Source organism: Bradyrhizobium sp. 87 (assembly GCF_023073015.1).
Taxonomy (GTDB): domain Bacteria; phylum Pseudomonadota; class Alphaproteobacteria; order Rhizobiales; family Xanthobacteraceae; genus Bradyrhizobium; species Bradyrhizobium canariense_D.
Window position 1 is genome coordinate 1 of sequence record NZ_JADPIQ010000090.1, and the last position, 52,863, is coordinate 52,863.

Below are 52,863 nucleotides of genomic sequence, written 5' to 3' on the forward strand. Positions count from 1 at the left end.
GTCGGACGGGCAATCGCGCCAGCGTGCGCCGCACTGGAGCATGTGAATGATACCGCTGATAATGCGTCGATCGTCTTCGCGCGCCGGGCCGGTCTGGTTTGTTGGCAGATGCGGCTCTATCTGAGCCCACTGCTTGTCGTTGAGCCAGAACAGTCCTTTGCGCATCGAAGTCCCCCGTGCCGAATCAACTTGGCACGAGGGAATCAGAACTCGCTAATTAGGTACAGACCCTAGTGCGATGCTCATCACGCCGCTCGCTTCGCCGTGTCCTTCGATAGATCCTTCTCCGAAAAGCATTCGAGGATCTGGATGCGGAGTTCTTCCGCGGCCGGACCATCAAGCTTCCTGAGCTGATTCCAGAGCCTGATTACTTCCCGCTGTTTCTCGACAGTCATGGGCACCTCCAAAACAATGTCGCTGCCAAAAGAGATGCGTCACTAGAACAAAATAGGAACAACAAGTCCAGCCCCTCCCGTGAAATTCGCCGGGCACATCGCCTTGAGCCTTCCGCGCGCCGACGGTTGCTTTTTAGGTTTTCAACCTTAAGTTCGAGCCACGGCGCGGCGGCTAGGCGCTGAAATCCCTTCCCCGCCAGCCAAGAAGGCCCCGTGCGAAAGCGCGGGGTTTTTCTTTTGGGGAACGCGCCACCGCCCTCCCCGTTAGTCATTCCGGAGCTAGGGATCGTGACCAGAAAATACTACGCCGTCGAAGTGGTGCGTCAGATCGAAGAGACCGTGGAGATCATGGTCGAAGCGCCGGATCAGACCGCCGCACATGATGCAGCGCTCGCGCACCTGAAGGCGCGCGGCTCCGAACATCAGTGGCTCAATCCCAAATGCGATCTCATCGTCTGGCGCGAGCGCCAGGTCGATACGCCGGTGACGTGTCCGTATCGCCGGACTAGCGGCCGGAACGAGTTTTCCCGCCCCGCGTTGTCAGGTCGAATTCGGTGGTGCTGGCGGCATGTCGCAACGCGGCCGACCTGCTTGAAGAGCCCCGGTCCCCAAGACCGGGGTTTTTCTTTGAGGCGGCCGCACGGAGGCGACTCGATTCGAACGAGGGCCCGAACAGCAAAGCAGCCACCCGGGCGTTACGCCGAATGGCTGCTTTGAGAACTGTCGACGCTCGCCCCTGTCCGCCTGTTGAACCAGCAAAGTCAGACCGACAAATTGTCGGTCATGCCGGGTGGGACTTCGCCTTGCTTGGTCCGCTCGGCGAGAAGCTCCTTTTCGGCCTCATACCAGAAGGTGTCCATCGTGCCTGCGGGCTCGCCAGCCTCCTTCCAGAGGTGATAGGCCCGATTTCGAATCTCTTCTTCGCTGAGACCAGTCATGTGATTTCTCCCTTTCGGAAGCAAAGCCTGACGACGCCCTAGAGTTCCTTAAGAGAGTTCCTTATTGGTTCAGCACAAGCAAGCAATCATTGCAGCGCTCCGCGAAAAGAAGCCTCCGCAACGAAAACGCGAGCCCTTAGACGGAGTCTTTGGCCACCTTCAGCGGCGAGGCCTTCACCGACTTGCTCGCCGGCTTCGCGGCGAACTGCATCGGCTCCTTGGTGAAGGGATTGACGCCCATGCGGGCTTCGGTCGCCGGCTTGTTCACCACCGACATCTTCACGAAGCCGGGAATGACGAACTCGCCGGACTCGTTGAGCTCCTTGTAGCCGACCGTCGCCATGTACTCGATGACCGACTTCACGTCGTTCTTCGACAGCTGCGTGCCCTCGGCAATTGCATCGATCAACTGAGTCTTCGTCATCTTCGCCATGTCTGAATTTCCTTCTGTGCGCGCGAGCAGGCTTTGCTCAGGACGCGGTCCGACCGCGCAACGCGCTTCTGTTTCATGCCAACTTTCATGAAGTGACGGGGCTTAGAACCCATCGACGCCCAAAACGCAAGCAGGGGTTCTGCGGAGGGCCGGACGCCCCGGCAAAGATGCCGCAGCTTCCGCCGTTTTCGCGTTGAACCATTTTCTCCCCGAGGCGTCTAACTCTTTGAAGTCCCCAAGCTTCACCCCCCATCAGAGAGCCCCGCTTCCCCCAGGCGGGGCTTTCGTCTTTGCCTGGACCCGGCCCCGCACTGCCGATCAGGCTGGCCTCCGAGGTCTGCGCCCGGCCACCCCGGTGACCGTCACAAGGCAGGTTCTCTTTTCCGGCCATCTCCTGCATAATGCGGCATGGCAAAAACAAAAGTGACCTTCAAAACCGTCCGCATTGCAGACAACGACTGGAAAATCCTGGCGGATTACCCGGACAGCGAACAGCGCGAAATCAAGGGCTTCACCAGCAAGGCAGACGCCGACGACTGGATCAATGGCGACCGCAAGATCGCGTGGCTCCGCTCCCAGGGATACGCCAAGTAAACCGCGCATGAGTCACGCGCGTATCGCGTGACGCCCGTATGGGTATGAGGCGCGCTTCGTCCCTCCCGCTCCATAGGTTCTTTCCGTGCCGGCGCCTTGCCGAGCAAGCGGCAACGCCCGCGCGTCCTATCGGCTGGACGGGAGCGCCTGGTCGATAAACCTTTGGCTGGGCATGCGCCGTTGAGACTTCGGTAACCTAACGCCTCCAAGCTCCCCTTAGTATCGTTGCGTTGGAGTACCCCACAGTGCTGGATTTTAACGAGCTGCGTGAACTCGCGGCCGATGTTCGCGTGTTCGTCGACATTGCCGAAGACAAGGCCGAAGCGCTTCGCGCCGTCATCACAGCCTATGACGTGGTGCTCGCGATCTTCCCGTCGGGAGAGGGCATGGGTCTCCACGTCATCAAGGGCGGCGAGATCCTGGACAGGATTGCAAACTCACGAACCAATACGAGCTACAGCCACACGGCCATTGCGGTTCCCGACCTGGAGCACGCGGAAGTGCTCAAGCACCTGACGGGCCCGGCCGATCAGCGGCTTGCGGCTTAGAGCGTTTTCAAGTTCGCGCGACGAAAACGCGTCACAACAATCTGGAGCGGTTCTGATTCAAGCAGAACCGACAACGCCTCGTTGCAGACGAGAATTTTTGCACTCCGGAACGCCTTGTTTTAGGAACACGGTTTCTGCGCTCCCGTTGGCCCACACAACCAACCAGGAGTTTGAGATGAAGAAGCTCGTCATTGCGACCGCCGCCCTCGGCCTCATGTGCGGCTCTGCCTTGGCCCAGACCCAGACCGGCCCCGCCGCGCAGTCCGACAACATGCAGAAGCTCGGCATGACCAACACGGACAAGGGCACGATGAGCAGCGGCACGACCGGCGTGAGCCATGACGGCATGAGCAAGGGCGGAATGGTGAGGCCCGACGCCTCCGGCCAGGGCGGCTCCGGCCCGGGCAGCGACCAGGGCGGTACCAAGACCCGCAGCAACAAGAAGTAAGCCGGTTTCCTGTACGGCTCGCTTCCCGGCCGCGTCGCTTCCACAAGCGGCGCGGCCATTTCATGACAAGGGTCTTTGGAACCTGTCGAATGCACTCCTCACAATCGTGCGCGCACCGGAACGGTCAGGTCTTGCCGCGAGTTGCCCCATCTCCAGCAAGGAGATCGTCATGAGCGTTGAAGGTAAAGTGAAGGAAGGCGCCGGATTCATCAAAGAAGAGATGAACGAACACGGCAAGTCCCCCGAGAGCCAGAAGAAGGCCCAGGAAGGTCGTGACTTGCGCAACGAAGGCCGGATCGAAGACGGCAAGCCGCCGAAGACGACGAAGCCGGGCACCGGTCACTAGATCGCGTTCGAAACCCCGTTTGGTGAAAGCCGCCCCTGGTCATGTCAGGGGCGGTTTTTCACGTTCATGACCAGCCGATACGTGCCCATGCGATCTTCCGAAGCTGTGATCCTCCGAAGGTGCCGTCCTACAAAAATAGCCGGAGGCTCGAAGCATGCAGGGCGATGGCTGGTAGAACGCTCCGGCTGTTGTATGGTCGAACGTTTCTTGTGAGGGGCTGATGAAGATTGCCATTGTTGTCGCCGGCTTGATCGTTGTTGTTGCCGCCGTTCTCGTGGCGGTACAGCCCGGCTTTCTAAAGCCTGCGTCACTGGCACTCGTGAAGAAGCCCGACATCCTCGGCTTTTCGCCAGGGATGACATTCGACGAAACCAACAAGCTCGTCACGCAACGTCGCTACCGCTGCCGTCAGATTCGCGATTCCTACGTCCTGGAGTGCGCAGTCGACGGCGCCAAGGTCACGATCTTTGCCGACGACGTTGACCCTGGGAATCCCGATCCCAAACATCCCATCTGGCGCGTCATTGCGGAGTTGAACAATCCGGTCCCCAAGACGCTGCAGTCAAATCGATCTCCGACCAGTTCAACGCCCAGCCAACCCGCGACGCTCGGGAAGGATGGATATGGACCGTCGGCCGTGGCCTGAAGCTCAGCTATGACGGCGCCGCCTTGAAGCTCGTGGACGAAGCCGAGGAAATCAGGCGTGGCAAGCAGGAAGCAAAGCGCTAGGGAGCGCGACGCCGGGTGCCCTTCAGTGACGAAACCGGTTGACGGCCAACAGCGGCAGCCATGATCCCAGCACCATGCAGATCGCAATGGCTGCGACTAGGACGTATTTCAGGGGATGTTGCGAGGACGCGAGCGAACCTTCGAGGTGAAGGTATGGCAGCATCGCCTCCACGGCCATCCCGATCAGGGCAACCGCAACCAGCCCGCCAACCGCCGAAGCGAACAGGTTGACGATCCATCCGATCGCGCCGCGCTCGTTCGACCAAGCCTCGTAGATCGCGACAGCCAGCATCACGAGCACAAAGACCAGCATGAAGCTCATCGAGCCGCCGACGCTCGCCTTCGACCCGAAGATTTCCACCAGCAGCATGGCCGCCACCGCGAGCAGTGTGATCGCCTTCACGACTTTCCTCTTTGGTGTCTCAGCACATAGGCCGCGAAGCCAATTCCGATGCCGAGCAGGCTTTGCAGCATGGCGGTTGGTCGCGCCGGGCTTCGCCGGGGTTCAACAAATTGCACTCGGAGAACTGCAGGACCGCCGCGCAGTGACGACCGAAGGCCGGGGACCGATCTATGCAGCTTGCCTATTGGAAAGCCGCTCGAACGCCGTGATGGCCCGGTTGGCCAGCATGAGGCGTCTGTGCTCGCCCTTGCGGACCATCTCTTCGACGGCGGCCGAGAGAAAGCGGCTGGTGAACGGCGCGTCGCTGATTTGTGCGGTGCGCTCCAGATAATCCCAGGCGATCTGCACGGAATGTTCGATGAGATGGGACAGGTTCTCGCTCATGCAGAACCTACGCTTGGCGGGAGCGCTTGTTCCGCGCTGGCCAGTAGGTCGGTTCTTCATGGCAGATCTCGAGACGTTCAATTTCCGCACGTTTTCGACTGACGAACAAATGAGGAACGACAAGCGCGCGCCGACGTTAGGTGGAAAAGGAGAGATCGCGATGGCTGACAAGACAGCTGACAACACCGGGGACAACACACAAAAGGATCCGAAGGATTGGGTTTCCGGCGACGACCCGATGACCGGCGCCCAGGAATCCTACCTCAAGACCCTCGCCGAGCAGGCGCACAAGCCCCTCCCCAAGAAGGATCTGACCAAGGCAGAGGCGTCAGAGCTGATCGACACGATGCGGCAAAAGGCCGGGCTCGAGAAGTAGACAGCGGGCATGTACGCCCCGCCCCTGCGAGACGGAAGAACATGACTCACCGATGATCAGAAGTGTCGCGGGAAGGTTGCAGGCGTTCGGCCAACGCTGCATTCACAAACGTTGAGCGCGCTGCATTTCGTCGGGCACAGACAGCGTCGATTGAGCGCACGATCCCGCAATGTCGATTCCACAACTTCAATGCCGGGATCGGGGCCTGTCGCTTTGCGAGCCGGGCACTCATCCTGCTTTGCCTTGCTTCACGTCATGTACGATGTCACCGATGGTGCTTCCCACGACAATCGCGGCAACAACAGGCCAACCGGCGGCTACCATAAGGATGGCCCCGTAGCGCATGTCTTCGCCGGGCCGTTTGTAACTGTCTCGGCCCGAGAACAGGAGCACCGCGATCAGGCAGCCAACTGCGTATCGTCTAAACCATTTCACGACGAGAGACCTTCGTTTACGGGCATTCGTCGCCTCCAACTCCGTCGTGGTTCATGATGTCGGCCGTCCGGCCGCTCGCCGGCAGGCGAAATTTCAGACGATCATGCAAGGCGCGTCAGGCGCCTTGCATGACCTGCTGCCGCTCATTTTCTTGAGCGCGCTGAGCATCGGCTCCGCGCCGAGCTCAGTTCTGTCACTTCGGCAGATCGCGGATTGCCAGCTTGATGACTGTAAGGACAACGAAAGCGGGCGCCCCGTAAACGATGGCGTTCACGGCCCAAGTGATGGCGACGCCCAAGAAAACGGAACTGCCGACAGCTCCCCAGAAAAGGTAAGCTGCGGATATACCCGGCATCTCCCATGCCATCACAGGGGTGGAGTAGTCGGTTAGCTGCTCCATGACGAGCAGCACCGTCGAGACGAGGGCCCCGATTGCCAGTGCGACGGTGAGAACGGATTTCATTGTCTTCAAAGGCCCAACAGCGCCATCACGATCGGAATCATAAAAAAGGCTGCCAGGCCGAGGAGGCCTCCTACGGCAATCTTCACCCAACGCCGTTGGATTTTCGGCTCGAGCCATGTCGCCAGTTTGACCCAGAGCGCATACGCCCATCCGGCAACAATCGAGCGGATAAGTGCAAACAGAAGCTCGCCTAGAATATTGGCCATAGCGGTTAGTCGCGTCAGCTCCGCGGGGAGTTCATCTGCCAACGGCTAAACAACCCCGTGTCCCCCGTGAATGAGGTGGCCAAGTTCTGCGGTTTGCGTCACCGTTCTGAGGACCCGGTTAGCGCTGTGGAGCTTCGTGAAGGGCTCGTTTTCTAGCGCTTGAGCACTGCCATCGCCATTCACGGCGCGCTCGGCGCGGCATCGTGACTGCTGACATCAGGGTGGCAGCAGCGATGTGCGACGAGCGCCGCGATGCCGCTCAATCTGGGGTCAACAAAGGACATGTCATGAAGTACGCCTCCACTCGCCTGATCGCCACTGACATCAAAATCATGGTTTCGTTCTACGAAATGGTGACCGGAGTTTCCGCCGAATGGCTCGCGCCGGTGTTCGCCAAGATCGTGACGCCGGGCGCCAACCTGGCAATCGGCGCAGCCGAGACGGTCGCGCTCTGGAAAGAAAACAGTGCCGAGCCCGGCGCCGACCGCACCGCCGTGATCGAGTTTCAGGTTGAAGACATCGATGCGGATTATCAGCGCCTGAAAGACAAGGTTACGCTGGTGCACAAGTTGAAAACGATGCCATGGGGCAACAGGACGTTCCAGTTTCGCGACCCCGAAGGCACCGCGGTATCGCTCTTCATGCCGCCGATCGAGCAGGCCGGAAACCGCCTCGCGGCGCAATAGGTCGCGGCAGCAGACTGGCCCGCACACACAGCCAATGACGCGTGTGCGGCACTGGATTTGCGGTGAAAGTGCATTGAAATTTCGCCGGCTGATTTACTTCATCAGCCGGCTTCACCCTCATGCACATGTGCACCCGCCCCCTGCCCCTGCTGGGATTTTCCTGCTATCTCCTACTCCCTTCGGCTCGGCCGAACCAAAAACCCTCCATCCACCCAGGGAGCAACAACCATGCGATACCTCCACACCATGCTGCGCGTGCGCAATCTCGATGTCGCGCTGAAGTTTTACCAGGATGCGCTGGGGCTGAAGGAGGTTCGGCGGATCGAGAACGACAAGGGGCGTTTCACGCTGGTGTTCCTGTGCTCGTCGGACGATCTCGAGGCGCTCAAGAAGCAGCCGCAGACGCGCGGCGCGCCGCTGGTCGAGCTCACCTGGAATTGGGACGAGGAAAAATACGGCGAGGATCGCTTCTTCGGCCATCTCGCCTATGAAGTCGACGACATCTACGCGACCTGCGAGAAGCTGATGAAGGCCGGCGTCACCATCAACCGTCCGCCGCGCGACGGCAACATGGCCTTCGTCCGCTCGCCGGATTTGCACTCGATCGAGCTGTTGCAGAAGGGCGATCCGAAGCCGCCGCAGGAGCCGTGGTCGTCGATGCCCAACATCGGCCATTGGTAGGCCTTTTTGCCGGAACCAGCCCCTCTCCTATGCGTTCTCTCTTCGACAATGCAATTGGAGGAGGACGCGATGGGACGCGGAATTTTGTTGTGGATGCTGGGTGTGCCGATCCCGGTGATCATCTTGCTGTGGCTGTTCTTCGGCCGCTGATCGCCTGACCAGGCTTTGCCTTGCAATGAAAGCTCCGCCTCGGGCGGAGCTTTTTGCATGCGGACCTTTTGCATGAGAGGATCGGCGCAATCGCCCGTCGCTCGCCGCAGTGGATTCCGCTATTACCCGCGCCGAAAGAAGCGCCGCGGGAGGATGACGTGCCGGACCAAAAGCTGACGATCTGGGGCCGCGCCAATTCGGTCAACGTGCAGAAGGTGCTGTGGTGCCTCGCCGAGCTCGGCCTGGCTTACGAGCGCATCGACGCCGGCATGGCGTTCGGCAAGACCCGCGAGGCCGACTATCTCGCGATGAACCCCAATGCGCGGATCCCGACGCTGGTCGAGGGCGACTTCACGCTGTGGGAATCCAATTCGATCATGCGCTATCTCTGCCTCGCGCACGGGCGCGGCACGCAAATCTATCCCGAGGCGCCGAAGCTGCGCGCCAGCGTCGACCGCTGGCTCGACTGGACGCTGTCGATGGTGCAGCCGGTCGACCGCCCGGTGTTCTGGGGCATCGTGCGCACGCCGCCCGCCGAGCGAGACATGATCCAGGTGCAAAAGGATGCCGATGCCGCCGCCGAGGTCTGGGCCATCGCGGACCGCCTGCTCTCCACGCGTCCGTTCATGGACGGCGATGCGTTCACGCTCGCCGACATTGCGATCGGCGCCTATGCGCGGCGCTGGCTCGGCGTCGAGGGCATCACCCGGCCCGCGCAGCCGCATCTGACGCGCTGGCTCGCCGAGCTCGGCAAACGGCCCGGTTTTGCGCAATTTGTGGCACCGCCGATGTCGTGAGCGGTGACGCGGCTTAAAGTCCGTTACGAGCACGATGAATCGGCATTTTGCCGCGCGCCGCCGGGAGGGGGGCGGCTACTGTGCATGGGGTTGTTTTCGCGTTTTTTTGTTTAGGCCAGCCGCGCTCGAACAGCAGCACGCAGAAAATCAGCACGAGCGTGACCGCCGCGGTGGCGAGCCGCGCAGTCCAGCTCAGGCCGCGGCCGACCCACCACAGCAGCGCGCAATACATCACGAACGGGACGATGATCTCGGGCCGCATGATGTCCGGCGGCATGGGGGCTCAGCGCCTGACCGTGGTCTCGACGCTGATCGAGCCGCCGATCTTGACGCAGGTGCCGGTGCTCTCGACCAGATGGAAGCCGCGGCCATAGGCGGCGCAGGAGCCCGCTTTCGCGCTCCCGCCGGCACCCTTAAGCGGCAAGGCCTTGCCGGCCTGTGGGCGCTCCGGAGGCGGCAGACGCAAGGCTTCCGCCGCGGCCGCGGACGTCGTCAGCAACGAGATCAGGATGAGGAGCGGCGCACGCATGCAGGCCGTTCTAGCCCGGACCGGCGTCGCGCGCCATCGGGGTCGCTTTGCCCGGGGATCAGATGAACTTGATGCCGGCCGATTTGCCGCGGCGCCATACCACCTGGCAGCTCCGCCCGGTCCGCGCATCGCGCGCGAACGCCATCCGGATCACGCCCGGGAGCTGGCTCGCATCCTCGTCCAGCGTGATCTTGGCGCCCGTGGCGGAGATGTCCTGGACCAGGCATTGCCGCGCTGCGAATCCGCCGTCGAGGGTGATCCAGGCATGCTGCGACAGCGACTTGCGGGCTGCGCGCTTCTTGGGCGGTGGCATCGGCTTAAATTCTCCCAGTCCAGCGCTAGCTCAGGGAACCTAAGAAACCGTTGAATTCGGCCGACCGATCCTTGGGTGGGATGCTATCCACCGGTGCCAAAAGACCGTTCCCGAACGGCTTGCCCAGGGCGCCAAAGGCCATTATAGGTTCGCCCGCTGCAGCCGCCGGGCATGACTCGGGCGGCCAGCGGCCGTGCCGCGAAAAGCGGCGGGGCCCTGGGTTTGCTCCCTTCGTCTATCGGTTAGGACGCCACCCTTTCACGGTGGAGAGAGCGGTTCGATTCCGCTAGGGAGCGCCATCATCCGCCGTTGGATGACAGGGCGAAATCTGCCGCCCCGCATGAACCTCCCGCCCCTCGCCTCCGACCAATGTCCAGATGGAACTGGATGCAGGCCGATGGCGCAGCACAAATCTCCCTCGGACGACCAGGCCGGGATTGCCTCGCCGACGCCTCCGCCATGGATCCACCGCACGGCAGCCTACGTGCCGGAGCGGCGCGCCAGAATGCTGGAGCACATGGCGCGCGCCAGATCGCTGCCTCGGGCAACGACTGCGTCGGAGCCGTCGCATACGGCAGGCACGACCATTCTCGCTGACGCGTACGGCTACGCCGTCCTGTTCGGCATCATCGCGCTGCTGTTTCAGTCGCGCGTTCCTCTCTACCTCGGCGCCTTCCTCTTCTTCACCGATGGCGAGCGCATCGAACTCGCGCTTGGAAAGATCGGCATCCGTCTCGAGCCCGACACGATCGGACCCGACATCATCAAGGGCTTCGTCTCCCTGTTCGGATGGTTCGCGCTGCTGGCCTCGCTGAAAGCGTCCGTTCCCGCGTGGCTCGCGACATGGATGCTTCCGGACGCATCATGGTCCTTCGTCGCCGGAATCGCTCTTTTGTTCGCCATCGTCGAAGCATTCGCAACGCGCGCGATGCAGCATGCATTGCCGTGGTTCGGATTTGAGAGGCGACCGAGCGGCCTGGCCTGCGCGACGATCAAGCTCGCTATGGCCCTTGGCGTGCTGGCTCTGCTGGTGCTGCTCGGATGACGCGATCGTGAGGTCACGGGCCTGACAATCGCGGCGCTATGCCGCCCGCCCCGATCTGCGCATTTACCGGAAATTTACCCCTGCTCGTGAGCGCCGGTATCATTTGCTTAGAATTTGATTGCTACCGTGGAATTACGGAAAACCTCCGAAACACGATTGGCGCCCATGTCCGTCGCAGAGTTCCTCAGACAGCGTGCCGTGCATGTCACCGTGAGTGGCAGCTACTCGCTGCCGCGTTGGTACGATTGCGAGGGCAAGCTCCGTACCTTCGCCTGCCGCACCAGCCGCGTTTCACCGTTCCGCATGATGGTCGACGTTCCCGTAGTCGGAAAGGTCGGCGAGCGCGTGACCTCCTACTTCCAGGATTTTGGCGAATTCCAATGTACCATCAGCGCGACGCTGAAATCGGGCTTCCTGATGGAGCTCGACATGACGCGGGCCCGGCGCGCCTGGATGTCGGAAAAGCTGACCTGGCTCGAGAAGAAGCAAAAGGACGCCAGCGTCCAGGAACTGCGGAATGACGCGCGCTTCGTTCCGCAGGTCGCGCACACCTTCCTGACGCTCGCCGACGGCAGCACGCATGCCTGCTTCATCATCGACGTCTCCACGGCCGGTGTCGCGATATCCTGCGAATACGATCCGCCAGTGGGAACCCCGCTTGCGGTCGGCGCTTGCGTCGGGCGGGTGATCCGCAAATTCGAAAACGGCTTTGCTGTCAAATTCGCCGAAAAGCAGTCGCGGGACGACGTCGTCCGGCTGATCGTCCGCACGGCCATGCTGCAATCGGCCTGATCCTCCGGCCGCGCTGCCCTATCGCAGCCCTATTTCGAGATAAGCTTTTGAAGGTCCGCGCCTCGTTCCGGACGTCATTTGCAGACTTGCGATCGGGGGACCGAATGGCAGTCGAGAAAATTACAGTCGATAAGGTCAGAGTCGACAAGATCACCTGGGACAGGGTCGGCCGGGTCACCGAGCCCGGACGCTACATGTACACGTTCGGCTGGCTCACCATCACCGCCGACGATCTCGATATCTGGAAGCAATACCCGCAGGCCGCGTTCACGCTGATGGCGCAGCATTCCGAGCCGGACGCGTCCACCGGCGAGGAGTTCCATCTCGGCGCCTTCGACGTCGCGCCCGACGCGCCGCCGCCGTTCACCACGCATTGAGACAGTCAAAGCGGGCTACGATCGGCAGCCAGCAAGCCGCGGCAGGGCGCGTGGCGGGAACGCGTGGCACGCCCGTTGCTTTATCATTGCCATGACTCACATCCCCGCCTTCGATCAGGCCTTTCTGCTGTTGCTCATCGTGCTCTGCCTTGGTACGTGCCTTATCCGCGCCTTCTGGGAGGTGGAGCAACTCCGGGGCCGCCGCACCGCGTCCCCATCCCGCGCGATCAAGCGTGACTAGACCGGCTCGGCCGGCCGTGCGTAGCCCGGACGGGGCAATCCCGGCTCTGGACTTGCCGCGGCGACACGTGCATCGTCAATCGAAGAAACCTGCACATTGCCTTGATCTGACTTACCAATCGCGATCCGATGACGGGCGCGCGACCGTTGTCATGGGATGACGAGGTGGTTCTGTCATGCAATTGATTGCGCTCGTTATTCTGCACCTCGGCGACTGTCCTGATGAACGCAGGCTGTCACGCTTGTTAAGAGACGCGACAGCAAGCGCATGACACAAGGTCGCATCAGGGAATGTAGATAAGCGGATCAAGGGAACCTATTTTCGGCGCCGATGTACCTGATTGAAGCGTTACCCACCGTCATCGGAACGGCCGCCATTGCCCCGGCGCTGCTGATGTTGTGGCTCGTCATTGCCGCCGAGGAACGCCCCGGACCGCCGGCCCAGGTCTGGACCGCGTTTCTGCTCGGCGCGGCCAGCATTTCGCTGCTGGGCCTGGCCCGCGCCCCTTTTGCCAAAATGGTTGCGGCCCCGGACAACCCCTGGGCGGCACTGGCCATGCATTCGATCTTCGGCGTCGCGCTGCCGGAGGAAGCGGTCAAGGTGATCGCCATCGTGCTGGTCGCCTCGACCAAGCGGCGGACCTTCGCCAATCCGATGGACACTGTGGTCTATGGCGCTGCCGTCGGCCTGGGCTTCGCCGCCTACGAGAACCTTGCCTATCTCGTCCAGCACGCCGAAATGTGGCGCTCGCTGGCCGCCTTGCGCAGCGTGCTGACCGTGCCGTTCCACGGCGCGCTCGGTATTATCGCCGGCGCCTATCTGACCATCGCGCGCGCCGGCACGGCGCTGGGTGCCAACCGCCATCATCGCGACTGGGCCCGTCTCTCCAGCCGCCTGCTGATCTTTGCAGGCCCGCTCGCCCTGCATTCGGCCTTCGACTTCCCCCTGCTGACACTCCAGCGCATGCCGGATCTCGATCCGGCGCTGCGGATGTGGTTGGGCGGCGCGAGCCTGCTGATCGGCTTCAGCTCGATCGCCTTCGCTATCCGCCTGGTACGGCGCGTCGCGCGCCATCACGCGCCCCGAACCGACGTCGCGCGCGAGCGCCTCAGCCAGCTCCGCCGGATGTGGGCGCTGCTGCTTGCCGGTGGCGGCGTCGGCTTTCTCGGGCTCGCCTTCGTGCTGACCTCGATCCATCACTGGCTCATCAATCCCGAGCGCAATCTGACGCTGGCCCTGATCCCGATCGGCCTGGTCTCGATCCTGCTCGGCCTCGCACTTCTGATCGTCACGACCGCGATCTATGTTCTCGGCCGCAACCGCATCCGCACCAGCGGCGAAGGTTTTTCGTCGGCGCACGGCGGCGGCTGAGCCGCGGGATGGCAAGCGCGGTGTGCACGTACTAGACTAGATTGAGGACACACCTCTCGATCCGGAGCCTGCCCATGACATCGCCTGAGGATTTTTCCCGGCTGCAATCCGCCATGAGCGGGACGGTCAAGGCACATTGGAAGGCCTTTCTGTTCGAAGGCATCCTGCTTGCGGTGCTTGGCGTCGCCGCGCTGGTCCTGCCGCCGCTCGCAAGCCTTGCGATTGCGATCTTCCTCGGCTGGATGTTCCTGATCAGCGGCATCGGCGGATTGATCGCCACCTATTGGGCGCGCAGCACGCCGGGCTTCTGGTGGTCGCTGATCTCGGCCGCGCTGGCCGTGCTTGCAGGCATGCTGCTGCTGGCGCGGCCGATCCAGGCCGTGCTGACGCTGACCATCGTGCTCGGCGCCTATTTCCTCGCCGAGGGCGTCGCCACCATCATGTACGCGCTGGAGCATCGCCGCGAGCCGGGCGGCCGCTGGTCGTGGCTCCTGATCTCGGGCCTCGTCGACATCGCGATCTCGTTCATGGTGATCACGGGACTGCCGAGCTCGGCGGAATGGGCGATCGGTATCCTCGTCGGCATCAACCTGCTGTTCGGCGGCGCCACCCTGATCGGCATGGCGCTGGCGGCACGCAAAAGCAACAGTTGAGGCGCCGCGTGGCCGTCACGTCTATTGGGGGGTGACAAGCCGCCGATCGCACGCTATATGACGGGCCATGATCACCCTCGTCACCAGCTATTTTTGGTACTTTAGCTACGACAGCTCGCTGGCGGCAGGAGGATCGCGCTCAATCTGAAACATTGCAGCAAACGTCCGAACAAGCCGCCAGACCTGGCGGCTTTTTTATTGGCCGGCAGGGTCTCAAAATGACAGGAGCCCGCCGTGCTGAGCACGACCGACGATCTTCGTATCCGCGAACTGAAAGAGCTGAGCACGCCCGAAGAGGTGATGCGGGAAGTCCCGCGCACGCTCACCGCGACGCGCGTGGTGATGGCCGCACGCAACGCCATCCATGCGATTCTCAATGGCCAGGACGACCGGCTTCTGGTCGTGGTCGGCCCCTGCTCGGTGCATGATCCCAGGGCCGCGCTCGAATACGCCGAGCGCCTCGCGAGCTTGCGCGAAGAGCTTGCCGACCAACTCGAGATCGTGATGCGGGTCTATTTCGAGAAGCCGCGCACCACGGTCGGCTGGAAGGGCCTGATCAACGATCCTGATCTGGACGGCAGCTTCGACATCAACAAGGGCCTGCGGCTGGCGCGCAACGTGCTCTCGGCGGTGAATAATCTCGGCCTGCCCGCCGGCACCGAATTCCTCGACATGACGACGCCGCAATACATTGCGGACCTCGTGTCCTGGGCCGCGATCGGCGCGCGCACGACCGAAAGCCAGATCCATCGCGAGCTGGCCTCGGGGCTGTCCTGCCCGGTCGGCTTCAAGAACGGCACCGACGGCAATGTGCGGATTGCGGCGGACGCGGTGAAGTCGGCCTCAAATCCCCATCATTTCATGGCGGTGACTAAGCTCGGCCGCTCGGCGATCGCCTCAACCGCGGGCAACGAGGATTGTCACATCATCCTGCGCGGCGGCAGCACGCCGAACTACGATGCGGCAAGCGTCGCAGCGGCCTGCAACGATCTGGCGAAAGCAAGCGTCGCACCGCTCGTGATGGTCGATGCGAGCCACGCTAATTCGAGCAAGAAGCCGGAAAACCAGCCGCTCGTGACAGCCGACATCGCCGGGCAGATTTCTGGCGGCGAGAACCGCATCATGGGGGTGATGGTCGAGAGCAATCTCGTCGCCGGACGCCAGGACGTGGTGCCGGGCAAGCCGCTCACCTATGGCCAGAGCATCACTGACGGCTGCATCGACTGGGCGACCACGGCAACCGTGCTCAAGCAACTCGCTGACGCGGTCGAGATCCGGCGCAACAGCAAGCGCGCAGGGCTGCACGAGCGCTCCGCCTGACCGAACGATCGCGGGCGGGGTGAGGCTGTCGCACCCTGCCCGCTTTCCCGGCGCCTAGCAGCCGCGGCAGATGCTCTTGATCTTCTTGTCGAGCGCCTGATTTTCCTTGCTGAGGGGATCGTTCGGGTCGCTCAGGTTCTTTTCGCTGGGCACATCGGCGACACGCGGCTGGCGATGGCCCACGGGTGCCAACGGCGTCGATCCTGAGGTCGCGCCCCCGGCTGTCGATCCCTTAGGGTTGCCGGTCTGCGCAACCGCCGCGCCGCCGAGCAAGACCACGAGCGATACTGCCACCATGATCTTCTTCATGTCTCTCCCTCCATTCCTCAAGCCAACATCTCCATCACGACCATTCAAGTCTCGGGCGGATAGAGGTGAACGTCGCCGCAATAATCCACGATACGATAGCGCGTTTCTTGATCTGCATCACGCGCATCAGGTGCGGTATTTTGCATCGGCAACACGTAATTCGGTCCCACCGGCGACTTGCCGGCGCCGCCGGGAATGTCGATGACATAGTCGGGCTGACACAGTCCGGACACCCTTCCGCGCAGCTGCCGCATCAAATCCTGCCCATCGGCGAGTGTCGTTCGCAGATGCGCCGTGCCCGGCGCGAGATCACCGTGATGCAGATAATAGGGCTTGATCCGGCATTCGACGAAAGCTCGCATCAAATCCGACAGAGCGGTCAAATTGTCATTGACGCCGCGCAAAAGCACGGACTGGCTTACCATGGGAATTCCGGCATCGACCAGCCGCGCGCAGGCGGCACGCGCCGGCCCCGTCAGTTCGCGCGCATGGTTGGCATGCAGCGCCACCCAGGTGGTCGCGCCCACGACCTTGAGCGCCGCCACCATCTCGTCGCTGATGCGCGCGGGATCGGCCGCCGGCACGCGGGTGTGAAGGCGGATGATCTTGACGTGATCGATTCCGGCCAGATCGGCCATGATCTCGCCCATCCGCCGCGGCGACAACATCAGGGGATCGCCCCCGGTCAGGATCACCTCCCAGATCTCGCTGTGCGCGCGGATGTAGTCGATCGCCGCGCGATAGGCGGCGTCCGAGAGCGCGTTCTCCTTGCCGGGTCCGACCATCTCGCGGCGGAAGCAGAAGCGGCAATAGACCGCGCAGACGTGAACGAGCTTGAACAGCACGCGGTCGGGATAACGATGCACGATCCCGGGAACCGGCGAGTGCGCATGATCGCCGATCGGATCTGCATTCTCGCCCGGCTGCATCTCCAGCTCTGCGGCAGTCGGAACGAATTGGCGCGCAATGGGATCGTCGGGATCGGACCTGTCGATCAGATCGACCAGCGCCGGCGTGATCGCAACCGCATAGCGTGCGGCAATGCGATCGAGCACCGGCAGCGCTGTGGCTGACACCAGCTGCTCGGCCACAAGTTCGGCCGGCTCGCGCAATGTGCGCGCAAGATTGCTCTTCATCATGTCTCGCTCAACGTTTCATTTGCAGGCGGCGTCCACACCACCTGATCAATTCGCGATGCGCCGCTCGCCAGCATTACCAGGCGGTCGAATCCGAGCGCGACGCCGCTCGCCTCCGGCATCGCCGCGACCGCGGCCAGAAAGTCCTCGTCCAGCGGATAGGCTTCGCAGTAGCGGCGTTGCTTCTCTGCCATGGATTGCGTGAAGCGCTTGCGCTGCTCCTCGGCGTCGGTCAGTTCGCCAAAACCGTTGGCGAGCTCGACACCGCAGGCATAGACCTCGAACCGCTCGGCGACTCGGGGATCGCCCGCCTTCACGCGCGCCAGTGCCGCCTCTGGAGATGGGTATTCGAACAGAATGGTCAAACGGCCCTGCCCCAGATGCGGCTCGACATGCTCGACCAGAACCTTGCTGAAGATGTCGGACCAGGTGTCATCCTCGGCCACGCGGACCTTGCCGGCAACTGACCGCGCGAGCGCGGCGCGGTCGCCCTCGCCGCCGGAAATGGTCGCAAGCAGGTCGATTCCCGCAAACTGCTCGAAGGCGCTGGCAACCGTCACAAGCTCCGGCTCGGCGAAAGGATCTGCGGTCCGGCCGCGGAAGGTGAAGGCGCCGATACCGGTCGCCTGGGCCGCGCGGGCGATGAGGACGACGCAGTCGGCCATGATGGCGTCATAGGGCGCGCCTGCCCGGTACCATTCCAGCATGGTGAATTCGGGCAAATGCAGGTCGCCGCGCTCACGGTCCCGGAACACCCGGGCGAACTCGAAAATCCGGGTCTCCCCGGCCGCCAGCAGCTTCTTGCAGGCGAATTCCGGCGAGGTCCGCAAATATCGGCTCACACGGCTGCCGTCGGGCCGCATGATCTCGGTCCGGGGGGCGTGCAGGTGGGTCTCGTTGCCCGGGGAGACCTGGAGAACGGAGGTTTCGACCTCGACGAAGCCCTGCTCGACGAAAAATCCCCGTAGAGCCCCGGTGATGGCTCCCCTGGCCTGCAAGAAGGGCCGGCGGTCGAGATGCCGCGAGGGGGACCAGAACGGCGACATCGGCTTGTCCCCAGCCATTAACCGGCTGTCCCGCAAGCCAGCAAAATGCTGGCATCCAACGGCAAAACCAGTATGTTGCGGCCCGAAACGGGTGCCGCGGTCTGATTTGGGGCCCCAGGTCCCCCATCAATTTGACCACGTCCTGGCCCGAGCCGGGCCAAGCAAGCAGGAAATACAGCTTTGAGAGTCATCGCCAGTTCTATTCGCAAGGGCAACGTGATCGAGCAAGACGGCAAGCTATATGTCGTCGTGACCGCCGAGAACATCCATCCCGGCAAGGGCACCCCGGTCAGCCAGATCGAAATGCGCCGAATCTCGGACGGGGTAAAGATCTCCGAGCGCTACAAGACCACCGATCAGGTCGAGAAGGCCACAATCGAAGAGCGCAACTACACCTTCCTGTATGAAGATGGTGACGGCTATCACTTCATGAACCCGGAGACCTATGACCAGGTCCAGGTGTCCAAGGATGTGATCGGCGATGCGGCGGCCTATCTTCAGGAGAGCATGACGGTCAAGCTATCGCTGCACGGTTCCAACCCGGTATCGATCGCCCTGCCGCAGCGCGTGACGCTGGAAGTGATCGAGACCGAGCCCGTGACCAAGGGGCAGACCGCCTCCTCGTCCTACAAGCCCGCCGTGCTCTCGAATGGCGTTCGCACCACGGTGCCGCCGCACATCGCCGTCGGCACCCGAATCGTCGTGATGACCGAAGACGGCTCCTACTCCGAGCGTGCCAAGGACTGACGGGACCAAAGCGAGCGCAACAGGTGCCGCCGGGGGGCGAGACAGTGGTTGGGAAAAGTTTCCGCTTCGTCTCGCAACTTCTGGCGTCGCTTTCGCTCCTCATTGCCTCTCCACTTGCTGCGGATGAGTTCCGCAGCCCCTCACTCACGGCGCTGCGCGTCGATTGGCGCGCGGCGCTTGACCAGCTCCGCACCGAAATCAACGTCCATCCCCGGGCCGCGGAAGACTTCATCTTCGCACCCCGTCGTTCGGTGCCGCGCTACGATCCGCGCGCGATGCCGGCGCTGGTGCAGCTCAACGCGATCTCCTCGCAATTCTTCACCGGCATCGCCCGCAGCTCCGTGCCCGTGCTGCTGCCATTCGACGCTGCCGCGTATCTCGAAGCTCGGCGCAATGGCGCGCCGGCGACCGTCGCGCTGTCGCGCTACCAGGCTGACTTCAATTCCGTCGACCTGTTCGATGCCGGTCCCGCCGGCTACAGCGCGACCTTTTCGTTCGAGCCTGGTACCGGAGACGGCATGCCGAGCCGGGTCTTCGCAAGGCCGGTCGAGGTGCAGATCACGGGCTCGGCGCTGGTCTATGACATTGCCGATCCCTCGGGCGGCAAGGGCGAGCCGGTCAAACCGCTCGCGGCGCTCTACCCGGACCTGCGCAAGTTCATCCGGGAAGGCTATATGCGCTACGCTTTCACCCGTTTCGGCGTCGCCTATGTGGTGTCGATCCAATGCCTCGACAGCGTTGCCAAGCCGCGGCGGCTTGCCTGCAAGGAGGCCTATCCGATCGCCGAGCGCTTCCTGAAGGCGCTGCGCGTGGCGGGCGGCCAGTGCATGCGGCCGCTCACGGACATCGCTTCCAACATTCTCGATCGTCCCACGGTACGCTCCCCGGACTTCACCTACAGGCCGAGCGGCGACATCATCCCGAACACCGGCTATCGCAAGCAGGGCGGCCATCCCGACGTGATGGCCTACGCACAGATCCGCTTTCCTCTCGAGAAGGCGCCCGCGTTCGTACACTCGCAATCCTATGCCAAGCGCGACAAGATGGAGAGCACGACCGCTTACCCCTGGCGCGACAATTTCTGCGAATCCCGCAGTTTCGAGGTCTGGCAATGCGGCGGCGGTTATGGCCATCAGGGCGAGGACATCCGCGCGGCCGGGTGCCCGCCGCTCGGTGAAGGTCGCCAAGCCTGCGATCCCAAGCAGCGCGCTGTCGTCGCCGTGCGCGATGCGAGGGTCATACGCGCTGCCAAGGATCAGGCCGTGACGCTGCAAATCAACAGCCGGACCGAGCACATCCGTTTCCGCTACATGCATATGAACCCGCAGGCGCTGAACGCCGACGGCCTGCTCAACGGCCGCATCGTATCGGAGGGCGAGAAGATCGGCGTGGTCTCGAATTATCTCGACCATCCCGCCGGCACCTCGATGCACCTGCATTTCGACGTGCAGGTGTTCACCCGCGACGGCTGGATCTGGGTCAGTCCTTACGTCACGCTGGTCTCGGCCTATGAGCGCCTGATCCGCGCCCGCGGCCGCGAGGTCGGCCCGGAGATCGCCGGCACGCCACAGCCCGTGGCGCATGCGCTGCCGGAGGACGTGCTCAAGCCGGACCTGCGCGAGGGATCGGGCGGCGACGAGAACTGACGGCTTGCTCTTTCCAATGCCAGGCAGCGCAAAGCGTGTTGCCGCACACACGGCCCACTGAAGGCAGAAGGAACTGGGTTGATGAGTGCCGGACTGATTGGTCTCCTCGATGATATCGCCGCGATTGCAAAGGTGGCGGCAGCCTCGCTCGACGATGTCGCGGGCCAGACGGCCAAGGCGGGAGCAAAGGCGGCTGGCGTGGTCATCGATGATGCAGCCGTCACTCCGAATTACGTGATCGGCTTTGCCTCGAAACGCGAACTGCCGATCGTAGGCAAGATTGCGGTTGGGTCGCTGCGCAATAAATTGCTGATCCTGCTGCCCATTGCCCTGTTGCTTGGTTATTTCCTTCCCGCCGCGGTCACGCCGCTGCTCATGCTGGGCGGCGCCTTTCTGTGCTATGAGGGCACCGAGAAGGTGCTCGAAGCCGTGATGCCGCATGATGCGCGCCACCACGAAGCCCAGCCCCAGCCAATTGCATTGAACGCGCGGTCGGTCGAGGACGAGAAAGTCGCAAGCGCCATCAAAACGGATTTCATCCTGTCGGCGGAGATCATGGCGATCACGCTGGCGGCCGTCCCGGCGGGCAGCATCTGGACCCAGGCGCTCGTGCTCGCACTCGTCGCCATTTTCATCACTGTTGGAGTCTACGGCGTGGTCGCCCTGATCGTGAAGGCGGACGATGTCGGCCTGGCCCTTGCGCGGTATGACGGCGCCTCGCTTATTGGCGGCGCAATCCGATTGCTTGGACGTGCGCTGGTCCGCGGCATGCCTGTCTTCCTGGCGGTGCTGAGCACCATCGGCACCGCCGCGATGATCTGGGTCGGTGGCGGCATCATCCTGCACGGCATCGAACAATACGGCCCACCGATGGTCGGCCATACGGTTCATGCCGCGACCGAGGCTGCCGCGAACCTCCTTCCCTCCATTGCCGGCACCGTCGGATGGGCGGTCGAGGCGGCCATTTCAGGCGTTATTGGGGTCCTTGTCGGCGTAGTTGCGATACCGGCCGTCACATACGGTCTTTCACCGCTATGGAAACGTCTGAAGCGATCGCAGCCGACCTGAACAAAAGCGGCTGCAGATTGCGGGTGCCGGCTACTCCAGCAACGTCGTGAGTTGCGCGCCCTCGTCCGCCACGAACACGGCAATCAATTCCGCCGGCTCCGTGGTGCTGGCATTGGCCGAAACCAGATGCGTCGAGCCGGGCGGCTCGAAGAAGGACTGGCCGACGCCGAACGTCTCGACCGGGCCGCCGCCGAGCTGGGAGCGGATCTTGCCCTTGGTTATGTAGGCGGTGACGGATCCTGCGTGACGATGCGGCCGCGAGAACCCGCCAGGGCCGTAGAACACGCGCACGATGGTGACGCGCTTGCCCGGCACGTTCGGCAGCGCGTAGGAGTCGATCGGCTCGACCTTGTCCAGCGGCGAGCTTTCGGCGGCGGTGGCGCAGAGCGGCGCGAGTGCGCCGGAAATGGTGTCCATCGTCACCGGCAACGCCTTGCCGATCGCAAGCGCGCACGCAAGCCCGCCGACGACGGCGATCGCCATCGAACGCGATGGCGCCAATGTGGTGGGCAAACTTACTACCGTCATCACGATCTCCCTTCGTTGCAATCAGGATGCCGCCGCATTCGCTCCGACCGGTCGCTTCGCCGGTGTCCAGCGAAACGCCGCACCGAAACGATTCCAGACGTTGATCGAGGCAACCGCAGAGGTCAGGTACGTCAGCTCGGTCTCGGAGAATTCACGGCTCGCCTCGGCATACACGCCCTCGCCGACTCCGTCGGGCAGGCAGGTCAGCGCCTCGGTCCAGGCCAGCGCGGCACGTTCGCGCGCGGAAAAGATCGGCGCCTCGCGCCAGACCACGACCAAATTGAGCTTGTCGACGGGCACGCCGATCCGCTCCGAAAGCAGGATGTGATGCTGCACGCAGAAGGCGCAGCCGTTGATCTGCGATGCCCGGAGCTTGACCAGTTCGAGAAGCTGCTTGTCGAGACCGGCCTTGGCCGCCACCTGGCCGAGCGCCAGCACCAGCTCATACGCATCCGGCGCGATCTTCTTGAAATCCTCGTATTCGCTGCGGGCGTGTGACATTGCCGTTCACCTCGTGGTATTGTAAGACCGCTTACATCTTATAAGAGCACTTACATGTTGCGCAAGTCGCCCAGTATCACGAGATCGAAATCCCGGCGCAAGACTGCCAAGCCTGACGCCGTGCGCGTGCCAGCCCCAGGGGAAGGCAAGCGCGGCGAGCAAGGCTATCTCGGCTATCTCTTGCGCCAGGCCCACGCCGCAGTCCGTCTGACGATGGAGCGGTCGCTCGCCGATCTCGGTGTCACCTCACCGCAATTCGCGGTGCTGACCATGCTCAACGCCTATCCGGGCCTCTCGGGCGCCGACGTTGCCCGCCTCACCTTTCTGACGCCCCAGACCGTCGGCGTCATCATCCGCAATCTCGAGCGTGACGGCGCGATTGTGATGACGCCGCATCCCGTCCACGGCCGCATCCAGCAATGGACGCTGACGCCGCGCGGCACGGCGCTTTTGAAAGCGTGCCGGGAAAGGGTGATTGCGTTGGAGAAGCGGCTGGCCGCCGGGCTCGATGTCAAGGCCGAGGCAAGCATTCGCCGCTGGCTCGCCGGCATCGCGGCCGATTTGCAGGAGGACTAGGCGAAGCGCGCTTGCCGCTGGCGGGACCTAGTCACCGCAGCCGCCGCCGTCCGAATCCGAGAAGTCACTGACCGCGCCGTCGCCTTGAATACCGCGCCCAAAGTTCTCTGCGAGGATCATCAGGATGACGACGAACAACCCGGCGCCGAACGGCCAGGGATTGGCGCGGATGATGTCGAACAGCTCCTGCATTCACGCATTGTGCGCAGACGGAAGCAAACCGACCGTAAAAGTGACAGGCTCAAAACTGGGGATATCCGACCCGTTGCAGGCGCGCCCTACCCGCCCTTCAATACTTTCTTAACCTCGCCATCGGGCCAGGTCTCGCCCGCTGCGATCACCCGCACGCGGCTTTGATCGGCGTCGTTCACCAGCTCATGCGAACTCACCCGCTCGCCGCTTCGCTCCAGGTGCAGATCGGTTTCGGGCTTCCAGCTCAGTGTGGTGGCGAGATCGCCAGGGAAAATCTGCCATTGTGATCCGTCGTCGAGCTCGACGACGTGGCTCTCTGCATGCGCGCGTATCTTCATTCGATCCCGGATTCTCGACGGAAGGCGGGCCCCGACCATCGGCCGGGGCCCCGCTCCGTTAGTCGTTGTGGTGATGAATCACGGTCTTTTCGCGGTTACCGAATTCATCTTCCTTCTTGATGACGGTGGTGCGGTCGGCAGGCTCGCGCTCCTTGATCACGGTGGTGCGATCACGATCGCGGTCACGCTCTCGATATTCCGGGGACTGTCCGACGGTCACGCCGGCGCCGACCGGACCAACATGAACACCGACTTCGTCGGCGAATGCGGGGGCTGCGATAGCGGTGACCATGGCGGCCGCAAACAGATACTTCCTCATCTCGTCCTCCTCGATTGCATGCGGAGGGAATGCGTGAGTGCGACAATTTGTTCCGGAAGGAACAGGACGGACGTCCCGTTCCCAACCCTCCAGGAACCGACTCACAGGAGCCGCATTTCCCGCTACAATAAGTCGATGAAACACGCTGATTCCTCGATCCATCATACCCGCCGCGCCTTCACGATCGGCGCCGCCACCCTGCTCGCTTTCCCGACGCATGTCTTCGCCGCACCTCCAGGCTTCGACGAATGGCGTGAGGGTTTTCGCGCTCGTGCCATGGCCAAGGGCATCTCGGCTGCGACATGGCAGCGTGCGATGGCGCGGGTCGAGCCCGACATGAGCGTGTTCAAGCAGATGCGTACCCAGCCCGAATTTCATGAGCAGGTCTGGCAATACATCAACCGTCGCGTCTCCGACTGGCGCATCATCAACGGCAAGATCGCGCTGAAGAACAACGAGGCGCTGCTCGCGCGCATCGAGCGCGATTTCGGCGTCGAGCGCGGTACGCTGCTGGCGCTGTGGGGCGTCGAGTCCGCCTATGGCGATCCGCTGGTACAGCAGAACCACATGACGCCGGTGTTTCCCTCGCTCGCCGCCCTTGCCTGGAACGAGCCGCGTCGCAAGGCCTATTGGGAGACCGAGTTGATCAACGCGCTACGCATCGTCGACAAGGGCTGGAGCACGCCGGAGCAGATGCAGGGCTCCTGGGCCGGCGCGATGGGGCATTCGCAATGGATGCCGGAGGTCTGGCTCAATGTCGGCATCGACTATGATGGCGACGGCAAGGTGTCGCCGTTCGGCAAGCCCGACGACGCGCTGGGCTCGACGGCAAAATATCTCGTCAATCGCGGCAAGTGGCACCGCGGCGAGCATTGGGGCTACGAGGTGCGCACGCCCGGTGAGATGAGCGGCAGCCGGACCTATGCGGCTTGGCAGGCGGCCGGCGTCACCCGCGCCGACGGCCAGCCATTCCCGCAAGCCTCCGCATCCGCGCAGATGTGGACGCCGGTTGCGGGCGGGCCGACGTTTCTGCTGGGACCGAATTTCAACGCGGTGAAGAGCTACAATCCCTCGATGAACTATGCCCTGGCGATCTGCCATCTCGGCGACCGCTGCCTCGGCGCCCCGCCTTTCATCCAGCCGTTCCCCGGCTCCGAGCGCGCGCTGACACTCGCCGAGGTGCAGGAGATGCAGACGCGCCTGACCAAGGCGGGCTTCGACACCGGCGGCACCGACGGCCGCGTCGGCAACGACACGATGAAGGCAATCAAGGATTTTCAGCAGAGGGCCGGTATCGTGCCTGCGGACGGCTATGGCGGGCTGAAGGTGCTGGCGAAGCTACGCCAAGGGTCGTAGGCGGCCTCAGTGCCTGTAGTGCGGCTCCTCCGCATCGAGCTGGCGACGGATCGCCGCAAGATGCAGCCGTGCAGATTCGGAATCGCCCTCGCGCATCTGCCTGTAGGTCTCGGCTGCAATCGCGGGATCGACCGGCAGCACCTGTCGCCCGGTCGACATCGCCAGCACCTGCACCTCGGCGGCGCGTTCGAGATAGTAGAGATCGTCCCAGGCCTCCGCGATGGTCGGTGCCAGCACCATCACGCCGTGATGCTTCATGAAGATGATATCGGCATCCCCAACGGCGGATGCGATGCGCGCGCCTTCGCGGTTGTCGAGCGCAAGGCCGTTGTAGTCGCGGTCCACGGCCGTGCGACCATAGAACTTCAGCGCGGTCTGGCCGGCCCAGATCAGCGGATCGCCTTCGGTCATCGACAGCGCCGTGGCGTAGGGCATGTGGGTGTGGAAGGCGACCTTGGCGCGCGGCAGGCGCTTGTGCATCTCGGCATGGATGTAGAACGCGGTCGCCTCGGGCACGCCCTCGCCGTCGAGCACGTTGCCGTGGAAGTCGCAGATCAGCAGTTTTGACGCGGTCAGTTCGCGGAAGGCGTAGCCGTACGGGTTGACCAGGAAGAGATCGTCATGGCCCGGCACCACGGCCGAGAAGTGGTTGCAGATGCCCTCCTCAAAGCCGTTGCGCGCAGCCATCCGAAAGCAGGCGGCAAGATCCTCGCGCGCGCTGCGGATCGCGTCGCTCACGAGGTCCGGACGGTTCGAGCGGAACGTTGCTGGCGTGGAGGACGAAGAGTGAAGGCTGTGCGCCATGGCGGAAGGACACCTCTGTCGATCGGAAGACGCCCGCGTTGTACAGGTCCGACGCCTGCGCGTCAGCCCCCGCGGGCGCCACCCTGCCCTTCGCAGCCCGCGCGACGGCCTATTGCCGCCGCGGCACGCCGCCGGCATTCATGCCGCCGTCGATGACGAGTTCGCTGCCGGTGACGTAGCACGAGGCATCGGAGGCCAGATACAGCACGCCGGAGGCAATCTCAGAAGCATGGCCGGCGCGGCCGAGCGGCGTGACGAGGCGCGCACGCTCCTCGGGATCGATCGGTGCATTGCCCTGGTTGCCGGTCGCGCCGGTCGGGATCTTGCCCCAGATCGGGGTGTCGATGATGCCGGGATGGACGGAGTTGACGCGGATGCCGTCGCCGGCGGCCGCGCACTCCATCGCGATCGACTTCGCGAACAGCCGCACGCCGCCCTTGGTCGCCGAATAGGCCGACAGCCCAGGCGCGCCGCGCAGGCCCGCGAGCGAGGACATCATGACGATCGAGCCGCCGCCGGTCTTGCGCATCAAGGGCAGGCAATGCTTGACCGAGAGGAAGACGCCGTCGAGGTTGATCGCGTTCTGCTTGCGCCAGTCGCTGAGCGTCATGTCGACGATCGAGGGCACGGCGATGCCGATGCCGGCGTTGGAAACGAGAATATCAAGCCGGCCAAAGCGCTTCGCGATCTCGGCTGTGATCTCGATCCAGCGCTCTTCGCTGGTGACGTCCTGCTCCAGGAAAATCGCCTTGCCGTCGGCCTTGGTGATGCGATTGGCGAGCTCGGGGCCGCGCAGCTCGTCGATGTCCGTGGCAATGACGGTGGCGCCCTCGCGCGCGAATAGCTCGACGACGGCTTCGCCGATGCCGGAGGCGCCGCCCGTCACCAGCGCCACTTTACCCTCAACCTGCCCTGCCATGTTCACTCCCAGTTTTGCTGTTAGCTTTTTTGTTGTTTGCCGGGCCTATCTAATCATGGATGGTCCCTGATCGGGTAGCGCGACGTCGATGACGCGGAATTGCACACGCTCGGCGCCCTGATAGCGATCGACCGACAATGATCCCGCGACATGCAATTGCTGGCCGCGATTGGCAACGAGCGCGTTGCCGAGCTTCTGTCCGATCGAACGGAACGCGATGCCGTTGACGATGGCGCCGTCGCCCGACTTGAAGCGTAGCCTCAAATGTGCCTGTCCCACCTCGTCGGCATAGACGAGCTGGTGCGCCGGCAGCGCCAACACGACTTCCGGATTGCCGCTGCCGAAGGGACCCGCGCGGTTGAGCGTCGCTGCAAGCTCGGTCGTCACCGCGCGCGCGGAGACCGCGCCGTCGATGTAGAGCTCGTTGACGTGGCGCGCCTCGGCAACGTCGCGCCCCAACGCATTCTCGAGGTAGGCGCGAAACTCGGCGAGTTTTTCCTTCCGCAGCGTGACCCCCGCAGCCATCGCGTGGCCGCCCCCCTTCAGCAGAATGCCATCGGCGACCGCCTGCCGCACGGCCTTGCCGATATCGACGCCGGCAATCGAACGGCCGGAGCCGGTGCCGATGCCCCCGGGCTCCAGCGCGATCGCAAAGGCGGGCCGCGAGAACTTCTCCTTCAACCGGGACGCAACGAGACCGACCACGCCGGGATGCCAGCCTTCGGAGGCCGTGACGATCACGCCGATCTTGTCCTCGAGCCCGATCGAGGCGAGCGCCTCGGCTTCGGCCTGCGCTTCGGCCGCCTGCTCGATGACCCGGCGCTCGCTGTTGAGGCGGTCGAGTTCGGCGGCGATCCGCGCGGCCTCGACGCTGTCACCCTCCAAAAGCAGGCGCACGCCGAGATCGGCGCGGCCGATGCGACCGCCGGCATTGATGCGCGGCCCCAGCATGAAGCCGAGATGCCAGGCCTCCGGCGGGCCGTTGAGCCGCGCCACGTCCATCAGCGCTGTGTGGCCGACATGGTCGCGCCGCCGCATCGCGATCAGGCCCTTGGCGACGAACGCGCGGTTGAGACCGATCAGCGGCGCGACATCAGCAACCGTGCCGAGCGCGACGTGATGCAGCATGCCGAGCAGATCCGGCTCGGGCATCTCCGCATTCCAGAAGCCGCGCTGGCGTAATTCACGATTGACCGCGACCAGCGTCACCAGCACGAGGCCGACGGCGGCGAGATGGCCGAGGCCGGAGAGATCGTCGAGCCGGTTCGGATTGACCAGCGCGTCGACCTCCGGCAGCTCCGTGCCGGCCTGATGATGGTCGATCACGACGACGGACATGCCGATACGTTTTGCTTCGGCGAGCGGCTCGATGCTGGTGGTGCCGCAATCGACGGTGACGAGCAGCGTGGCGCCCTTTTCGGCCAGCGCGCGCACGGCTTCCGTGTTGGGCCCGTAGCCCTCGAAGATGCGGTCGGGAATGTGGATCAGCGGATCGAGCCCGCAATGCCGCAGATGCCAGGTCAGCAGCGCCGCCGAGGTCGCGCCGTCGACATCGTAGTCTCCGAAGATCGCGACCTTCTCGCCGTTCGCTGCGGCATCCGCGATCCGCTTCGCGGCGGCCTCCATCTCCGTCACCGTGAACGGGTCCGGCAGAAGCTTGCGGATGGTGGGATCGAGGAAATCTGCGACGGCGTCGCTGTCGACGCCGCGGCCTGCCAGCACCCGCGCCAGGAGCTCGGGCAGTTGGTGGCGCTGCACGATGGCAAGCGCTTTCGCCGCCCCGCGGGCATCCAGCCGGTCGCGCCAAAGCTTGTCGGTGAGCGAGCGCGCCACTCCCAGGAACGCCTGGGGCGCTTCGACGGGCAAGGCGGTAGCGGGCGGCGTCATGAACAGCTGTCGGTTTGAGGAACCTGGGAGCCGGAGGGATTGCATCGTCCGGCCGACGGACGATTGGCCCGCAATCCCTCGGGATTTGCAACGTCTGCGCGGCACAAAGCGGTGGATTGCCGCTTTGCTACGCGGACTGACTATCATTTGAGCATTCCGCAAAACAGCAAATTAAGCAGGCGTTAGGCGGAATCTTCGAAAAAGAATCGTATTCGATCTGTCAGTGATTGTTCCGGGTTCGTTGCAGATCAGACCTCATTGCCAAGGGAAGCCCCCGATGTCTGCTGCGCTGGGTCTCAAAGCCAAGCCGATCGCAAATGAACCCGCTGATGATGATTCCGATATCTCCGCGCTGATCAACCGCCTCACGGCGGAGGTCAACCAGATCGCGGTCGACAAGACCAAGGCGATCCAGCAGATCACCAACCAGATGAAGATGCTGGCGCTGAACGCGTTGATCGAAAGCTCGCGCGCCGGCGCGCAGGGCGCGGGCTTCGCGGTGGTGGCGCAGGAGGTCCGCGGCGTCGGCCAGCAGGTCGAGACTATCGCCCGCGAACTCGAAAGCCAGCTGACCAAGCGCACCGGCGACCTCGTCGCCTCGATCGACCGCATGAGCCAGCGCTCGCGCGGCGAGCGCATGGTCGACCTCTCGCTCAACGCCATCGAGCTGATCGACCGCAACCTCTATGAACGGACCTGCGACGTGCGCTGGTGGGCGACCGATTCCGCGCTGGTCGATTGCGCGGCCTCGCCCGACGCCGCGGCCGTGTCCCATGCCTCGCAGCGTCTCGGTGTGATCCTAGGAGCCTACACCGTCTATCTCGACCTCTGGCTCTGCGATCTCGACGGCAACGTCATCGCCAACGGCCGCGCCGACCGCTTTCGCGCTGTCGGCCAGAACGTCGCCCACACCAAATGGTTTCGCGAGGCCAAGACCCTGCGCTCCGGCGACGACTATGTCGCCGGCGACGTCGAGAACCAGCCGCTGCTCGGCAATGCCCAGGTCGCGACCTATTGCGCCAGCGTCCGCGCCGGCGGCCAGGCCAACGGCGCGCCGATCGGGGTGCTCGCCATCCATTTCGACTGGGAGGCGCAGGCCCGCGCCATCGTGCAAGGCGTGCGCGTTGGCGACAGCGACAAGGCGCGCGTGCTGCTGGTCGACTCCAATCTTCGCGTGATCGCCGCTTCCGAGGGACAAGGCATTCTCAGCGAACGCATCTCGCTGTCGCTCAACGGCCAGCGTTCCGGCTTCTACCAGGACGGCTCGGGCACGCTGGTCGCGTTCCATGCGACGCCCGGCTACGAGACCTATCGCGGCCTGGGCTGGTACGGCGTGATCGTCTGCGGGGCCTGAAGCTGGAGGCGGCTCGCCTATCCAACTCAAAACCGTGAAAACAACCCCATACACGGTAGCCATCCGGTTGTTTTCATGACAGTTTTTTCGCCGTTTGACGCCTGCAAAACACTGGCATGCATGCCATCATGGCGTCGTTCGCGGTCCAGGCTCAAAGCGCGAGGCTCTGGCGATCTCGTCTTCGGCGGCCTGCACCGCCGCGATTCCGAGCGTTTGCGACGGACGCTCTCCGAACATTGCCAGGTAGTATTGCGAGAACCGGCCGAGTTCGTAAAAGCCCTGCTGCATGGCGACCGCTGTCACGGTGGTCGAGCCGGGTGCGCTCTGGTGCAGGATCGAATGAACAGCGCAAAGACGCTTGTGCCTGAGGAAGCTGACCGGGCCGAGACCGAATACCTCCTGAAACGCGCGGTGTAGGGTGCGCCGCGATACGCCGAGCGCCGCGCAAATTCCGACACGTGCATCGGACGGGTGCCGGCGTCGTCGAGAAACTCCTCGACCTTGCGGATCAGCCGTCGCGCGGAAGGGAGCCAGCCATTGCCGTCGGGTGGCAGCGACGACGCGACGTTGGCAGCCATGCATTCGGCGATCGATCGTTTCCAGAAATCGGCTGTTGATGGCGTCAGTCCGTATTTGTTGTCGCGCAGGTGCGACATGATCCGGACCAGGCGGCGCGAGGCGATCGCGCCGCTCTCGATGTCCGCGCGGAAATGACCGCGGCTGCGCCAGGTGTCAGGATCACTCAGCCGTGCTTTTCCGGCGAACAGCGTCGCGACCTCGTTGAGGTCGAACCGCATGGCGGCGTAAGCGGAGCCGCCGTGAAAAACACCGTCATGTTCGAGCAGCGGCGGAATGACGAGCACATCGTTGAGCTGCATGTCGAACGACCAGTGGGCGACGCGCTCTTCGGCCGCGAGCAGCATCCCGATGATCAGCTTGTCGTCGCTGGAAACCCGCTGCGTGCGCATGCCGACGTTGAACGCACCAATGCTGAGCGAGAAGTCGCCGATGCCGACATGGGACAACGTTCCGCGCAACCGACCGCGGCCGAGTTGCATCACATCGACATGCGAGCCGTGGACGGCCTGCTGAAGTCCTTCGAAACCGTCCAGCTTGCGCGAATCAACCAGGAGGACTTGCCCCATGGCTGTACCGTGTTACTGAAGCGCGACAATTCTGCGGCACGCGAGGCCTCACCAACTCCCCCGCAGACTGGCACAAACTGCACATCACAGCCGTCCAATCTTCGGGTACCGTTTGCAACCTTAGCGATATTGAGCGGACGCGCTTTGGGGATGGCAGAGCGCACGCGGCATGGATTTGCCGCGTGGTCGAAAACGTGCGTGCAAAAGAAAGAGATGTTGACGCAGCGTCCTCCTCTCCCCGAGTGCCAAAAAAATGGGGCTAGACAATGCGTCTAATGGGCCGGGCAGAGAGCTATCGTCGAAGTCTGCCAGGTTGGCGCAGTAGCATCAGGTGGACTACGAGCATCGGAGCTTCCACCATGTTGCGAGCAGATCTGCGAGATGGTCTTCATTCCCGGCGGAACCTTTCGCATGGGATCCGACCATCATTATCCCGAGGAAGCGCCGAGCCATCGCGTTGCTGTCGACGGCTTCTGGATAGACCGCACGCCCGTGCGCCGGTCTTCAAATCATCCGGCAACCACTCGCAGTGATCCAGACCGGCAGTTCAAGCAGTTCGTCGACGCAACCGGCCATGTCACCGAGGCGCAGATCGTTCCCGATCCGAAGGACTATCCGGGCGCGCTGGCAGAGATGCTCTACGCGGGATCGCGGGTGTTCTCACCGCTGCCGCGCATCACCGATCTCACCGACTGGAGCCAGTGGTGGACATTCCTGCGCGGCGCCAACTGGCGTCATCCCTATGGTCCTGGCAGCAACATCGAGGATCTCGACGATCATCCCGTCGTCCACGTCTCCTTTAGCGATGCGGCAGCCTATGCCCACTGGGCCGGCAAGGGCCTGCCGACGGAGGCGGAATGGGAATTTGCGGCGCGTGGCGGCCTCGAGGCGGAGGAATACGCCTGGGGCGATGCGCTGATGCCGGGCGGCAAACACATGGCCAATATCTGGCAGGGCAACTTCCCCGTCCAGAATCTCGGCGAGGATGGGTACGAGCGTACCTCGCCGGTCATGGCCTTCCCGCCGAACGGCTACGGCCTCTACGACATGATCGGCAATGTCTGGGAGTGGACCTCCGACTGGTGGTCGTCAAAACACGCCGCCGACGCCGCAAAACCCTGCTGCATCCCCAAAAATCCCCGCGGCGGCGGTGAGCACACAAGCTACGACCCTCGCCTCCCCGACATCCAGATTCCGCTCAAGGTCCTCAAGGGCGGCTCGCACCTCTGCGCGCCGAACTATTGCCGCCGATACCGCCCGGCCGCGCGGCACGCCGAGCCGGTCGATACCTCGACCAGCCATGTCGGGTTCCGCTGCGTAGTGCGATTGCCGTCTGTAACCGAACGCCGACACGAAGGACGTGCTGCAATCTAGCGCGCGCCGCTGGTGGTGGCTGGCGCCAGCGGTGCGCTCCGCGCGTCGGGCTATTTCGATATGCAACTTATCTATCGGCGATCGATAAACATCTTCATCATTTTTGGACAAGGCGGGCCGGTTACAGGCAAGAGCCTGCCCCATTTCCCCGGTAAGAGTCGCCTCATCGCATCGCGACGCGCGCGCCGTCGACCCTGAAACGCTCGCGCCCGCAACGTGCCGAGGAGATAGGCCATGAAGATCGTCGTGATCGGCGGGACCGGATTGATCGGATCCAAGCTGGTGGCGAAGCTCAAGCAGCAAGGCCACGACGCGGTCGCGGCTTCGCCGAAGTCGGGCGTGAACGCGGTGACCGGGGAAGGTCTCGCAGCAGTGCTGGCGGGCACCGATGTCGTCGTCGACGTTGCCAACGCGCCGTCCTGGGAGCCCGCGGCCGTGCTGGAATTCTTCGAGCGTTCGAGCAAAAACCTCGCTGCGACTGAGGCCGCAGCGGCCGTGAAGCATCATGTGGCGCTCTCGATCGTCGGAACCGAGCGCTCGCCCGATAACTCCTATTTTCGCGCCAAGCTGGCGCAGGAGACTATCATCAAGTCTTCGCCGGTCCCCTACTCGATCGTCCGCGCCACCCAGTTCTTCGAATTCCTCAGCGCCATTGCCGAGATGGGTGCGGCCGAGGGTGGGATCGTTGTTCCCTCGGCATTGTTTCAGCCCATCGCGGCCGAGGACGTGGCCGATCGCCTCGCAGAAGTCGCGATTAGCCCGCCGCTTAACGGCACGATCGATATCGCAGGACCTGAGAAGGCGCCCTTTAATGAATTCATCGCACGCCGCCTGAAGGCGTCCGGCGACCCCCGACCGGTGGTGGGAGACCCAAAGGCGCCGTACTACGGCGCTCCCATCGACGACACATCGCTGAACCCTCTTGGCGAGGCGCGGCTTGGCACGACGCCGCTCGCAACATGGCTCGCGAGACTTTGAGGAGACCCCCATGCGCAGATTGCTGATCGCAACCGCTGTTTATGCCGCATCATTCCTGACAGCCCATGCCGCCGAGACGGCGACGCCCACGGCCAAGGTGACGGTCGTGTTCGACCAGGCGCTGCCCAATGTCCCGGGCAAGAGCATGAAGGGCGTGCTGGTCGAGTATGGTCCCGGAGGCTCCTCGCCGGCCCACATCCACGCGCCCTCGGCTTTCATCTACGCCACCGTCCTGGAAGGAGCGATCCGCAGTCAGGTCAATGACGGCCCGGTCAAGGTCTTTCACAAGGGCGAGAACTTCTCCGAAAAGCCCGGCGACCGCCATGCCGTCAGCGCCAATGCCAGCGAGACCGAACCCGCAAAATTGCTGGCCGTCTTCGTGGTGGATACGGCCGACAAGGAGCTGACTATGCCGATCCCGAAATAGCGCACAATCGGCGAGCGGCATTGCCACCTCGAGGCGTTGATTTCATCCGGGGCTGCCTACGAATGCCACCGGCGTGCCTTTCGAGACACGCCCGGCGACGCGCTCGGCATCCCAATTGGTCAGACGCACGCAGCCGTGAGATTCCGCCTTGGAAATCTTCTCCGGCGAGGGCGTGCCGTGAATGCCGTAGCCCTCGGCAGACAGGTTGATCCAGACCGTGCCGACCGGATTGTTCGGGCCGGGCTTGATGGTGAAGGGCTTGCGGGAATGGACGCCCTTGAAGCGATAAGCGGGATTGTAGCGATAGTACGGATTTCGGCTGACTTCCGTGACCTTGAGCGTGCCTGAGGGCGACGGCTTCTCCTCGCTGCCGACCGTCGCGGGATAAAATCCGATCAGCGCATTCGTTTTGTCGAACAGTTTTACGGTCTGCCTGACCTTGTCGACCTCGATCCTCTCGGCCTTGGTGGGGATGCCCTCGCCTGCGCCTGATGTGTCCACCACGACGATGGTGTCGCCGGCGCGATCGAAATGGCGCCCGGAGTTGAGCGCGGCCAGGAGCTGCTCGCTCATGTGAAATTTCTCGGCCAGGGCCTCGCGCGCACTGGTGAAGCCGAGCTTTGTAAGCTCCTTCATGTCCTCCATCTTCGACGGCAGCTTTTTCAGGAAAGGACCCGCCACGTCCTGCTCGGTGATGGCATAGGTCATCGTCACCGGCCGGTCGTCCGCCCGTAACGCGGTCCAGACATCGTCCGTCACGGCGTCCGAAACCGGCAGCTGCCGTGCTTCGGCATAGGCCCGCAACGCTTTTTTGGCGTTCTCGCCGAATCTGCCGTCGATCGCGCCGGGCGAGAAGTGCGCGCGGTCCAGCAGGACCTGCAACCGGACCCCGGCCGCGGTCGGCTTATCGTTCGACAGGGTTTTCTTCGACGGCTCGGCGACGTTGATGGCAGCGGCGTTGATCTCCGCGGCGAACGCCGGCGGCGCAGCCAGAGCGAAGACCAGAAAGATGCAAATCTGCCCCGCTTTTCCGAGCGACATCGCCGGGTCCTTTCACGTTTCCGACGGTTCAGTGATCAACTCCCGAGCCGCGGCGCTAGCGAGCTTGCGGTATTGGTGTTCGTACTGCCTCGCCATTCGGCTCGCAGAGAAGCGCTCCTCGAAGCGGGCGCGCACCTTCCTTCGATCCAGTTTTCCCAGTTCGCCGATCGCCTTGACGGCCTGCTCCTCGTTCTCGACGATGAAGCCGGTCAATCCATGCTCGACGACTTCGGGGACGGAGCCGGAGCGATAGGCGATCACGGGCGTTCCGCATGCCATCGCTTCGATCATGACCAGCCCAAACGGCTCCGGCCAATCGATCGGAAACAGCAGAGCAGCGGCTTCGGCAAGGAAGGGCTGTTTCTTTGCGTCATCGACTTCACCAACAAGCCGGATATCCTTGCCGTCGACGTTCGGCTCGATGTGGTTCCTGAAGTAGGCCGTCTCGGCGCGCGGGACCTTCGCGGCGATATGGAGGGGCATCTGGACTGCGCGCGCGATACGGATCGCGTCCTGCGGACCCTTGTCTGCGGTGAGCCGCCCGAGAAACGCCAAATAGGACCCCTGTTCGTAGGACGGCCGAAACAGATCGGGCGGCAGCCCGTGCTGGATGGTTCCGATCCATTTCGCATCCGGAAGCGGCAGCCGCTGATGATCGGAAATCGACACGAAACATGCTTCAGGGAAGTGCCTGACGACGTCGGGTAGTCCGGGCAAGTCGAGGCGGCCGTGCATGGTCGTGAGGAACGGCACGCCGAGACGACTGAGCAACGGCAGGGACAGCCAGTCGACATGCGCGTGGATTACGTCGAATTCTTTCGCACGCCTTGCGATTGCCTCCATCAGCATCGCGCTTGCGGCGGTCGGGTCCGCCCCCTTTTGTCCGAGCCGCAGCGCGCGGGGCCAGACAGGATGAAGCGCACCATTCGTCCTGGAATCGCCGCTCGCAAACAGCGTGACTTCGTGGCCGAGCTCGACCAGCCCATCCACCAGCCAGGCCACCACCCGCTCGGTGCCCCCGTAGAGCTTCGGAGGGACGCTTTCGGCCAGGGGAGCAAGCTGAGCGATGCGCATGGCAGGCTACCCGTCAAGCCGCCGCACGCACGATCAGCACGATCGCGGCGGACAGAAGGTTCGAAATCGCGAGCAGCGTCCAATTCGGCCTGGCACTTGCGGCCGCGACCCGGCAGACGAGCCCTTCCACGAGCCTTAACATTCGTCCTCGGGAAGCCGATCGAGGTAGGCAATCCCGAATCCCGTGAGTTCTTCGGCATCGCTCCCGCGCGCTTCCCATCTCCCTTGCAGATGACGCTCGAGCAGGCAGCGACGGCAATCTGCGGCATCGACGTGGCGATGCCGGGCGCGGTAAACGGACCAAGCAATATCCACCGCCGTTCGCAGCGGGTCGTCGTCTACCATGTTCCAACTCCGAGATGGAGACGTTCATGGGACAGCAACTCGTTACGACGGCGGAAGTTTCCACTTTTTCCCGGAGGCCCGAAGCTGCGCACGGCCACCGCGGGCACAAGCAGGCGCCCTCGGAGAAATCAGGCGACGCGACGAGCCGCCATCTCTCCGGCTAGCAGCAGCGCGGCGCGGCTGGCCCCGATTGATGCAATGCCCTGCCCGGCAATGTCGTACGCGGTGCCGTGCGCGGGCGTGCAGATCGGGAACGGGAAGCCGCCAAGCAAAGTCACGCCACGATCAAAACCCATCAGCTTCATCGCGATCTGGCCCTGGTCGTGATACATCGTCAGCACCGCATCGAAGGCGCCGCCCTTGGCGCGCAGGAATACGGTGTCAGCGGGAAACGGCCCTTCCGCGGCAATACCATCGCGCCGGCCGGCGGCGACCACGGGCGCAATGATGTCGATCTCCTCGCGGCCGAAATTGCCGCCGTCACCGGCGTGCGGATTGAGCCCGGCCACCGCGATGCGCGGCCGCGCAAAGCCGGCGTTGCGCATGCAGGCATCGGTCAGCTTCAGCGCGCGATGGATGCGTTCGCCGGACAGTCGCGCGGCGACGTCCTTGAGCGGGATGTGGGACGTCACGCGGGCGTTCCACAGCCGGTCCAGCACATTGAACTCGCTTGCGGGGGTTTTGAGTCCGACCACTTCGGCGGAGAATGCGATCTCGTCGTCATACTCTGCGCGGGCCAGCCGCATCGCCTGCTTGTTGAACGGCGTAAAGCAGACGGCATCGACCCGGCCGTCGCGGCCGAGCTCGAGCGCATGCTTGTAGTTGGCAAGCGCGAACCTGCCGCCGGCAAGGCTCGCGATCCCCTGCTGGATGTCGCCGGGATCGGGATGGCCGAGATCGACGAACAGAGTCTCGCCCTCCGCCGCGCGCAGATCGGCTCCCTGCTCCACTGTTGTCAGCTCCGGCTCGACGCCGGCAACGCGCGCGCCCGCGTCGAAGATGCGGCGGTCGCCGATCACGACAATCTGGCTGCTGGCGCGGATATCGTCCTGCACCACGAGCTTTGCGGTCAATTCCGGGCTGATGCCGGCGGGATCTCCCATTGCCAATGCGATGAGCGGCTTTGCGGTCATATGATCACTTTCTCCCGAGCGGTCTCTTGAGCTCTCTCTTGCGTTCTCTCTTGGGCTGTCGTCTCGTCGGTGGACGGCGCAGGCTTGCGCAGCAGGCGCGCAAGCTGCAGCACGAGCGGAAGCAGCAAAAGTGCGATGCCGGCCACGATCAGGCATGTCACCAGCTTGTTGGCGAAGAAGATCCCGAGCGATCCCTTGGACATCAGCATCGACTGCCGGAACGCGTCCTCGGCCTTATCCCCGATGACGATCGCGAGCACGAGCGGCGCCAGCGGATAGAACAGCTTCTTGAAGAGATAGCCGACGATGCCGAAGCCGAGCATCATGACGACATCGAGATAGGAGTTCGATACCGAATAGGCGCCGACGACGCAGATGATCACGATCAGCGGCGCGATGATCACGAAGGGAATCCGCATCAGGGCCGCGAAGACCGGAACGGTCAGCAGCACGAGTGCGACGGCGACGATGTTGCCGACATACATCGAGGCAATCAGGCCCCAGACAAAGTCCTTCTGGTCGACGAACAGCATCGGCCCGGGATTGAGGCCCCAGATCATCAGCCCGCCCATCATGACGGCCGCAGTGGCCGAGCCGGGAATGCCGAGCGAGAGCATGGGCAGAAGCGCGCTAGTGCCAGCCGCATGATCGGCCGTCTCCGGCGAGATGATGCCTTCAAGCTCCCCGGTGCCGAAATATCGGCCACGGCGCGAGAAGCGCCGGGCGATGCCGTAGCTCATGAACGACGCCGCAGTCGGGCCACCGGGCGTGATCCCCATCCAGCATCCGATCGCCGCGCTGCGCAACAGCGCAACGCTATGCCGCGGCAGGCGACCGATCGCGCGAAACACCTCGCGCCACTCTATCTTCGACGAGACCGCGCGGGCATGAAACTCCTCTTCGACGGCCACGAGCAGCTCGCCTATGCCGAACAGGCCCATCACCGCGACGACGAAGTTGACGCCCTTGACCAGCTCGTCGACGCCCATGGTGAGGCGCACGCTGCCGGAGACGGTGTCGATGCCGATGGCGGCGATGGCAAAGCCGATCGCCAGCGCGACGACAGTCTTGATCGGAGCAGCCCCGCCCATGCCGACGAAGCTGGCGAAGGCAAGAAAATAGACCGCAAAATATTCCGCCGGCCCGAAGGCGAGTGCGACTTGCGCCACCCATGATGCGAGGAAGGTGATCAGGATGACGCCGATCAGCGCGCCGAATGCCGCCGAGCCGAAGGCGGTGGCGAGCGCCGTCGTCGGCCGTCCATCGCGCGCCATCGGGTAGCCGTCGAAGGTGGTGGCGACAGACGACGGCTCGCCCGGGATGTTGAACAGGATCGAGGTCACGGATCCCCCGAACAACGCGCCCCAATACATGCTGGAGAGCAGGATGATGGCAGAGACCGGCTGCATGCCGAAGGTCAGCGGCAGCAGCAGCGACACCCCGTTCGGAGCACCCAGCCCAGGCAGCACGCCGACGAGAATGCCGAGCAGCACGCCGATCACCATCAGCGCCAGATGCGGCAGCGTGATCGCGATGCTGAAGCCGTGAAGGAGTTCTCCGAGATTGTCCATCGGCCTCTCCCTCAGAAGCCGAACGCCGCGGCGAGCGCGCCGTGCGGCAAGCTCACCTGGAACATGCGCTCGAACACGACGTAGAGCGCAAGCGCTGTCGCCGCCGCCATGCCAAGCGCGCGCGGCACGGATTGTTGTCGGGGGATCGCCAGCACCGCGAAGATGTACAGGGCCGAGGCGACGTACATCCCGGCCAACGGGATCGCAGCCACGAAAATCGCGGCCGGCACGAACAGGCCGGCAAGCCGGCGCAGCTCGATCGATGTGATGGCAATTGGGACGCTGGCGAGCGTCGCGGCCGGCATGACACCTCGAAACAGGTTGTAGAGGCTCCCGAGCACGATGATGATCCCGGTCAGGAACGGAAACGTCCCGGCGTCCACGCCCGCGCTCGACCAGCCGATGCCGTTATCGAGGCTGGAAATGACGACCGCCACACCGAAGCTTCCGGTGAGAACGGCTGTCGCAAGTTCGAGAGCGCGGCGCGATATCATCGAGGGCTCCGGTCAGGCCACGTACAGTGTCCGATTATGGCGCACGTGTTTTCCCAGCGTTCGCTGTCGTTCCGGCGGAGGGGTTTGAGGCGTGCGCCGCCTCACTTGACCAACCAACCCTGCTCGCTCGCAACCAGCCTGACGCGCTCGAGATCCTCCTTGATGAACTTGTCGAACTCGGCACCGGTCAGGAACGTGTCGACCTGGGAGGTTTTCTCGATGTAGTCCTTCCAGTCCGGCGTCGCCTGCACCTTCTTCATCAGGTCAACATAGAACGCGGCCTGGTCCGGCGTGACCTTGCCGGGGAGCCACACTGTGCGCGGCTGCTCATACTGCTTGATGTCGAGGCCCTGCTCGACGCAGGTCGGAACATCACCCCAGCCTTCGGTCGCGGTGACCTTGGCGCCCTGCGGCAGCCGCTTCGGGCTGAAGACGCAAAGCGGTCGCTGGGTGGCGCCACGCCATTGCCCGAGACTCTCGCTGGGATTGTTGACGTGAGAGTCCAGGTGTCCGCCGGCGAGTTGCACGGCCGTCTCGGCGCCGCTCTTGAAGGGAATATAGGTCAGCTTGATGTGGCCGGCCTTCTCGATCATGCGGGTCAGCACCTCGTCGGTATCCTTTGACTGCGCGCCGCCCATCTTGAACTCGCCTGATGCGGCCGCCTTCAGATAATCGCCCGCCGTCTTGTAGGGCGCGTCCTGCTTGACCCAGAGCAGGAACTCGTCCTGCGCCATCGCCGCGATCGGGGTGAGATCGGTGTAGTTGAAAGCGACCTTGGAGACGAGCGGCTGCTGCCAGGCATTCGACGTGCCGAAGATCACCTTGTAGGGATCGCCGGCGGACGCCTTGCCGTAGACATAGCCTTCCGCGCCGCTGCCGCCGCCCTTGTTGACGACGACGATCGGCTGCTCCACCAGCTTGTGCTTGGTGATGATGTTCTGCACGGCGCGCGCGAGATTGTCCGTGCCGCCGCCGGGCCCGGCGGTCGCCACGAACTCGATCGGCTTTTGCGGCTGCCAGGCCGAGAGCGCCGGCGTCGTGCCGGCGAGCACAATTACGGCTGCGGAGAGCAGAAGTTTTGATGTCTGACCCATGATGTCCTCCAGCTTATTTTTGTCTCTTGTTCTTGTTGTTTTCGACGTCCGGTCAGGCGACCCGTTCCTCGCCTCTTCCCGATGCCAACACGATTGCGCCTTCTTGTTCGAGCGCGTCGATCTGCTTCCGGTCGAACCCATGCTCGGCCAGCACCTCGCTTGTATGCTCACCGTAGACCGGCGCGCCCGTGCGCACTTTGCCTGGGGTCTCCGAAAACTTGACCGGCAAGCCGATCGTCTTCACGGGCCCGAGCGTGGAATGCTCGACCTCGACAACCATCTCGCGCGCCAGCGTCTGCGGATCGCTGAGCGCCTCCAGCATGTCGTGCACGGGGCCGCACGGCACGCCCTTCTCGTCCAGTGCCGCCAGCCAGTGCGCGCGCGTGCGGGTGCGGAAGCGCTCGCTCAGAACAGCTTCGAGTTCCTTCAAATTGGCCATGCGGTCGGCGCCGGTGACGAAGCGTGGATCGGCTGCGAGCTCGCTTGCGCCGAGCGCCTCCAGCATCAACAGCCAATGCTTCTTGTTGGCGCCGCCGACCACCAACCAGCCGTCCGAGGCCTCGAACGCCTGATATGGCGCGTTGAGCGGATGCGCCGAACCCATGGCCCGCGGCGCGGTGCCCGCGGCCAGCGCGATGGTCGACTGCCAGTAGGTCTGCACCAGCGCGGCCTCATAGAGCGAGGTCTCGACCCACTGCCCTTCGCCGGTCTTGAGACGGTGCGTGTAGGCCGCGAGGATGCCCATGCTCGCCAGCAGGCCGGCGGTGATGTCGGACAGCGGCGGGCCGCATTTCACGGGCGGACCATCGGGACGTTCGCCGGTAAAGCTCATGATTCCGCTCATGGCCTGGGCGACCAGATCGAAGCCGCGGCGATGCTTGTAGGGTCCGGTGCGGCCGAAGCCAGACAGCGAGCAATAGATCAGCGTTGGATGCTGCTTGTGCAGGTCGTCATAGCCGAAGCCGAGGCGCTCCATGGCGCCCGGCGCAAAATTCTCGACCAGCACGTCGGCGCCCGCGATCAGCCGCCGCAACACCTGCTTGCCGCCATCGGTCTTCAGATCCAGCACGATGCCGCGCTTGTTGCGGTTCATCATCAGGAAGGAGGCCGCCTCGTCGCCGATCTTCGGCGGCACCGAATGGCGGGTGTCGTCACCGTTCGGCGATTTCTCGATCTTGATGACGTCGGCGCCCATATCGGCCAGCATCAAGGTGCAGGTCGGCCCTGCCATGACATGGGTGAGATCGATGACCTTGAGGCCGGCAAGCGGCCCCGAACGGCCGGAGGTTGATTGCGAGCGATCGCTTTGCATCGGGGCGTCCTATTGGCCGCGCCATTGCGGCGCGCGCTTGGTGAGGAAAGCATCGAGCCCTTCGCGAAAATCCTGGCTCGTGTAGCACATCAGGATGAGGTCTTCGCCCTCGTCGGGCGTCAGGCGCCTTTGCAGGCGCGCCACGGCCTGCTTGGTCGCATTCAGCGTCAGCGGCGCGTGGCTGGCGAGCAATTTGGCAACCTCGTCCGCGCGCCTTTCGAGCGCGGCGATATCCTCGACGACCTCGCCGAGCAGCCCGACACTGGCAGCCTCGGTCGCGTCGACGAGCCGCGCCGTGAAGATCAGATCCTTGACGCGGGCGGCGCCGATCAGCGCGGTGAGACGACTGACATTGGACATCGACAGGCAGTTGCCGAGCGTGCGGGCAATGGGAAAGCCGATTTTCGCGCTTTGGGTGCCGATGCGGAGGTCACATGCCGCGGCAATGCCCGCGCCGCCGCCGGTGCAGAACCCGTTGATCGCTGCGATGGTCGGCACGCGGCACTGCTCGAGCGTGGTCAGCACCCGATCGATGCGGTTCTCATAGTCGATCGCGTCCTGCGGCGACTTGAAATCGCGGAACTGATTGATGTCGGTGCCCGCGGCAAACGCCTTGTCGCCGGCCCCGCGCAGCACCAGTACCTTGATCGCGTGATCGTCGTTGATCTCCTCGCAGATCGCGGCGAGCCGCTCATACATCGCGAAAGTGAAGGCGTTGCGCGCCTGCGGGCGGTTGAAGGTGATCCGCCCGATCCCGTCCTGGCGCTCGAAAACGAGGTCTTCCGCCTTCACCTGCTGGTCCATTTCCTCATTGTCCTTCTACTTTTCTCCATTTGTGAATGCAAAATTGTCGATTTACAAGCTGGAACTTGCCTCAATCGGAATGTAGCTTCATTTTTGCATTCAAATGGACTTCAGACCCATGCTTCATGAGGAAGTCGTCGGCCGCATCCGGGCCATCCTGCTCGACGGCGAAATCCCGCCGGGCGCGCGGATTCGCGAGCGTGAGCTGTGCGAGCGGCTCCAGATATCGCGCACCCCGCTACGCGAGGCGCTCAAGGTGCTCGCCGCCGAAGGTCTCGTGCAGCTCCTGCCCCACCGCGGCTCGCGTGCGGCAAAACTGACCGACAAGGACATGCGCGACCTGTTCGAGGTTTGCCAAGGCCTCGAAGCGCTCGCCGGCGAACTCGCCTGCGAACGCATCACCGATGCCGAGATCGCCGCGATCGCCGCCGCGCACGCTGACATGGTGCGACATTATCGCGAACGCGATCTGATCCAGTACTATCGCGGCAACCGCGCCATTCACGAAGGCATCGTCGCTGCGGCCGGAAACCCGGTGCTCGCGGGGTTGTATGCGTCCGTGACCGCGCGCATCCGGCGCGCGCGTTATGTCACGCCGATGACGGCCGAGCGCTGGGCGGTCGCCTTGCAGGAGCATGACGCCATCCTGAATGCCCTGCAGAGGCGCGACGGCGTCGGCCTCGCCCATATCCTGCGCGCGCATCTGCGCCACAAGCGCGAAGAGGTTTTGCAGGCGGGCTTTGCCGAAACGGAAGGGAGCGAGCCCACGCCGAGAATTGCGTGAGCCATAGGTTCGCGACGTACAAAGAATCTTGCGGTCACGCCAGATCGGGCGGCCAGCAGACACAATCACGACACAATCATTGATTGCTTTTGGCCGTACTGGCACGGATCGTGCTGACGAGGCTCGTCGGCAACGGACGTCTTTTGTCGCGCGCCGGAATTGCGCATCCAACTTCGACAAACCGAGATCATCGCCAAATCAATTCCACTTGCTCGCCTGCCTGAACCGGCGCAGCATTCGACCATCGGCGCGGGCCGAATGTAACGCGCAAGCAATTGCGCAAAACAAAAGACAAAAGCGGAGGAAACGCATGACAATCGATGTCTCACGTCGGTCCTTGTTGACCCTCGGGGCTGGCCTTGGTGCCAGCGCAATGCTCGGCGGCAGCGCCTTGGCGCGCGCTCCCAAGCTCGGCACCCAGACGCCCTACTGGCACCGCTTCGTTCTCGGCGACGCCGAAGTCACCGTCGTGTCCGACGGACCGCTTCCCCTGGGCGATCCCTCGGGCACCTTCACCGGTGTTTCCAAGGAAGAGGTGAAGAAGATGCTCGTCGAGAATTTCCTGTCGCCGGACAATGTCGTGCTCGAGCAGAACTCGCCGATCGTCAACACCGGCGACAAGCTCATCCTGTTCGATACCGGCATGGGCTCATCCAAGATGTTCGGCGCCACCACCGGTCGGCAGCAGAAGAGCATGACCGAGGCCGGCATCAAGCCCGGCGACATCGACGCCGTGGTTTGCTCGCATGCCCATATCGACCACATCGGCGGCATCGTGGACGACAGCGGCAAGCCGCTGTTTCCCAACGCGCAGATCTACATCTCGCAGACCGATTTCGACTTCTGGACCGACGAAGGCAAGCTCGGTAGCGCGGCCAAGGATTTCGTCGTTCACGCCCGCAAGAACCTGCTGCCGGTCCGCGACCGCATCGTGTTCTTCAAGGACGGCCAGGAATTTCTGCCTGGCGTGCAGGCAATCGCAGCGCCCGGTCATACCGTCGGCCACACCATCTTCATGGTCTCGTCGGCCGGCAAGTCCTTCGCCTTCCTTGGTGACCTGTCGCATCATCCCGTCCTGCTGCTCGAGCGGCCGCGGATGGAATTCTCCTACGACACCGACCCGAAGCAGGCGGCCGAGTCACGCGTAAAACTGCTGACCATGCTTGCTGCGAACAAGACGCCCGTGATGTCCTATCACTTCGCCTGGCCGGGCTATGGCCATGTCGCCAAGGCGGGTGAAGGATTCCACTATTATCCCGAACCGATGCAGATGACTTTGTAATCGCCGGATCTGGTCCGGGCGACGCACGCGCCGCCCGGACCATCCGAACGATCACCGCCGTCCGACTGGCCGGTAAAGAACTTCAAATTCGTGATGCCTCCGGCGGCGTTGGCAAACATTACTTCCTGTTGCAAGTTAAGTTCATTTCGCTCAATTGCGTTTGGGAGCGTCAATGTCCCGCGAGAACGATGGTTTTGTCTTCCATCGCGACCTTCTCCAATGGGTCCCGGATGTTATCTATCGGGCCGTCAACTTCTTTGTCACATGGGACAAACTGCCGACCCTGCTCGGAGCCGCCAATCTCTCGGCGTTCCGCGACCGTCTGCGGGAGCGCAATCTGCACCATACCGGCTACGGCACGACATCGCCTCGCTGGAACACGGGCAATGACCGGTGGCGTTCCGCCGACGGCTCGTTCAACAGCCTCGACCATCCGCGCATGGGCATGGCTGGCGCCCGGTTCGGACGCAATTTCGCGCTGTCAGAATGCGTACCGGACAGCCTGGACGACCTGCTCGAACCCAGTCCGCGCGTGATCTCGGAGGAATTGCTGGCGCGCCACGAATTTATTCCGGCGACCAGCCTCAATCTGCTGGCCGCCGCCTGGATCCAGTTCGAAACGCATAATTGGTTCAGCCATGGGGCCCCTAAGTCGGGAAACGAGTTCAAAATTCCGCTGACGCCAAACGACGAATGGCCTGCGGATGAGCGGATCGACGACTGCATGAAGATCCGTCGGACCGTTTGCGACGAGACGCCACGTGAACCATGGCTCGGCGCGACCCCCACGTTCCGCAACCTCAACTCGCACTGGTGGGACGCCGGACAAATCTACGGCAGCGACCGCGCAAGGCAGATGCAGATCCGTTCCGGGGCAGATGGGAAGATCGCGGTCGGCGATGATGGGATGCTTCCAGCCGATCCGGTGCATCCCGGCGCCGATCTCACCGGCTTCAACGACAATTGGTGGGTGGGGCTCAGCCTGCTGCACAATCTCTTTGCACGCGAGCACAATGTCATCTGCGACGGCTTGAAGGCGCGGTATCCGACCTGGAAGGACGAGGAGCTATTCCAGCATGCGCGCCTGATCAACGCGGCCCTGATCGCCAAGATCCACACCGTCGAATGGACGCCAGGCATCCTCGGCCATCCCGCACTGGACTTCAGCATGCACGCCAACTGGTCGGGGATCCCGTGCCGGGTGCTGCGCGCCGTGCTCGGCAAGAACAGCGAAGCCGCCTTTGGCATCATCGGCTCTCCGACGGATCAGCACAGCGCGCCCTACGCGATGACCGAGGAATTCACCGCCGTGTACCGCCTGCACCCGTTGATCCCGGAAAACCTTGATGTACGGCGGCTCGATAGCACAGAGATTACCGCTAGCGACTTGGTCAAAATGCAGGGCCCCGCCTCCCGCAAGTTCATGCAGACTCACGGCTTCGCCAACCTGCTGTACTCGTTCGGCACCGCTCATCCCGGCGCCATTCGCCTCCACAATTTTCCCAACTTCCTGCGCCGGTTCACGAAAGACGGCCAGCCGCTGCTCGACGTGGCCGCGATCGACATCATGCGTGATCGCGAGCGCGGCGTGCCGCGCTACAACCGGTTTCGCGAGCTGGTCGGCAAGAAGCGGGTCAACACATTCGAAGAAATCACCAGCATCCCCGGTGCCGCCAGGAAGATGCGCGCGATCTACAAGGGCAACGTCGATCGCGTTGATCTGATGGTCGGATTATTGGCCGAGGACCTGCCGGAGGGTTTCGGCTTCAGCGATACCGCCTTCCGCATTTTCATCCTGATGGCATCGCGGCGTCTGAAGAGCGACCGGTTCTTCACCGATGACTACCGCGCGGAAGTCTACACCAACTTCGGTCTGGACTGGATCCACAACAACGGAATGAAATCGGTGCTGCTGCGGCATATGCCGCAACTCGGACCGGCGCTCGAGGGCGTCAACAATGCCTTCGCCCCGTGGAACGTCCTGCGAGGCTGAGCCTTGGCCCATATGTTCAGCATTCCGGGCCTCGTCCGCCTCGGATGAGCGTCAGCCGCCCTAGCACCCGAGCTTGTCGGCGATCCCACCAAAATCCTTGGCGACGATGTCCCAATTGCCGTTGGCCTCGAAATCGACCTTCTGAAGCGGACCGTATTCGGTCGGCCGCGCCACGAAGGCCGTCTTCAGCCCGTTCTTCTGCGCGGCGGCGAGATCGCCGTTGTGGGCCGCGACCATCATCACCTGCTCCGGCTTGAGGCCGAGCAGGCGCGCGGCGCCGAGATAGGTTTCGGGATCGGGCTTGTAGTGCTCGAACAGCTCGGCCGACATGATGAGGTCCCAGGGAAGCCCTGCGAACTTCGCCATGTTGGTGAGCAGCGCGACATTGCCGTTCGACAGCGGCGAGATCACGAATTTCGTCTTCAGTCGGGTCAGGCCGGCGACGCTGTCGGGCCACGGGTGCAAGCGGTGCCACCCCTTGGTGAGGTGATCGAGATCGGCCTCGGTCAGGCCTGGAATCGAAAATTGCGCGACCAGTTTTTCGAGCGAGCGGCGATGCAGATCATCGAGCATGACGTAGCCGCGCTCGGGATGTTTGCGCACGTCATCCATCGAAGCCATGTACATGCCGCGCCAGCCGTCGACCAAGGCGGTCCAGTCGGCGCTGATGCCGCGGCCGTTCGTCCACCACATGAAGTCGGTGATCAGGCTGGTGCGCCAGTCGACGACGGTGCCGAACACGTCGAAGACCAGGGCTTTGACGGCGGACAGATCGGACATGGGCGCTTTCCCGTATGTTACTTATTCTTGGTCATTCCGGGATGCACCGCGAGGCGCTGGCCCGGAATGACGGCAGCGTGTCGTGACCTAGTCCAGGTGGAATTTCGCCAGCTCGCGGTGCTCGGCCTTGATGTAGCGCACGGTGCCGGTGACGGAGCGCATCACCACCGTCTCGGTCTCGATCACGCCGTCCTTGCGGAATTTGACGCCTGACAGCAGCGAGCCCGTGGTGACGCCGGTGGCGGCGAACAGGCAGTCGCCGCGCGCCATGTCCTCGATGCCATAGATCATCTTGGGATCGCTGACGCCCATCTTGGCGGCGCGCTCGCGCTTCTCGTCGGAGTCGAGGATGAGACGGCACTGCATCTGGCCGCCGATGCAGCGCAGCGCCACGGCCGCGAGCACGCCTTCCGGCGCGCCGCCGGTGCCGAGATACATGTCGACGCCGGTATTGTCGGGGTCGGCGCAGTGGATCACGCCGGCGACGTCGCCGTCGGTGATCAGGCGCACGGCGGCGCCAGTCGATCGCACGCTCTCGATGATGCTGGCATGGCGTGGCCGGTCGAGCACGAGAACGGTGATGCCGTCGGGCTTGACGCCCTTGGCCTTGGCGAGCCGGCGGACGTTTTCGGCCGGTGTCGCATCGAGCTCGACGACGCCCTTGTCGTAACCGGGACCGATCGCGAGCTTCTGCATGTAGACGTCGGGGGCGTGCAGCAGAGTACCGCCGTCGGCCATCGCCATGGTGGCGATCGAGCCCGGCATGTTCTTGGCGCACAGCGTGGTGCCTTCGAGCGGGTCGACCGCGATGTCGACCTGCGGGCCGGCGTTCATGCCGACCTTCTCGCCGATGAAGAGCATCGGCGCCTCGTCGCGTTCGCCCTCGCCGATGACGATGGTGCCCTCGATCGGGAGCTTGTTGAGCTCGCGCCGCATCGCGTCCACCGCGGCCTGGTCGGCCGCCTTCTCGTTGCCGTGCCCGCGCAGACGCGCCGAAGACACCGCCGCCCGCTCCGTCACACGCACGATCTCCAGCGTGAGAATGCGCTCGAGCAATGCTTGCGGCGGGACTGAAATATGGGTCGACATCGGCTCACTCCTTCGAAACAGTTTTGGACGGACATCTCCGCCGCATCAACTCGTAACACCCACAGTTCGTTCGAACCGTGTCAGTTCTTCTCGATCCTGATAACCTGCGGCCGTCCGCTGATCACCTTGTCCTTCTGCACGGCCGCGAGCGCACGGCGCACGGCGTCCTCATGCGTGGCATAGGTGATGAGAATGACAGGCACCGGGACCGCCTTGCCGTCTGCCGGCGCAGCGCCGCCATTGGGATGGCGCTGCACGATCGACTCGATTGAAATCTTCTGCTCGGCGAGCCGGGTCGCGATCGCAGCCGCGGTGCCCGGGAAATCGCGTGCCAGAAGGCGGATGTAGTAGCCGCCCTCGTGGCGCTCCATCGGCGCCTTCTTGGTGTCGCGCAGCTGCGAAATCGGCCGGCCGAACGGATTGGCGCGAATGCCGCGCGCAACGTCGGCGATGTCGGCGACGACGGCGGATGCGGTCGCGGCGCCACCGGCACCGGGGCCGACCAGCGTGATCGGCGGGATGCCCTCGCCATCGATCGTGACCGCGTTGGTGACACCCATCACCTGCGCTATCGAGGAGGATTTCGGAACCATGGTCGGATGCACGCGCTGCTCGATGCCCGTGGCGGTGCGAACCGCGACGCCGAGCAGCTTGAGCCGGTAACCGAGATCGTCAGCGGCACGGAGATCTTCCGGCGCGATGGAGGAGATACCTTCGACATACACCGCGCTTTGAGCAACTTTCGTGCCGAAAGCGAGGCTGGCGAGAATGGCGAGCTTTTGCGCGGTATCGTGGCCGTCGACGTCGAATGACGGATCGGCCTCGGCATAGCCGAGCCGTTGCGCGTCCTTCAGGCATTCGGCGAAGGACAGGCCCTCCTGCTCCATCCGGGTCAGGATGTAATTGCAGGTGCCGTTGAGGATGCCGTAGACCCGGTTGATGCCGGTTCCGGCAAGACCTTCGCGTAACGTCTTGATGACAGGGATCGCAGCGCCGACGGCTGCTTCGAAATTCAGCGCGCCGCCGTGCTTTTCGGCGGCCTTTGCCAGCTTGAGGCCGTGCTTTGCCAGCAACGCCTTGTTGGCGGTAACGACGGACTTGCCGGCGGCGAGCGCGGCCTCGACCGCCGCCAGCGCGGGATCGCCCGCGCCGCCCATCAGCTCGACGAAGCAGTCGATGCCCGGATGCGTGGCGAGGGCAAGCGGATCCTTGACCCATTCGATGCCGCGCAGATCGACGCCGCGCTTCTTCGCCTTCGAGCGTGCGGTGACGGCGACGACACGGATGCCACGGCCGCTGCGGCCGGCAAGCACCCGCGCCTGCGTTTCGATCAGACGGACAACTTCGGCGCCCACGGTGCCGAGCCCCGCTATGCCCACTTTCAGGGGTGCAACCATGATGCCTTGGAAAACCTGCGGAAGAGAACTTAACGCCGAGTGGCGAGCGGAACGACGTTGTGCAACGTTTCGATGCCGCTTTCAAGGAAGCGGCGCACGCCACGCGCGGCCTGCCTGATCCGTTGCTCGTTTTCCACCATGGCGATGCGGACATATCCTTCGCCATGCTCGCCGAAGCCGACGCCGGGCGAGACCGCGACACCGGATTTCTCCACCATCAGGGTCGCGAACTGCATGCTGCCGACGCTGCGGAAGGCTTCCGGCAGCGGCACCCAGGCGAACATCGATGCTTCCGGCGGCGGGATCTCCCAGCCGGCACGGCCGAACGATTCCACCAGCGCGTCGCGCCGCTTGCGGTAGGTGTCGCGCATCTCCTTGATGCAATCGTCCGGTCCGTTCAGCGCGGCGGTCGCTGCGACCTGGATCGGCGTGAACGCACCGTAGTCGAGATAGGATTTGACGCGGCCGAGTGCCGCAATCACGCGCTCGTTGCCGACCGCGAAGCCCATGCGCCAGCCAGCCATCGAATAGGTCTTCGACATCGAGGTGAACTCGACGGCAACGTCCATCGCGCCCGGCACCTGGAGCACCGAGGGCGGCGGGTTGCTTTCGTCGAAATAAACCTCGGCATAAGCGAGATCCGACAGGATCAGGATCTCGTGCTTCTTCGCGAACGCGACCAGGTCCTTGTAGAAGTCGAGGCTCGCGACATAGGCGGTCGGGTTCGAAGGATAGCAGACCACGAGCGCCAGCGGCTTCGGGATCGAATGCACGATCGCCCGCTCGACAGCCTCGAAGAATTGCGGCGTCGGCTCCGAGGGCACCGAACGGATCACGCCGCCCGCCATCAAGAAGCCGAAGGCGTGAATCGGGTAGCTCGGATTGGGACAAAGGATGACGTCGCCGGGCGCGGTGATCGCCTGCGCTACGTTGGCAAAGCCCTCCTTGGAGCCGAGCGTCGCCACCACCTGGGTGTCGGGGTTGAGCTTCACGCCGAAGCGGCGGGCGTAGTAGCCGGCCTGGGCCCGGCGCAGCCCGGGGATGCCGCGGGAGGCCGAGTAGCGGTCGGTGCGCGGCTTGCCCAGCGTCTCCTTCAGCTTCTCCAGCACGTGCGCTGGCGCCGGCAGGTCCGGATTGCCCATGCCGAGGTCGATGATGTCGGCGCCGGCGTTCCGCGCAGCTGCCTTGGCCCGGTTGACCTGTTCGAACACGTAGGGCGGAAGGCGGCGGATGCGGTAAAATTCTTCCATGGCTCTCTCGGCTCCGGGCAACCGGTCAGGACAGAATCGACAGGCCATAAAGACCAGGCGGAAGGCGCCCGCATCTCTCGCGAAAATTACTCAAGATCAAATACTTAGAGCAATCATCGACGATATTGACTGAAGTCGTTCGCCCTGACTCTCGGCTGAACTAAGGTCTTTTAGCACGGCGAGGCGGAGGCGCCAGCGATTACCTTGCGGCGCCCTATTTCGCGTCCTTGGTGGCAACCGCCTGACGGTCGCGGGCGGCAGCAAGCTCGGCCTCGATCTTGGCGCGTTGGTCCGGCGGCATGACGGCCTGATCGCGATCCGGCGGCAGATCGTGCACCGGCAGATAGCTACCGGCCTCTCTGGGATGCGCTTGAGCATCGGAAGGCGTCATATCCGCGAGCTGGCTCGAGCAGCCGCCCAGGGCGAGCGTCGCCATCAGCAGCGCGCCACAGATCCGCCGCGACTTTTGCAGGTCCCTCAACGCCAACACTAGGGAAATCCCCACTTCGTCCCAAAGCACGGCCCCGGGCAACCTTACCCAAGTCCGCGCCCAAGCTCAAACCATTGCTGCCCAAATGGTGCGAGCGAGAAAATAGCCCCAGTCCATCAAGCCGAGCGGTGCGGCTCGATTGTGACGGAACCAAGAAAATTTGTCGCACTGCAACACATCTTCGAGAGTGTTTAACGCCAAACATGCGAGCTTCGCGGTGACGAATACGGAATGAATCGTTACTGTTCTCCTCATGAGTATGGCCACCACCGATACGCCCAACCCCGAGACGAAGTTCGATGCGGAAGCCTTCGCGATGAATGTCGCGCGGGCGATGGAAAGCGGCGGCAAGGCGCTTGCCGCGTACCTGAAGCCGCGCGAGAGCGGCGAGGTGCAGGATCGTCCGCCGGCGGAGCTTACCGAGGTCATCAAGACCTTCACCGCCGTCGCCGAATACTGGCTGTCGGATACGTCGCGGGCCTCCGCACTCCAGACCAAGCTCGCCAAGGACTATCTTGACCTCTGGGGCTCGGCGGCGCGCCGCATGGCCGGTCAGGACGCACCGCCCGCGATCGCACCCTCGCCGCGCGACAAGCGCTTTGCCGATCCGGAATGGAAGTCGAACCA

General features: G+C 63.6%; 65 protein-coding genes, 1 tRNA gene and 2 pseudogenes (1 of these 68 only partly in view). 29 read left to right on the plus strand and 39 right to left on the minus strand.

Translation table 11 applies throughout. The features are described from left to right. The 5 genes from IVB50_RS22535 to IVB50_RS22555 form a co-directional block, all read right to left on the minus strand. Positions 1 to 165, minus strand: a 165-nt coding sequence (locus IVB50_RS22535; RefSeq protein ID WP_247296928.1) for a transposase, incomplete at its 3' end; no start/stop codon positions are given. An 80-nt stretch (positions 166 to 245) separates the two neighbouring features. After that, positions 246 to 395, minus strand: coding sequence for a hypothetical protein (locus IVB50_RS22540; protein ID WP_247297357.1), 150 nt, complete (start codon positions 393 to 395; stop codon positions 246 to 248). Between the two features lie 279 nt (positions 396 to 674). Continuing rightward, on the minus strand, positions 675 to 818 hold the full coding sequence (locus IVB50_RS22545; RefSeq protein WP_247297358.1) for a hypothetical protein: 144 nt from the start codon (positions 816 to 818) through the stop codon (positions 675 to 677). A 338-nt stretch (positions 819 to 1,156) separates the two neighbouring features. Further along, positions 1,157 to 1,333 (minus strand): DUF2934 domain-containing protein, encoded by a 177-nt coding sequence (locus tag IVB50_RS22550; protein WP_018454372.1) that lies wholly within the window; start codon positions 1,331 to 1,333, stop codon positions 1,157 to 1,159. A 136-nt stretch (positions 1,334 to 1,469) separates the two neighbouring features. Beyond that, a complete protein-coding gene (locus IVB50_RS22555; protein WP_007591377.1) occupies positions 1,470 to 1,766 on the minus strand; it encodes an HU family DNA-binding protein in 297 nt (98 codons plus the stop codon). Between the two features lie 408 nt (positions 1,767 to 2,174). Between IVB50_RS22555 and IVB50_RS22560 the strand changes: the two genes are divergently transcribed. From IVB50_RS22560 to IVB50_RS22580, 5 genes and pseudogenes are all read left to right on the plus strand, one after another. Next, on the plus strand, positions 2,175 to 2,360 hold the full coding sequence (locus IVB50_RS22560; RefSeq protein ID WP_007591378.1) for a hypothetical protein: 186 nt from the start codon (positions 2,175 to 2,177) through the stop codon (positions 2,358 to 2,360). A gap of 245 nt (positions 2,361 to 2,605) precedes the next feature. Further along, positions 2,606 to 2,908: a hypothetical protein gene (locus tag IVB50_RS22565; protein WP_018454373.1), complete on the plus strand. Its 303-nt coding sequence runs from the start codon at positions 2,606 to 2,608 to the stop codon at positions 2,906 to 2,908. Between the two features lie 175 nt (positions 2,909 to 3,083). Beyond that, positions 3,084 to 3,356: a hypothetical protein gene (locus IVB50_RS22570; protein ID WP_247297360.1), complete on the plus strand. Its 273-nt coding sequence runs from the start codon at positions 3,084 to 3,086 to the stop codon at positions 3,354 to 3,356. Positions 3,357 to 3,525: 169 nt separating this feature from the next. Further along, a complete protein-coding gene (locus IVB50_RS22575; protein WP_007610124.1) occupies positions 3,526 to 3,702 on the plus strand; it encodes a hypothetical protein in 177 nt (58 codons plus the stop codon). Positions 3,703 to 3,922: 220 nt separating this feature from the next. Further along, positions 3,923 to 4,431 (plus strand): annotated as a pseudogene (locus tag IVB50_RS22580) (hypothetical protein). A gap of 22 nt (positions 4,432 to 4,453) precedes the next feature. Here the strand turns inward: IVB50_RS22580 and IVB50_RS22585 are convergent. Next, positions 4,454 to 4,834, minus strand: coding sequence for a hypothetical protein (locus tag IVB50_RS22585; RefSeq protein WP_018454376.1), 381 nt, complete (start codon positions 4,832 to 4,834; stop codon positions 4,454 to 4,456). 168 nt (positions 4,835 to 5,002) lie between these two features. Continuing rightward, positions 5,003 to 5,218, minus strand: coding sequence for a hypothetical protein (locus tag IVB50_RS22590; RefSeq protein WP_247297362.1), 216 nt, complete (start codon positions 5,216 to 5,218; stop codon positions 5,003 to 5,005). A gap of 160 nt (positions 5,219 to 5,378) precedes the next feature. Between IVB50_RS22590 and IVB50_RS22595 the strand changes: the two genes are divergently transcribed. Beyond that, a complete protein-coding gene (locus IVB50_RS22595) occupies positions 5,379 to 5,594 on the plus strand; it encodes a DUF3072 domain-containing protein (protein ID WP_026232720.1) in 216 nt (71 codons plus the stop codon). A gap of 628 nt (positions 5,595 to 6,222) precedes the next feature. Here IVB50_RS22595 and IVB50_RS22600 read toward each other — a convergent pair. Beyond that, positions 6,223 to 6,492: a hypothetical protein gene (locus tag IVB50_RS22600; protein WP_018454380.1), complete on the minus strand. Its 270-nt coding sequence runs from the start codon at positions 6,490 to 6,492 to the stop codon at positions 6,223 to 6,225. Positions 6,493 to 6,497: 5 nt separating this feature from the next. Next, positions 6,498 to 6,740, minus strand: a complete 243-nt coding sequence (locus tag IVB50_RS22605; protein ID WP_245288382.1) for a hypothetical protein — start codon at positions 6,738 to 6,740, stop codon at positions 6,498 to 6,500. A gap of 245 nt (positions 6,741 to 6,985) precedes the next feature. Here IVB50_RS22605 and IVB50_RS22610 point away from each other — a divergent pair, with 245 nt between their 5' ends. From IVB50_RS22610 to IVB50_RS22620, 3 genes are all read left to right on the plus strand, one after another. Then, positions 6,986 to 7,384 carry a VOC family protein gene (locus IVB50_RS22610; protein ID WP_247297663.1) on the plus strand — a complete coding sequence of 133 codons (399 nt, stop codon included), beginning with the start codon at positions 6,986 to 6,988 and terminating at the stop codon, positions 7,382 to 7,384. Positions 7,385 to 7,612: 228 nt separating this feature from the next. After that, positions 7,613 to 8,065 (plus strand): VOC family protein, encoded by a 453-nt coding sequence (locus IVB50_RS22615; RefSeq protein ID WP_085358759.1) that lies wholly within the window; start codon positions 7,613 to 7,615, stop codon positions 8,063 to 8,065. 308 nt (positions 8,066 to 8,373) lie between these two features. Next, positions 8,374 to 9,012 carry a glutathione S-transferase gene (locus IVB50_RS22620; RefSeq protein ID WP_247297364.1) on the plus strand — a complete coding sequence of 213 codons (639 nt, stop codon included), beginning with the start codon at positions 8,374 to 8,376 and terminating at the stop codon, positions 9,010 to 9,012. A gap of 13 nt (positions 9,013 to 9,025) precedes the next feature. Here the strand turns inward: IVB50_RS22620 and IVB50_RS22625 are convergent, their stop codons facing one another. The 3 genes from IVB50_RS22625 to IVB50_RS22635 are packed head-to-tail and all read right to left on the minus strand — an operon-like array spanning position 9,026 to position 9,854. Further along, positions 9,026 to 9,289: a hypothetical protein gene (locus tag IVB50_RS22625; RefSeq protein ID WP_247297691.1), complete on the minus strand. Its 264-nt coding sequence runs from the start codon at positions 9,287 to 9,289 to the stop codon at positions 9,026 to 9,028. 6 nt (positions 9,290 to 9,295) lie between these two features. Further along, positions 9,296 to 9,541 carry a hypothetical protein gene (locus tag IVB50_RS22630; protein ID WP_204511122.1) on the minus strand — a complete coding sequence of 82 codons (246 nt, stop codon included), beginning with the start codon at positions 9,539 to 9,541 and terminating at the stop codon, positions 9,296 to 9,298. Between the two features lie 58 nt (positions 9,542 to 9,599). Continuing rightward, positions 9,600 to 9,854, minus strand: coding sequence for a PilZ domain-containing protein (locus IVB50_RS22635; RefSeq protein ID WP_007591415.1), 255 nt, complete (start codon positions 9,852 to 9,854; stop codon positions 9,600 to 9,602). A 224-nt stretch (positions 9,855 to 10,078) separates the two neighbouring features. Between IVB50_RS22635 and IVB50_RS22640 the strand changes: the two genes are divergently transcribed. The 7 genes from IVB50_RS22640 to IVB50_RS22670 all read left to right on the plus strand — a co-directional run bounded on the left by IVB50_RS22640 (position 10,079) and on the right by IVB50_RS22670 (position 15,653). Beyond that, positions 10,079 to 10,153: transfer RNA gene (locus IVB50_RS22640), tRNA-Glu, on the plus strand. Between the two features lie 98 nt (positions 10,154 to 10,251). Continuing rightward, entirely contained in the window at positions 10,252 to 10,899 is a 648-nt protein-coding gene (locus tag IVB50_RS22645; RefSeq protein ID WP_247297367.1) for a hypothetical protein, read from the plus strand. Between the two features lie 165 nt (positions 10,900 to 11,064). Next, positions 11,065 to 11,691 (plus strand): pilus assembly protein PilZ, encoded by a 627-nt coding sequence (locus tag IVB50_RS22650; protein ID WP_018454388.1) that lies wholly within the window; start codon positions 11,065 to 11,067, stop codon positions 11,689 to 11,691. Between the two features lie 104 nt (positions 11,692 to 11,795). Continuing rightward, a complete protein-coding gene (locus IVB50_RS22655) occupies positions 11,796 to 12,068 on the plus strand; it encodes a hypothetical protein (protein ID WP_247297369.1) in 273 nt (90 codons plus the stop codon). 571 nt (positions 12,069 to 12,639) lie between these two features. Next, on the plus strand, positions 12,640 to 13,680 hold the full coding sequence (locus IVB50_RS22660; protein ID WP_018454391.1) for a PrsW family glutamic-type intramembrane protease: 1,041 nt from the start codon (positions 12,640 to 12,642) through the stop codon (positions 13,678 to 13,680). A 74-nt stretch (positions 13,681 to 13,754) separates the two neighbouring features. Then, entirely contained in the window at positions 13,755 to 14,333 is a 579-nt protein-coding gene (locus tag IVB50_RS22665; RefSeq protein ID WP_247297371.1) for an HdeD family acid-resistance protein, read from the plus strand. Positions 14,334 to 14,567: 234 nt separating this feature from the next. After that, positions 14,568 to 15,653: a 3-deoxy-7-phosphoheptulonate synthase gene (locus tag IVB50_RS22670; RefSeq protein ID WP_346348209.1), complete on the plus strand. Its 1,086-nt coding sequence runs from the start codon at positions 14,568 to 14,570 to the stop codon at positions 15,651 to 15,653. 54 nt (positions 15,654 to 15,707) lie between these two features. Here the strand turns inward: IVB50_RS22670 and IVB50_RS22675 are convergent, their stop codons facing one another. From IVB50_RS22675 to epmA, 3 genes are read right to left on the minus strand one after another with little or no spacing between them, the layout of a single operon-like run. Next, positions 15,708 to 15,962, minus strand: coding sequence for a hypothetical protein (locus tag IVB50_RS22675; RefSeq protein WP_247297373.1), 255 nt, complete (start codon positions 15,960 to 15,962; stop codon positions 15,708 to 15,710). 44 nt (positions 15,963 to 16,006) lie between these two features. Further along, a complete protein-coding gene (locus tag IVB50_RS22680) occupies positions 16,007 to 17,101 on the minus strand; it encodes a lysine-2,3-aminomutase-like protein (protein WP_247297375.1) in 1,095 nt (364 codons plus the stop codon). Continuing rightward, on the minus strand, positions 17,098 to 18,162 hold the full coding sequence (gene epmA, locus IVB50_RS22685) for an EF-P lysine aminoacylase EpmA (RefSeq protein ID WP_018454396.1): 1,065 nt from the start codon (positions 18,160 to 18,162) through the stop codon (positions 17,098 to 17,100). The genes IVB50_RS22680 and epmA overlap by 4 nt, the downstream gene beginning before the upstream one ends. A gap of 162 nt (positions 18,163 to 18,324) precedes the next feature. Between epmA and efp the strand changes: the two genes are divergently transcribed. The 3 genes from efp (at position 18,325) to IVB50_RS22700 (ending at position 21,605) form a co-directional block, all read left to right on the plus strand. Then, positions 18,325 to 18,891 (plus strand): elongation factor P, encoded by a 567-nt coding sequence (efp, locus tag IVB50_RS22690; protein ID WP_026232726.1) that lies wholly within the window; start codon positions 18,325 to 18,327, stop codon positions 18,889 to 18,891. A 23-nt stretch (positions 18,892 to 18,914) separates the two neighbouring features. After that, a complete protein-coding gene (locus IVB50_RS22695) occupies positions 18,915 to 20,537 on the plus strand; it encodes a M23 family peptidase (RefSeq protein WP_247297377.1) in 1,623 nt (540 codons plus the stop codon). An 81-nt stretch (positions 20,538 to 20,618) separates the two neighbouring features. Next, positions 20,619 to 21,605, plus strand: coding sequence for a DUF808 domain-containing protein (locus IVB50_RS22700; RefSeq protein WP_247297379.1), 987 nt, complete (start codon positions 20,619 to 20,621; stop codon positions 21,603 to 21,605). A 30-nt stretch (positions 21,606 to 21,635) separates the two neighbouring features. Here IVB50_RS22700 and IVB50_RS22705 read toward each other — a convergent pair whose 3' ends face one another. Both IVB50_RS22705 and IVB50_RS22710 read right to left on the minus strand, forming a co-directional pair. Then, complete coding sequence (locus IVB50_RS22705; RefSeq protein WP_204511119.1) at positions 21,636 to 22,133, minus strand: cupin domain-containing protein; 498 nt, start codon at positions 22,131 to 22,133, stop codon at positions 21,636 to 21,638. Positions 22,134 to 22,154: 21 nt separating this feature from the next. Next, a complete protein-coding gene (locus IVB50_RS22710) occupies positions 22,155 to 22,634 on the minus strand; it encodes a carboxymuconolactone decarboxylase family protein (protein ID WP_247297381.1) in 480 nt (159 codons plus the stop codon). A gap of 54 nt (positions 22,635 to 22,688) precedes the next feature. Between IVB50_RS22710 and IVB50_RS22715 the strand changes: the two genes are divergently transcribed. Then, the gene (locus IVB50_RS22715; protein WP_018454402.1) at positions 22,689 to 23,210 is read left to right on the plus strand and encodes a MarR family transcriptional regulator; all 522 of its coding nucleotides are present in this window, start codon (positions 22,689 to 22,691) and stop codon (positions 23,208 to 23,210) included. A 27-nt stretch (positions 23,211 to 23,237) separates the two neighbouring features. On the opposite strand, the gene IVB50_RS22720 is transcribed toward IVB50_RS22715, so the two are convergent. From IVB50_RS22720 to IVB50_RS22730, 3 genes are all read right to left on the minus strand, one after another. Next, complete coding sequence (locus tag IVB50_RS22720) at positions 23,238 to 23,402, minus strand: hypothetical protein (protein WP_247297382.1); 165 nt, start codon at positions 23,400 to 23,402, stop codon at positions 23,238 to 23,240. Positions 23,403 to 23,488: 86 nt separating this feature from the next. Then, complete coding sequence (locus IVB50_RS22725; protein ID WP_018454404.1) at positions 23,489 to 23,740, minus strand: hypothetical protein; 252 nt, start codon at positions 23,738 to 23,740, stop codon at positions 23,489 to 23,491. A 58-nt stretch (positions 23,741 to 23,798) separates the two neighbouring features. Further along, complete coding sequence (locus tag IVB50_RS22730) at positions 23,799 to 24,059, minus strand: hypothetical protein (protein WP_247297383.1); 261 nt, start codon at positions 24,057 to 24,059, stop codon at positions 23,799 to 23,801. Between the two features lie 135 nt (positions 24,060 to 24,194). On the opposite strand from IVB50_RS22730, the gene IVB50_RS22735 reads away from it, so the two are divergent. Continuing rightward, complete coding sequence (locus IVB50_RS22735) at positions 24,195 to 25,415, plus strand: lytic murein transglycosylase (protein ID WP_247297384.1); 1,221 nt, start codon at positions 24,195 to 24,197, stop codon at positions 25,413 to 25,415. A gap of 6 nt (positions 25,416 to 25,421) precedes the next feature. On the opposite strand, the gene IVB50_RS22740 is transcribed toward IVB50_RS22735, so the two are convergent. The 3 genes from IVB50_RS22740 to recJ form a co-directional block, all read right to left on the minus strand. Next, positions 25,422 to 26,219, minus strand: a complete 798-nt coding sequence (locus IVB50_RS22740) for an aldolase (RefSeq protein WP_247297385.1) — start codon at positions 26,217 to 26,219, stop codon at positions 25,422 to 25,424. 109 nt (positions 26,220 to 26,328) lie between these two features. Further along, positions 26,329 to 27,138 carry a glucose 1-dehydrogenase gene (locus tag IVB50_RS22745; RefSeq protein WP_026232728.1) on the minus strand — a complete coding sequence of 270 codons (810 nt, stop codon included), beginning with the start codon at positions 27,136 to 27,138 and terminating at the stop codon, positions 26,329 to 26,331. Between the two features lie 45 nt (positions 27,139 to 27,183). Next, positions 27,184 to 29,025: a single-stranded-DNA-specific exonuclease RecJ gene (gene recJ / locus IVB50_RS22750; protein WP_247297386.1), complete on the minus strand. Its 1,842-nt coding sequence runs from the start codon at positions 29,023 to 29,025 to the stop codon at positions 27,184 to 27,186. 277 nt (positions 29,026 to 29,302) lie between these two features. Between recJ and IVB50_RS22755 the strand changes: the two genes are divergently transcribed. Beyond that, complete coding sequence (locus IVB50_RS22755; protein WP_247297388.1) at positions 29,303 to 30,379, plus strand: methyl-accepting chemotaxis protein; 1,077 nt, start codon at positions 29,303 to 29,305, stop codon at positions 30,377 to 30,379. A 126-nt stretch (positions 30,380 to 30,505) separates the two neighbouring features. Here IVB50_RS22755 and IVB50_RS22760 read toward each other — a convergent pair. After that, positions 30,506 to 31,524 (minus strand): annotated as a pseudogene (locus tag IVB50_RS22760) (helix-turn-helix domain-containing protein). Between the two features lie 381 nt (positions 31,525 to 31,905). Here IVB50_RS22760 and IVB50_RS22765 point away from each other — a divergent pair. The 3 genes from IVB50_RS22765 to IVB50_RS22775 all read left to right on the plus strand — a co-directional run bounded on the left by IVB50_RS22765 (position 31,906) and on the right by IVB50_RS22775 (position 34,303). Next, complete coding sequence (locus IVB50_RS22765; protein WP_256465054.1) at positions 31,906 to 32,898, plus strand: formylglycine-generating enzyme family protein; 993 nt, start codon at positions 31,906 to 31,908, stop codon at positions 32,896 to 32,898. Between the two features lie 234 nt (positions 32,899 to 33,132). Next, positions 33,133 to 33,876 (plus strand): SDR family oxidoreductase, encoded by a 744-nt coding sequence (locus IVB50_RS22770; protein WP_085353473.1) that lies wholly within the window; start codon positions 33,133 to 33,135, stop codon positions 33,874 to 33,876. 10 nt (positions 33,877 to 33,886) lie between these two features. Then, positions 33,887 to 34,303 carry a cupin domain-containing protein gene (locus tag IVB50_RS22775; RefSeq protein WP_085353474.1) on the plus strand — a complete coding sequence of 139 codons (417 nt, stop codon included), beginning with the start codon at positions 33,887 to 33,889 and terminating at the stop codon, positions 34,301 to 34,303. A gap of 42 nt (positions 34,304 to 34,345) precedes the next feature. On the opposite strand, the gene IVB50_RS22780 is transcribed toward IVB50_RS22775, so the two are convergent. The 10 genes from IVB50_RS22780 to IVB50_RS22820 form a co-directional block, all read right to left on the minus strand. After that, the gene (locus IVB50_RS22780; protein ID WP_085353475.1) at positions 34,346 to 35,344 is read right to left on the minus strand and encodes a L,D-transpeptidase family protein; all 999 of its coding nucleotides are present in this window, start codon (positions 35,342 to 35,344) and stop codon (positions 34,346 to 34,348) included. Between the two features lie 12 nt (positions 35,345 to 35,356). Then, on the minus strand, positions 35,357 to 36,418 hold the full coding sequence (locus IVB50_RS22785; RefSeq protein WP_085353476.1) for a glycosyltransferase family 4 protein: 1,062 nt from the start codon (positions 36,416 to 36,418) through the stop codon (positions 35,357 to 35,359). Between the two features lie 13 nt (positions 36,419 to 36,431). Further along, the gene (locus IVB50_RS42460; RefSeq protein WP_018454416.1) at positions 36,432 to 36,560 is read right to left on the minus strand and encodes a hypothetical protein; all 129 of its coding nucleotides are present in this window, start codon (positions 36,558 to 36,560) and stop codon (positions 36,432 to 36,434) included. Beyond that, complete coding sequence (locus IVB50_RS22790; RefSeq protein WP_083926364.1) at positions 36,554 to 36,763, minus strand: hypothetical protein; 210 nt, start codon at positions 36,761 to 36,763, stop codon at positions 36,554 to 36,556. The genes IVB50_RS42460 and IVB50_RS22790 overlap by 7 nt, the downstream gene beginning before the upstream one ends. Positions 36,764 to 36,891: 128 nt before the next feature. Next, on the minus strand, positions 36,892 to 37,896 hold the full coding sequence (locus tag IVB50_RS22795) for a 4-hydroxythreonine-4-phosphate dehydrogenase PdxA (protein ID WP_085385275.1): 1,005 nt from the start codon (positions 37,894 to 37,896) through the stop codon (positions 36,892 to 36,894). Next, positions 37,893 to 39,467: a tripartite tricarboxylate transporter permease gene (locus tag IVB50_RS22800; RefSeq protein WP_204511111.1), complete on the minus strand. Its 1,575-nt coding sequence runs from the start codon at positions 39,465 to 39,467 to the stop codon at positions 37,893 to 37,895. Before IVB50_RS22800 ends, IVB50_RS22795 begins: the two co-directional genes overlap by 4 nt. 11 nt (positions 39,468 to 39,478) lie before the next feature. Next, positions 39,479 to 39,961 carry a tripartite tricarboxylate transporter TctB family protein gene (locus IVB50_RS22805; protein ID WP_204511110.1) on the minus strand — a complete coding sequence of 161 codons (483 nt, stop codon included), beginning with the start codon at positions 39,959 to 39,961 and terminating at the stop codon, positions 39,479 to 39,481. A gap of 101 nt (positions 39,962 to 40,062) precedes the next feature. After that, on the minus strand, positions 40,063 to 41,055 hold the full coding sequence (locus tag IVB50_RS22810; protein WP_026232729.1) for a tripartite tricarboxylate transporter substrate-binding protein: 993 nt from the start codon (positions 41,053 to 41,055) through the stop codon (positions 40,063 to 40,065). A gap of 52 nt (positions 41,056 to 41,107) precedes the next feature. Then, the gene (locus IVB50_RS22815; RefSeq protein WP_204511108.1) at positions 41,108 to 42,367 is read right to left on the minus strand and encodes a CoA transferase; all 1,260 of its coding nucleotides are present in this window, start codon (positions 42,365 to 42,367) and stop codon (positions 41,108 to 41,110) included. A gap of 9 nt (positions 42,368 to 42,376) precedes the next feature. Then, positions 42,377 to 43,171: an enoyl-CoA hydratase/isomerase family protein gene (locus IVB50_RS22820; protein ID WP_018454422.1), complete on the minus strand. Its 795-nt coding sequence runs from the start codon at positions 43,169 to 43,171 to the stop codon at positions 42,377 to 42,379. 118 nt (positions 43,172 to 43,289) lie between these two features. On the opposite strand from IVB50_RS22820, the gene IVB50_RS22825 reads away from it, so the two are divergent. From IVB50_RS22825 to IVB50_RS22835, 3 genes are all read left to right on the plus strand, one after another. Next, the gene (locus IVB50_RS22825; RefSeq protein WP_247297393.1) at positions 43,290 to 43,955 is read left to right on the plus strand and encodes a GntR family transcriptional regulator; all 666 of its coding nucleotides are present in this window, start codon (positions 43,290 to 43,292) and stop codon (positions 43,953 to 43,955) included. Between the two features lie 310 nt (positions 43,956 to 44,265). Further along, the gene (locus IVB50_RS22830; RefSeq protein ID WP_247297395.1) at positions 44,266 to 45,237 is read left to right on the plus strand and encodes an MBL fold metallo-hydrolase; all 972 of its coding nucleotides are present in this window, start codon (positions 44,266 to 44,268) and stop codon (positions 45,235 to 45,237) included. Between the two features lie 172 nt (positions 45,238 to 45,409). Beyond that, positions 45,410 to 47,230, plus strand: coding sequence for a peroxidase family protein (locus IVB50_RS22835; protein ID WP_247297396.1), 1,821 nt, complete (start codon positions 45,410 to 45,412; stop codon positions 47,228 to 47,230). A 60-nt stretch (positions 47,231 to 47,290) separates the two neighbouring features. Here IVB50_RS22835 and IVB50_RS22840 read toward each other — a convergent pair whose 3' ends face one another. From IVB50_RS22840 to IVB50_RS22860, 5 genes are all read right to left on the minus strand, one after another. Continuing rightward, entirely contained in the window at positions 47,291 to 48,010 is a 720-nt protein-coding gene (locus tag IVB50_RS22840) for a haloacid dehalogenase type II (RefSeq protein ID WP_247297399.1), read from the minus strand. Between the two features lie 87 nt (positions 48,011 to 48,097). Continuing rightward, positions 48,098 to 49,099 (minus strand): class II fructose-bisphosphatase, encoded by a 1,002-nt coding sequence (glpX, locus tag IVB50_RS22845; protein ID WP_018454427.1) that lies wholly within the window; start codon positions 49,097 to 49,099, stop codon positions 48,098 to 48,100. An 80-nt stretch (positions 49,100 to 49,179) separates the two neighbouring features. Beyond that, positions 49,180 to 50,496, minus strand: coding sequence for a homoserine dehydrogenase (locus IVB50_RS22850; RefSeq protein ID WP_085353485.1), 1,317 nt, complete (start codon positions 50,494 to 50,496; stop codon positions 49,180 to 49,182). A 29-nt stretch (positions 50,497 to 50,525) separates the two neighbouring features. Beyond that, positions 50,526 to 51,746 carry an LL-diaminopimelate aminotransferase gene (locus IVB50_RS22855; protein WP_018454429.1) on the minus strand — a complete coding sequence of 407 codons (1,221 nt, stop codon included), beginning with the start codon at positions 51,744 to 51,746 and terminating at the stop codon, positions 50,526 to 50,528. A gap of 214 nt (positions 51,747 to 51,960) precedes the next feature. Then, on the minus strand, positions 51,961 to 52,236 hold the full coding sequence (locus tag IVB50_RS22860) for a hypothetical protein (protein WP_027517741.1): 276 nt from the start codon (positions 52,234 to 52,236) through the stop codon (positions 51,961 to 51,963). Between the two features lie 259 nt (positions 52,237 to 52,495). Here IVB50_RS22860 and phaC point away from each other — a divergent pair, with 259 nt between their 5' ends. Further along, positions 52,496 to 52,863: the start of a class I poly(R)-hydroxyalkanoic acid synthase gene (phaC, locus tag IVB50_RS22865; RefSeq protein WP_247297667.1), read on the plus strand. 1,435 nt of this gene lie beyond the right edge of the window; the window shows 368 of its 1,803 coding nt (coding positions 1–368); its start codon is at positions 52,496 to 52,498; its stop codon lies off the right edge, out of view.

Coding starts and splice junctions, on each gene's coding strand:
- IVB50_RS22540 (WP_247297357.1), bottom strand. CDS start 395: ATGACTGTCGAGAAACAGCGGGAAGTAATCAGGCTCTGGAATCAGCTC.
- IVB50_RS22545 (WP_247297358.1), bottom strand. CDS start 818: ATGTTCGGAGCCGCGCGCCTTCAGGTGCGCGAGCGCTGCATCATGTGC.
- IVB50_RS22550 (WP_018454372.1), bottom strand. CDS start 1,333: ATGACTGGTCTCAGCGAAGAAGAGATTCGAAATCGGGCCTATCACCTC.
- IVB50_RS22555 (WP_007591377.1), bottom strand. CDS start 1,766: ATGGCGAAGATGACGAAGACTCAGTTGATCGATGCAATTGCCGAGGGC.
- IVB50_RS22560 (WP_007591378.1), top strand. CDS start 2,175: ATGGCAAAAACAAAAGTGACCTTCAAAACCGTCCGCATTGCAGACAAC.
- IVB50_RS22570 (WP_247297360.1), top strand. CDS start 3,084: ATGAAGAAGCTCGTCATTGCGACCGCCGCCCTCGGCCTCATGTGCGGC.
- IVB50_RS22575 (WP_007610124.1), top strand. CDS start 3,526: ATGAGCGTTGAAGGTAAAGTGAAGGAAGGCGCCGGATTCATCAAAGAA.
- IVB50_RS22590 (WP_247297362.1), bottom strand. CDS start 5,218: ATGAGCGAGAACCTGTCCCATCTCATCGAACATTCCGTGCAGATCGCC.
- IVB50_RS22595 (WP_026232720.1), top strand. CDS start 5,379: ATGGCTGACAAGACAGCTGACAACACCGGGGACAACACACAAAAGGAT.
- IVB50_RS22600 (WP_018454380.1), bottom strand. CDS start 6,492: ATGAAATCCGTTCTCACCGTCGCACTGGCAATCGGGGCCCTCGTCTCG.
- IVB50_RS22610 (WP_247297663.1), top strand. CDS start 6,986: ATGAAGTACGCCTCCACTCGCCTGATCGCCACTGACATCAAAATCATG.
- IVB50_RS22615 (WP_085358759.1), top strand. CDS start 7,613: ATGCGATACCTCCACACCATGCTGCGCGTGCGCAATCTCGATGTCGCG.
- IVB50_RS22625 (WP_247297691.1), bottom strand. CDS start 9,289: ATGCCGCCGGACATCATGCGGCCCGAGATCATCGTCCCGTTCGTGATG.
- IVB50_RS22630 (WP_204511122.1), bottom strand. CDS start 9,541: ATGCGTGCGCCGCTCCTCATCCTGATCTCGTTGCTGACGACGTCCGCG.
- IVB50_RS22635 (WP_007591415.1), bottom strand. CDS start 9,854: ATGCCACCGCCCAAGAAGCGCGCAGCCCGCAAGTCGCTGTCGCAGCAT.
- IVB50_RS22645 (WP_247297367.1), top strand. CDS start 10,252: ATGGCGCAGCACAAATCTCCCTCGGACGACCAGGCCGGGATTGCCTCG.
- IVB50_RS22650 (WP_018454388.1), top strand. CDS start 11,065: ATGTCCGTCGCAGAGTTCCTCAGACAGCGTGCCGTGCATGTCACCGTG.
- IVB50_RS22655 (WP_247297369.1), top strand. CDS start 11,796: ATGGCAGTCGAGAAAATTACAGTCGATAAGGTCAGAGTCGACAAGATC.
- IVB50_RS22660 (WP_018454391.1), top strand. CDS start 12,640: ATGTACCTGATTGAAGCGTTACCCACCGTCATCGGAACGGCCGCCATT.
- IVB50_RS22665 (WP_247297371.1), top strand. CDS start 13,755: ATGACATCGCCTGAGGATTTTTCCCGGCTGCAATCCGCCATGAGCGGG.
- IVB50_RS22675 (WP_247297373.1), bottom strand. CDS start 15,962: ATGAAGAAGATCATGGTGGCAGTATCGCTCGTGGTCTTGCTCGGCGGC.
- IVB50_RS22680 (WP_247297375.1), bottom strand. CDS start 17,101: ATGATGAAGAGCAATCTTGCGCGCACATTGCGCGAGCCGGCCGAACTT.
- epmA (WP_018454396.1), bottom strand. CDS start 18,162: ATGGCTGGGGACAAGCCGATGTCGCCGTTCTGGTCCCCCTCGCGGCAT.
- IVB50_RS22700 (WP_247297379.1), top strand. CDS start 20,619: ATGAGTGCCGGACTGATTGGTCTCCTCGATGATATCGCCGCGATTGCA.
- IVB50_RS22705 (WP_204511119.1), bottom strand. CDS start 22,133: ATGACGGTAGTAAGTTTGCCCACCACATTGGCGCCATCGCGTTCGATG.
- IVB50_RS22710 (WP_247297381.1), bottom strand. CDS start 22,634: ATGTCACACGCCCGCAGCGAATACGAGGATTTCAAGAAGATCGCGCCG.
- IVB50_RS22715 (WP_018454402.1), top strand. CDS start 22,689: ATGTTGCGCAAGTCGCCCAGTATCACGAGATCGAAATCCCGGCGCAAG.
- IVB50_RS22720 (WP_247297382.1), bottom strand. CDS start 23,402: ATGCAGGAGCTGTTCGACATCATCCGCGCCAATCCCTGGCCGTTCGGC.
- IVB50_RS22725 (WP_018454404.1), bottom strand. CDS start 23,740: ATGAAGATACGCGCGCATGCAGAGAGCCACGTCGTCGAGCTCGACGAC.
- IVB50_RS22730 (WP_247297383.1), bottom strand. CDS start 24,059: ATGAGGAAGTATCTGTTTGCGGCCGCCATGGTCACCGCTATCGCAGCC.
- IVB50_RS22735 (WP_247297384.1), top strand. CDS start 24,195: ATGAAACACGCTGATTCCTCGATCCATCATACCCGCCGCGCCTTCACG.
- IVB50_RS22740 (WP_247297385.1), bottom strand. CDS start 26,219: ATGGCGCACAGCCTTCACTCTTCGTCCTCCACGCCAGCAACGTTCCGC.
- IVB50_RS22745 (WP_026232728.1), bottom strand. CDS start 27,138: ATGGCAGGGCAGGTTGAGGGTAAAGTGGCGCTGGTGACGGGCGGCGCC.
- recJ (WP_247297386.1), bottom strand. CDS start 29,025: ATGACGCCGCCCGCTACCGCCTTGCCCGTCGAAGCGCCCCAGGCGTTC.
- IVB50_RS22755 (WP_247297388.1), top strand. CDS start 29,303: ATGTCTGCTGCGCTGGGTCTCAAAGCCAAGCCGATCGCAAATGAACCC.
- IVB50_RS22765 (WP_256465054.1), top strand. CDS start 31,906: ATGGTCTTCATTCCCGGCGGAACCTTTCGCATGGGATCCGACCATCAT.
- IVB50_RS22770 (WP_085353473.1), top strand. CDS start 33,133: ATGAAGATCGTCGTGATCGGCGGGACCGGATTGATCGGATCCAAGCTG.
- IVB50_RS22775 (WP_085353474.1), top strand. CDS start 33,887: ATGCGCAGATTGCTGATCGCAACCGCTGTTTATGCCGCATCATTCCTG.
- IVB50_RS22780 (WP_085353475.1), bottom strand. CDS start 35,344: ATGTCGCTCGGAAAAGCGGGGCAGATTTGCATCTTTCTGGTCTTCGCT.
- IVB50_RS22785 (WP_085353476.1), bottom strand. CDS start 36,418: ATGCGCATCGCTCAGCTTGCTCCCCTGGCCGAAAGCGTCCCTCCGAAG.
- IVB50_RS42460 (WP_018454416.1), bottom strand. CDS start 36,560: ATGTTAAGGCTCGTGGAAGGGCTCGTCTGCCGGGTCGCGGCCGCAAGT.
- IVB50_RS22790 (WP_083926364.1), bottom strand. CDS start 36,763: ATGGTAGACGACGACCCGCTGCGAACGGCGGTGGATATTGCTTGGTCC.
- IVB50_RS22795 (WP_085385275.1), bottom strand. CDS start 37,896: ATGACCGCAAAGCCGCTCATCGCATTGGCAATGGGAGATCCCGCCGGC.
- IVB50_RS22800 (WP_204511111.1), bottom strand. CDS start 39,467: ATGGACAATCTCGGAGAACTCCTTCACGGCTTCAGCATCGCGATCACG.
- IVB50_RS22805 (WP_204511110.1), bottom strand. CDS start 39,961: ATGATATCGCGCCGCGCTCTCGAACTTGCGACAGCCGTTCTCACCGGA.
- IVB50_RS22810 (WP_026232729.1), bottom strand. CDS start 41,055: ATGGGTCAGACATCAAAACTTCTGCTCTCCGCAGCCGTAATTGTGCTC.
- IVB50_RS22815 (WP_204511108.1), bottom strand. CDS start 42,367: ATGCAAAGCGATCGCTCGCAATCAACCTCCGGCCGTTCGGGGCCGCTT.
- IVB50_RS22820 (WP_018454422.1), bottom strand. CDS start 43,171: ATGGACCAGCAGGTGAAGGCGGAAGACCTCGTTTTCGAGCGCCAGGAC.
- IVB50_RS22825 (WP_247297393.1), top strand. CDS start 43,290: ATGCTTCATGAGGAAGTCGTCGGCCGCATCCGGGCCATCCTGCTCGAC.
- IVB50_RS22830 (WP_247297395.1), top strand. CDS start 44,266: ATGACAATCGATGTCTCACGTCGGTCCTTGTTGACCCTCGGGGCTGGC.
- IVB50_RS22835 (WP_247297396.1), top strand. CDS start 45,410: ATGTCCCGCGAGAACGATGGTTTTGTCTTCCATCGCGACCTTCTCCAA.
- IVB50_RS22840 (WP_247297399.1), bottom strand. CDS start 48,010: ATGTCCGATCTGTCCGCCGTCAAAGCCCTGGTCTTCGACGTGTTCGGC.
- glpX (WP_018454427.1), bottom strand. CDS start 49,099: ATGTCGACCCATATTTCAGTCCCGCCGCAAGCATTGCTCGAGCGCATT.
- IVB50_RS22850 (WP_085353485.1), bottom strand. CDS start 50,496: ATGGTTGCACCCCTGAAAGTGGGCATAGCGGGGCTCGGCACCGTGGGC.
- IVB50_RS22855 (WP_018454429.1), bottom strand. CDS start 51,746: ATGGAAGAATTTTACCGCATCCGCCGCCTTCCGCCCTACGTGTTCGAA.